At 58.5% G+C, this 57,671-nt stretch carries 41 protein-coding genes and 1 other annotated feature (2 of these 42 running past the window's edge); of the genes, 5 read left to right on the forward strand and 36 right to left on the reverse strand.

Translation table 11 applies throughout. The annotated features are described in order from the left end of the window. The 5 genes from AC06G8_RS14850 to AC06G8_RS14870 form a co-directional block, all read right to left on the reverse strand. Window positions 1-701, reverse strand: the beginning of a protein-coding gene (locus tag AC06G8_RS14850; RefSeq protein WP_480283197.1) for an ABC transporter substrate-binding protein. The gene continues 847 nt to the left of window position 1, outside the view; 701 of the gene's 1,548 nt are visible here — the first part of the coding sequence; its start codon is at window positions 699-701; its stop codon lies off the left edge, out of view. Between the two features lie 1,072 nt (window positions 702-1,773). Continuing rightward, window positions 1,774-8,097, reverse strand: a complete 6,324-nt coding sequence (locus AC06G8_RS14855) for an S-layer homology domain-containing protein (RefSeq protein ID WP_480283198.1) — start codon at window positions 8,095-8,097, stop codon at window positions 1,774-1,776. 116 nt (window positions 8,098-8,213) lie between these two features. Continuing rightward, window positions 8,214-9,056 (reverse strand): sugar ABC transporter permease, encoded by an 843-nt coding sequence (locus AC06G8_RS14860; protein ID WP_049867718.1) that lies wholly within the window; start codon window positions 9,054-9,056, stop codon window positions 8,214-8,216. After that, the gene (locus AC06G8_RS14865; protein WP_480283199.1) at window positions 9,056-10,345 is read right to left on the reverse strand and encodes a sugar ABC transporter permease; all 1,290 of its coding nucleotides are present in this window, start codon (window positions 10,343-10,345) and stop codon (window positions 9,056-9,058) included. The genes AC06G8_RS14860 and AC06G8_RS14865 overlap by 1 nt, the downstream gene beginning before the upstream one ends. Before the next feature lie 196 nt (window positions 10,346-10,541). After that, on the reverse strand, window positions 10,542-11,900 hold the full coding sequence (locus AC06G8_RS14870; RefSeq protein ID WP_480283200.1) for an extracellular solute-binding protein: 1,359 nt from the start codon (window positions 11,898-11,900) through the stop codon (window positions 10,542-10,544). A 285-nt stretch (window positions 11,901-12,185) separates the two neighbouring features. Between AC06G8_RS14870 and AC06G8_RS14875 the strand changes: the two genes are divergently transcribed. Beyond that, window positions 12,186-12,695, forward strand: a complete 510-nt coding sequence (locus tag AC06G8_RS14875; RefSeq protein ID WP_480283201.1) for an NUDIX domain-containing protein — start codon at window positions 12,186-12,188, stop codon at window positions 12,693-12,695. Window positions 12,696-13,190: 495 nt separating this feature from the next. Here AC06G8_RS14875 and AC06G8_RS14880 read toward each other — a convergent pair whose 3' ends face one another. From AC06G8_RS14880 to AC06G8_RS14890, 3 genes are all read right to left on the reverse strand, one after another. Then, the gene (locus tag AC06G8_RS14880; protein ID WP_480283202.1) at window positions 13,191-14,372 is read right to left on the reverse strand and encodes a hypothetical protein; all 1,182 of its coding nucleotides are present in this window, start codon (window positions 14,370-14,372) and stop codon (window positions 13,191-13,193) included. 490 nt (window positions 14,373-14,862) lie between these two features. Further along, window positions 14,863-15,417, reverse strand: coding sequence for a zf-HC2 domain-containing protein (locus tag AC06G8_RS14885; protein WP_480283203.1), 555 nt, complete (start codon window positions 15,415-15,417; stop codon window positions 14,863-14,865). Continuing rightward, window positions 15,414-16,202, reverse strand: coding sequence for an RNA polymerase sigma factor (locus AC06G8_RS14890; RefSeq protein WP_480285449.1), 789 nt, complete (start codon window positions 16,200-16,202; stop codon window positions 15,414-15,416). The genes AC06G8_RS14885 and AC06G8_RS14890 overlap by 4 nt, the downstream gene beginning before the upstream one ends. 353 nt (window positions 16,203-16,555) lie before the next feature. Here AC06G8_RS14890 and AC06G8_RS14895 point away from each other — a divergent pair, with 353 nt between their 5' ends. After that, window positions 16,556-16,945 carry a hypothetical protein gene (locus tag AC06G8_RS14895; RefSeq protein WP_447661516.1) on the forward strand — a complete coding sequence of 130 codons (390 nt, stop codon included), beginning with the start codon at window positions 16,556-16,558 and terminating at the stop codon, window positions 16,943-16,945. Between the two features lie 175 nt (window positions 16,946-17,120). Here AC06G8_RS14895 and AC06G8_RS14900 read toward each other — a convergent pair whose 3' ends face one another. From AC06G8_RS14900 to AC06G8_RS14925, 6 genes are all read right to left on the reverse strand, one after another. Further along, window positions 17,121-17,981: a glycoside hydrolase family 76 protein gene (locus tag AC06G8_RS14900; RefSeq protein WP_480285450.1), complete on the reverse strand. Its 861-nt coding sequence runs from the start codon at window positions 17,979-17,981 to the stop codon at window positions 17,121-17,123. Then, a complete protein-coding gene (locus AC06G8_RS14905) occupies window positions 17,905-18,243 on the reverse strand; it encodes a hypothetical protein (protein ID WP_480283204.1) in 339 nt (112 codons plus the stop codon). The genes AC06G8_RS14900 and AC06G8_RS14905 overlap by 77 nt, the downstream gene beginning before the upstream one ends. A gap of 61 nt (window positions 18,244-18,304) precedes the next feature. After that, window positions 18,305-21,172: a ComEC/Rec2 family competence protein gene (locus AC06G8_RS14910; RefSeq protein ID WP_480283205.1), complete on the reverse strand. Its 2,868-nt coding sequence runs from the start codon at window positions 21,170-21,172 to the stop codon at window positions 18,305-18,307. A gap of 284 nt (window positions 21,173-21,456) precedes the next feature. Continuing rightward, window positions 21,457-21,996 (reverse strand): deoxycytidylate deaminase, encoded by a 540-nt coding sequence (locus AC06G8_RS14915; protein WP_447661520.1) that lies wholly within the window; start codon window positions 21,994-21,996, stop codon window positions 21,457-21,459. 206 nt (window positions 21,997-22,202) lie between these two features. Further along, the gene (locus AC06G8_RS14920; protein WP_480283206.1) at window positions 22,203-23,516 is read right to left on the reverse strand and encodes a homocysteine synthase; all 1,314 of its coding nucleotides are present in this window, start codon (window positions 23,514-23,516) and stop codon (window positions 22,203-22,205) included. A gap of 58 nt (window positions 23,517-23,574) precedes the next feature. Then, on the reverse strand, window positions 23,575-24,285 hold the full coding sequence (locus tag AC06G8_RS14925; protein WP_480283207.1) for a ComEA family DNA-binding protein: 711 nt from the start codon (window positions 24,283-24,285) through the stop codon (window positions 23,575-23,577). 252 nt (window positions 24,286-24,537) lie between these two features. On the opposite strand from AC06G8_RS14925, the gene comER reads away from it, so the two are divergent. Continuing rightward, window positions 24,538-25,377, forward strand: coding sequence for a late competence protein ComER (gene comER / locus AC06G8_RS14930; RefSeq protein ID WP_480283208.1), 840 nt, complete (start codon window positions 24,538-24,540; stop codon window positions 25,375-25,377). Between the two features lie 119 nt (window positions 25,378-25,496). Here the strand turns inward: comER and leuS are convergent, their stop codons facing one another. From leuS to AC06G8_RS15000, 14 genes are all read right to left on the reverse strand, one after another. Next, on the reverse strand, window positions 25,497-27,938 hold the full coding sequence (gene leuS, locus AC06G8_RS14935; RefSeq protein WP_480283209.1) for a leucine--tRNA ligase: 2,442 nt from the start codon (window positions 27,936-27,938) through the stop codon (window positions 25,497-25,499). A gap of 67 nt (window positions 27,939-28,005) precedes the next feature. Continuing rightward, window positions 28,006-28,247, reverse strand: a binding site (T-box leader). A 56-nt stretch (window positions 28,248-28,303) separates the two neighbouring features. After that, complete coding sequence (locus tag AC06G8_RS14940) at window positions 28,304-29,296, reverse strand: LacI family DNA-binding transcriptional regulator (protein ID WP_480283210.1); 993 nt, start codon at window positions 29,294-29,296, stop codon at window positions 28,304-28,306. Between the two features lie 79 nt (window positions 29,297-29,375). Further along, complete coding sequence (locus AC06G8_RS14945) at window positions 29,376-32,720, reverse strand: GH36-type glycosyl hydrolase domain-containing protein (protein ID WP_480283211.1); 3,345 nt, start codon at window positions 32,718-32,720, stop codon at window positions 29,376-29,378. Window positions 32,721-32,815: 95 nt separating this feature from the next. Then, window positions 32,816-34,063 (reverse strand): glucoamylase family protein, encoded by a 1,248-nt coding sequence (locus AC06G8_RS14950; RefSeq protein WP_480283212.1) that lies wholly within the window; start codon window positions 34,061-34,063, stop codon window positions 32,816-32,818. 24 nt (window positions 34,064-34,087) lie between these two features. After that, the gene (locus tag AC06G8_RS14955) at window positions 34,088-36,517 is read right to left on the reverse strand and encodes a beta-galactosidase (protein ID WP_480283213.1); all 2,430 of its coding nucleotides are present in this window, start codon (window positions 36,515-36,517) and stop codon (window positions 34,088-34,090) included. Between the two features lie 52 nt (window positions 36,518-36,569). Continuing rightward, entirely contained in the window at window positions 36,570-37,895 is a 1,326-nt protein-coding gene (locus AC06G8_RS14960; protein ID WP_480283214.1) for a glucoamylase family protein, read from the reverse strand. 1 nt (window position 37,896) lies between these two features. After that, window positions 37,897-38,874 (reverse strand): carbohydrate ABC transporter permease, encoded by a 978-nt coding sequence (locus tag AC06G8_RS14965; protein ID WP_480283215.1) that lies wholly within the window; start codon window positions 38,872-38,874, stop codon window positions 37,897-37,899. Between the two features lie 15 nt (window positions 38,875-38,889). Continuing rightward, window positions 38,890-39,765 carry a carbohydrate ABC transporter permease gene (locus tag AC06G8_RS14970; RefSeq protein WP_480283216.1) on the reverse strand — a complete coding sequence of 292 codons (876 nt, stop codon included), beginning with the start codon at window positions 39,763-39,765 and terminating at the stop codon, window positions 38,890-38,892. After that, entirely contained in the window at window positions 39,762-42,146 is a 2,385-nt protein-coding gene (locus AC06G8_RS14975) for a DUF5696 domain-containing protein (RefSeq protein WP_480283217.1), read from the reverse strand. Before AC06G8_RS14975 ends, AC06G8_RS14970 begins: the two co-directional genes overlap by 4 nt. Next, window positions 42,139-44,211: a YIP1 family protein gene (locus tag AC06G8_RS14980; protein ID WP_480283218.1), complete on the reverse strand. Its 2,073-nt coding sequence runs from the start codon at window positions 44,209-44,211 to the stop codon at window positions 42,139-42,141. The genes AC06G8_RS14975 and AC06G8_RS14980 overlap by 8 nt, the downstream gene beginning before the upstream one ends. Before the next feature lie 12 nt (window positions 44,212-44,223). Then, a complete protein-coding gene (locus tag AC06G8_RS14985; RefSeq protein WP_480283219.1) occupies window positions 44,224-45,102 on the reverse strand; it encodes a carbohydrate ABC transporter permease in 879 nt (292 codons plus the stop codon). An 11-nt stretch (window positions 45,103-45,113) separates the two neighbouring features. Further along, window positions 45,114-45,983, reverse strand: a complete 870-nt coding sequence (locus tag AC06G8_RS14990; protein WP_480285451.1) for a carbohydrate ABC transporter permease — start codon at window positions 45,981-45,983, stop codon at window positions 45,114-45,116. Window positions 45,984-46,093: 110 nt separating this feature from the next. Continuing rightward, window positions 46,094-49,177, reverse strand: coding sequence for an extracellular solute-binding protein (locus AC06G8_RS14995; protein ID WP_480283220.1), 3,084 nt, complete (start codon window positions 49,175-49,177; stop codon window positions 46,094-46,096). A 61-nt stretch (window positions 49,178-49,238) separates the two neighbouring features. Further along, on the reverse strand, window positions 49,239-50,684 hold the full coding sequence (locus AC06G8_RS15000) for an extracellular solute-binding protein (protein WP_480283221.1): 1,446 nt from the start codon (window positions 50,682-50,684) through the stop codon (window positions 49,239-49,241). Between the two features lie 391 nt (window positions 50,685-51,075). On the opposite strand from AC06G8_RS15000, the gene AC06G8_RS15005 reads away from it, so the two are divergent. Next, entirely contained in the window at window positions 51,076-51,798 is a 723-nt protein-coding gene (locus AC06G8_RS15005; RefSeq protein ID WP_447661525.1) for a 3-ketoacyl-ACP reductase, read from the forward strand. 327 nt (window positions 51,799-52,125) lie between these two features. On the opposite strand, the gene AC06G8_RS15010 is transcribed toward AC06G8_RS15005, so the two are convergent. After that, complete coding sequence (locus tag AC06G8_RS15010) at window positions 52,126-52,647, reverse strand: GNAT family N-acetyltransferase (protein WP_480283222.1); 522 nt, start codon at window positions 52,645-52,647, stop codon at window positions 52,126-52,128. Window positions 52,648-53,031: 384 nt separating this feature from the next. On the opposite strand from AC06G8_RS15010, the gene AC06G8_RS15015 reads away from it, so the two are divergent. Further along, window positions 53,032-53,556 carry a GNAT family N-acetyltransferase gene (locus tag AC06G8_RS15015; protein ID WP_480283223.1) on the forward strand — a complete coding sequence of 175 codons (525 nt, stop codon included), beginning with the start codon at window positions 53,032-53,034 and terminating at the stop codon, window positions 53,554-53,556. A 65-nt stretch (window positions 53,557-53,621) separates the two neighbouring features. On the opposite strand, the gene AC06G8_RS15020 is transcribed toward AC06G8_RS15015, so the two are convergent. The 7 genes from AC06G8_RS15020 to aroE all read right to left on the reverse strand — a co-directional run. Further along, window positions 53,622-54,395, reverse strand: a complete 774-nt coding sequence (locus tag AC06G8_RS15020; RefSeq protein WP_480283224.1) for a class I SAM-dependent DNA methyltransferase — start codon at window positions 54,393-54,395, stop codon at window positions 53,622-53,624. A 226-nt stretch (window positions 54,396-54,621) separates the two neighbouring features. After that, window positions 54,622-55,569, reverse strand: coding sequence for a CvfB family protein (locus AC06G8_RS15025; RefSeq protein WP_480283225.1), 948 nt, complete (start codon window positions 55,567-55,569; stop codon window positions 54,622-54,624). After that, the gene (gene rsfS, locus AC06G8_RS15030) at window positions 55,566-55,913 is read right to left on the reverse strand and encodes a ribosome silencing factor (RefSeq protein WP_447661530.1); all 348 of its coding nucleotides are present in this window, start codon (window positions 55,911-55,913) and stop codon (window positions 55,566-55,568) included. The genes AC06G8_RS15025 and rsfS overlap by 4 nt, the downstream gene beginning before the upstream one ends. An 11-nt stretch (window positions 55,914-55,924) precedes the next feature. Further along, the gene (gene yqeK / locus AC06G8_RS15035; RefSeq protein WP_480285452.1) at window positions 55,925-56,497 is read right to left on the reverse strand and encodes a bis(5'-nucleosyl)-tetraphosphatase (symmetrical) YqeK; all 573 of its coding nucleotides are present in this window, start codon (window positions 56,495-56,497) and stop codon (window positions 55,925-55,927) included. Beyond that, window positions 56,490-57,110 carry a nicotinate-nucleotide adenylyltransferase gene (gene nadD, locus AC06G8_RS15040; RefSeq protein ID WP_480283226.1) on the reverse strand — a complete coding sequence of 207 codons (621 nt, stop codon included), beginning with the start codon at window positions 57,108-57,110 and terminating at the stop codon, window positions 56,490-56,492. Before nadD ends, yqeK begins: the two co-directional genes overlap by 8 nt. A gap of 52 nt (window positions 57,111-57,162) precedes the next feature. After that, the gene (gene yhbY / locus AC06G8_RS15045; RefSeq protein ID WP_480283227.1) at window positions 57,163-57,456 is read right to left on the reverse strand and encodes a ribosome assembly RNA-binding protein YhbY; all 294 of its coding nucleotides are present in this window, start codon (window positions 57,454-57,456) and stop codon (window positions 57,163-57,165) included. Window positions 57,457-57,472: 16 nt separating this feature from the next. Further along, window positions 57,473-57,671: the 3' portion of a shikimate dehydrogenase gene (gene aroE / locus AC06G8_RS15050; protein WP_480283228.1), read on the reverse strand. The gene runs 698 nt beyond the window's last position; 199 of the gene's 897 nt are visible here — the last part of the coding sequence; its start codon lies beyond the right edge, outside the window — the gene reads right to left on this strand; the stop codon is at window positions 57,473-57,475.

The raw sequence follows: 57,671 nt of genomic DNA on the forward strand, positions 1-57,671 counted from the left end.
AGCATGTCGAACAGGCCGTACTGCATGAGGAACGTGAACGGACTGCGATCGGAGCGCACCTGCAGCGGCGTCACCGAAGGCTCGCGCCGCTTGATCGTCTCCAGCACGGGACCGAGATCGGCGAGAGAGGAGATCGACGCCAGCTTGATTCCGTATTTTTCCGTGAGATCCCGGCGCATGACGATTCCTTTGCTCGCGGCGAACTCCTTGTTGGTCGGAATGGCGTACAGCTTGCCCCCGATGCGGCTGGCATCGAGAATGTCAGGATTGATGATCCCGCGGATTCCGCCGCCGTATTGCCGCAGCAGGTCGTCCAGGGGCAAGAAGCGGCCTCTGGCCACCTCGTCGCCGAACTTCATCCACCCGGCCGTGAACATGAGATCGACCTGGCTGCCCGAAGCGTACACAAGGCCGGTGCGGTCCCACCAGCTGCCCATGTCGACAGGCCGGATCTCGACGGCTGCGTTGATTTTTTGCTGCAGGTATGTATTGATCTCATTCTGAACCTGCGGCAGATCATCCGGCACGACGCTCGCAGGGAACATCATGACCAGACGGTCGGGGGCGGCGGCCGATGCCACTCCGGACGGAGCGGTATCGCCGGGTTTAAATATCGTCCACGGACGGGAATAGAACGTCAGCGCGGCCAGCGCGAGTACGGCGGCGAGCGCAAGCGTCAGTCGTTTGCGGTTGGCTGTCATGGCAAGAACCCCTCTTGCAGCGATAATGGAGTAAGCGATTTCAATTATACGCCCGCGCTGCCGCCCACTCTACTCCTATTTCTACCGGATAGGCAAAAATAGTGACCTTTTATAACACTTCGATGACTTGTCCGGCGAAGTGCCGAATTCGGGCGGGCAAGAGGGAATGAAGCTGCAAACAAAAAAGTCCTCCTGCACTTATGTGCGAGGAGGAACAAAAGGTTATGGATGCAGCCCGGTTCCTAATCAGCGCCCACTCTCACATAAACGCTCTGGGAAAAGGGTGGTCGGGCTGCAACGCCGCAGACTTGCGTCCTTGGTAGCGATAGTATACGCCATTCAGGCGAAGCTTGCCATATGAAGCTGGAGGGAAGGGAGGGAAATGTTGCTGGCCGCGACGCCGCAATCGTAAAAGCGGCTCCATTCCGCGAAAAAGGGAGGCTCATGAGCCGTGGGCATGACTCGGGGCAGCCCGTTGGGCATCCTCTTCCGGTGAGAAGGGTTTGAGGCCGCAGATGAAGGCTAGGAATCGGCTAAGGTCTAAAACGAGCCTTATCTGGTCTTTTCCGCCCGTACTGCGGTAGCGCAAGGTCCAAATGCAGCCTTATTTCCGTTCTGCCGCCCTGATTTTATTGAATTTCTAGAAATAAGCTCCACAATGAACCTTATTTTCCTTCGATCGGCAACTTTTTCTGAAATAAGGCTCGAATACAGCCTTATTTTATCCACCCTTATTTGCTTGCCTTGGTTTTTTTCCGCATGAGACGAACCCATTCCGCTTCCTGGGCAACAATTCCCTTCCTGGGCAACGAAAATCGGCCTGTCCCATGAGTAGAAGAAAAAAAGCAGGCCATTCCCGTGGTTGCGGCGCCACCAAGAAAGGACCCTGCTCGATGACCGTTTTACTCCGAAAACCAGCTGAACGATCTGAGTCCGGATGGCTTTCGCCTTGCTCCGCACTATTCATAGAAGCTATAGACGAAAAGAAAACAGGACGAAGCCAAGGCTCAGCTTCATCCTGCTCTTCCATGCGGTTTGAATTAAGGAGTCGCCGCCTGCGTGGAACAGCTTCTCAAGTCAATGCCTTTATATCATCGAAGCTGCCGAGAAAGCCTGCTTCCAACAAAAGCCTCGCCAGCAGCGCTGCCGCTTCGGCGCGGGTGACTGCCGCCTGTGGATGAAAGGCTCCATCCGGCAGTCCGCGCAGCATCCCTCTCGCGGTCAGGGCGATTATGGCGTCTTCCGCCCACGGGCTGATCTTAGCCGTATCGGTGAATACAGAGGCTTGTGGAGCCGGAGCGGAAGTGCGCGGCTTGCCGCTTGCGGCGAAGAGGATGGCGCGATTCAGCATGACAGCCATTTCCTGGCGGGTGACGGAAGCTCCCGGCCGGAAGCTGCCGTCCAAGTCGCCCTGCATGATGCCGGCCGAACGGACCGCGTCTGCTGCGGCTGTCCAGGCGGAACCCGGTGAGCCGTCATTCCAGCTCCGGCCTTCGGCTGCTCCGCCGGCCAGCAGATCCAGTCCCAATGCGCGGCTGATCAGCGCCGCGAAGTCAGCTCTCGATACGGCTTGCGCCGGAGCGTACCGCTCAGCGGAGATGCCGTTCAAGATTCCGGCCGCTGACAGCCGCTCGATATCTGCTGCTGCCCAACTGCCAGCTATGTCCCGGAAGGCCTTGGACGGAAGTGCAGCTGTTCCGAAGCTGCCTGCTCCCAGCGTGCGGATATGGACGATCGTCCCGTCCTTGCCTTTCGCGAACGATGCCGGCACGGTGCGAACCGCACCGTCCGACGTCCGCAGCAAGCCTGCGTTCGGGCCAGGCTTGCTGTCGCTGCCCACGAGGAATTCGACATCGACATAGCCGATTCCGCTCGTCAGCGGCACGGGGCGCCCACCTTGCTCCAAGCTCAGGCTCCAGGCTGCCGTTCCGGAAAAGGCAGCGCCATTCAAGGCCGAAGCCCGTGATTTCATCGCGGCTAAGGCTTGCTGATCGGCTGTGCCCAGCTCGATTCGGATGACGGCTCCAGCCGTATCCGCCTGTCCCCGCATGGCGGCCATCTTGGCGGCTGCCGATGCCGGGAGCGAAATCGACGAGCTTCCGGCTTGAAGCGTAATCGTTCCTAGCGGCATAGCCTCGGCATATGCCAGGAAGGCGTCCAGCGGCAGCTCCGCCGCTCTTCCGCCGCCTGCAAGAGCTATCGATTCCAGCTGCACGGGCGACGTCTTGCCGGCGGCAGCCTTCGCCAGCGCATCCTGATTGGCGGCGGATGAACCCGCTCCCGGTGCCGGCGTCGGCGTTGCCGTGCTTATCGGTGCCGGCGTCGGCGCTGCCGTGCCTGTCGGCACCGGTGTCGGCGATGCCGTGCCTGTCGGCGCAGGTGTCGGCGATGCCGTGCCTGTCGGCGCAGGTGTCGGCGATGCCGTGCCTGTCGGCGCAGGTGTCGGCGATGCCGTGCCTGTCGGCGCAGGTGTCGGCGACGCCGTGCCTGTCGGAGTCGGCGTCGGTGTACCCGTTCCTGACTCCGGCTGGCTGTCCCAAGTCAAGCCTTCGCCGGTCTGGTATCCGTCTACCGGGAGCACGCTTGCCGGCGGCGCTTGCTCGGTCAACGCCAGCTGGAACGCGCTGCCGGAAGCGTTGAAGAACGGCCCTACTTTAGCGCCGCGGAGCTGCAGCCGGTCCAGCTGGACGGAGCCGCTGATGCCGCCGCCCGCGTGGATGCCCCAAGTGCCCGCTCCATCGAGCACCAGATTGCGGATGAGAATGCGATGCTGGCCGCTGACATTGAACGGGTAGGCTCCGTTGATGTACAGCCCCTGGAACGTGCTGTCCCGAACGGTATTGTCGAGAATATCGATATCGGCATCGATCGGCTTGTCGCCGGTGAACAGCCAGATCGCGCCGAAGTCCTGATTCCAGTTGAACTCATGGCCCCCGGCACGGATCAGCGTATTGCGCTCCACGACCGTCCTGCCGCTGAAGGCGACGGGATTGAAGCGCGTCGACACCGCGATGCCGGCGCCGAAGCCGACCGTGTCGGACAGGATGTTGTCCTGCACCTTGTTGTCGCTGCCGCCGAATATCGCGACATTGTCCGCGAGCCAAGGAAGCTGGACGGTGTTGAAGCGGATCGTGTTGCCCGAAGCCCGCGCGTCGTCCGCGCTTACACCGTCCGGCTGCGACGACCAGATCGCGATGGAGTCGTCGCCCGTATTGCGGATCGCATTCTGCTCCGCCATGGAGTTGCGGGTTCCCGTCGAGAAATTGATGCCGTCCGCATACGTATCCCGGATGCGCATGCCAGCGGCGTACAGGCCGTCGGTCACGATGCCGCCGTCTTCGTCGTCGCTGCGGACCGACCAGATGCCGGCTTTGGCATGCTCGACCCATACGCCTTGAATCGTGGAGCCTTTGCCGAACGTTCCGTCAAAAGCCGCCTCCCGCAGCTCGTCATGCCGTCCCGTCACGCCGACGTCGATCTTGAGATCGTACACGCCGATTCCGTCTCCCGTGCCCATGAAACCTGCGCCTTCAACGGTCGTATGCCACATGCCCGCGCCGCGGATGACGATCCCCTGCACCTCCAGCGGCGAATCAAGACGGTATATGCCCTGCGGCACCCAGACTCCCTTGCCCGCCGCCTTCGCAGCCTGGACGGCTTCCAGGAACGCGGTGTAGTCGCTCTTGCCATCGTTCGGCGTTGCGCCGAAGTCCGCCACGGAAAGGAAGCCTTCCGGCATGGCGTATGCCGACGGGGCCAGCTCCAGGTCCGCCGAGTCGAGAACATAATAAGCGGCTGCGTCGGAAGCCTGCTTTTCCAGCCTCAGCACGGTCCCAGCCGGCAGCATGCGGCCGAAGTCCAGCTGCGTCTCGTCATAGAAACGGTGAGGATCTCCGTCCTCGGGATTGTTGGACCATGGATACTTGCCGTATACCCAGGCGTGGCGGCTGGAAAGCTCCAGCTTGCCGCCCGGGGCTCCATCCACCGAATAGCTCAGCGTCGCCTGCTGGCCGCCGCCGTCCTGACTGTCCGGTATGCTGTAGCGCAAGGACATGTAGCTGGCCGGTACCGCAAGCTTGAATTCCACATACTGGCCGGCAGCATCCAGCTTGACGGCCTTTCTGCCCGACGCTTCGGAAGCAAGCGTCATATACGTCCGGTCGGGACCAAGCAAGGTTCCGTTCGTCGCTCCGTCTTCGGCTTCATAGGTCGTATAAGGAAGAGTCGCTCCGCGATAGTCGCGGCTGACCGCGCCATGCACGAGCAGCCGGTCCACCAGCAGGCCGCCCTCGTCGTCCCCTGCCAAGCGCAGCTCCACGGAATTGTAGCCTGCCCGCAGCTTCAGCTTGGCCGATACCGTCTTCCATATGCCATTGCCTTTGCCATTGCCATCTCCGGCTGCCGCATCCAGCTTGCCTTGCGGCAGGCCGTTGACATAGACGGACAGCCTGCCTGCATCCGCGCCAGCCAAGGCTGCAGCGTTCCAATCCGCTTCATACAGACCTGCTGCCTGCGCTTGAACGGACAGGATCAGCCGGTCATCGGCATCCTTCCAGCCGGATACATACCCGCTGCCGGCATACCCGGGCGCTTCGGCATGAATGCCTGCACCGCCGGAGACAAAGCCTTTCTCCGCTTCGTACACGACGTCGTCTGCGACCTCGAGCAGCTTCCAGCGGCTTGAACCTCCTGCCGTTTCACGCTCGGCAAGCGTCGCATGGCCGGAGGAAGCTGCCAGCACGCGGCTGCCGCCCGGCTCGGCCAGAATCAGCAAGCCGGACTGCTTTTCCTGCGTCCATTCGGCTGCCGGGCCCGCCTCTCCTGCCGAGACCGAACTTCCGTCACGCAGCAGGTAGCTGCCGGTTTCTTCGTTCCGGAGCAGCAGCCGCCCGTTCCGGTCTTCCATTCTCCATAGCACGTTCTTGCTGCGGCTATCTCCGCCAGACAGCGCCAAATCATCGCCGTTCATCGCCAGGAGCGAACCGGCAGCCGAGTTTTGCAGCCGGTACAAGCCCGAATGCGGCGCCGACGGCGTGATGCCGCTGCCGAACGTATCCTGGACCTCCGGGATGAATCCTCCCTCGGGCGCCGCGGCCGCGACCCATTGGACGGCTCCGTTGTCGATGGAGCGCAGATCAAGCTGGGCATAGCCGAGTCCGTCCGCTATCTGCACGTATTCATCCTCGTGGCCCTCGGCCAGGCTGCGCAGCAGAATCGCTCCGGCGGCAGGCGCGTTCTCGAGCGCCCATCCCGCGTCCGTTCCGGCTTCGCCTGCAGGAACGGTGCCGAGATAGCTCACGCCCGGCAGCCAGGAAAGCTCGCGGCCGGTGACTTCATTGACGATCGATACGCCTCCTCCGGCCCTTTCCTTCACGAACCAGTGCGAGCGCAGGTCCTTGGCGTCCAGACTGCCGTAAAGCACGACGCCGCCGGCATTCTCGTAGAGCGCCGCTCCGCCGGACTTGCTCGTCAACCGGATCGCCCCGTCAGGCAGCAGCACCGGAGCGCCCCCTCCCGTGCCGGTCTCGCTTGCCTTCACCGGAATGAATTCCCACTTCGGGCTGCCCCAATCCCGGTTCACCGGGCTGTACTCGGCCGCCTTGAGCTTATGCTCGACGTTCAAGTATCCGGAAGCCTCGGCCGGGCGGGCATCCCCTGCGCTGCGGATCAGCTTGAAGCCCTGATGGTCCAACACGGTCCATGCGGCCGAATCCATGTCGCCGCTTGCCGGATCCGCTACCCGGACCGATTCGCGGGAATCCGGCTTCACGCCGCTCAGCGTGACGTAATGGCCGGTCTTCCGGTTCACGATATGCTGCACGCCGTCCTTCGTCTCGATCAGCCAGTGCGCGCTCTCGTCGCCCGGCTGGACGTTGCCGTAAGCGAGCTTGCCGTCCTTCTCGAACAGATACAGCTGCAGCCAGTCGTTGCGGATCTTCACATAAGGGGTCAGCTCCTCCGCCGGACCTTCAGGCGCGGGAGCCTTCACCAGCCAGCGCGCGCTGCCCCAGGACGGCTGCGCCCAGTTGTTGCCATGCGCATAGCCGTCCTGGCTCTGCACGTTCAGCAACGCATCTCCATCGGAAGCGGCTTGGAAGGTCGATTGTCCGGTCTGGACATCGCCGCTGCCGTCCTTGCCCGGAGCTTGAATCCAGCTCGTCAGCAGCGGATCCGCCGCTTGAGGAGCTACCGCAGCAAGGGCGGCGCCGCCCTTCAGCTCCGTCTGCTGCATGTAACGGCCCGTCTGCACGTTGCGCAGCCGAACCGCCGTTCCATAGTCCTCCATAATCCATTGGGAGGACGCATCGGCGTAATCCGGCGTGCCGTATGCGATCAGACCGCCCTGCTCCTGCAAAAATCTTCCCTTCCAGCTGTCCTGCAGCCGCTTCGCCGCAGAGTCGGCTGCCGGCTCCAGTCTCCAGGAGGAGCTGCCCCACCCCGGCTGCGCCCAGTCGCTGATCTGCGCATGGCCGGTCTGGCTCTGCACATGGAGCAGATAAGAGGATTTTTCGCTGCTCGCTATCGTATACAGCCCCGCAGCGCCTGCTTGCTCCTGAATGGAAAAATCGCCTGCCGTGGAAGCTTCCGGCAGATCCGAGCTTTTGACGGGATCGTTGAGACGGTCCCCATCGTTGCCCGTACGGTTCAGCACATGGCCCGTCGCCCGATTGACGAATTTCTTCGAGCCCGGCGTCACGCCGTCCACGACGAACCATTGCGAGGAAGCGTCGTTCAGCTCCGGCGCGCCGTATTTCGCCAGACCGGCTTCCTCATAGAGGACGTTCCCCTTCCAGCCGTCGACCAGCCGGACCGGCTCCTGGTCATGACCCGGTTCCACCTGCCACAACGCCGAGCCCCAGCCCGGCTGCGCCCAGTCGCTCACCTGTGCGTAACCGTTCAGCACCTGGATGTTGACGATCTGATTCGATCTGCCGGGAATGGACAGATTGACGTAACCGGGCTTGCCGGATGCTTCCGTCACCTGCCACTGAGCCGATGCCGCGCCGCTGTCGAGCGCGGAGCTCTTGAGATTGTCATGCGGATCCGATACCAGCTCCCGGTTCAGCAGATGGCCGGTCGCCCGGTTCACGAGCAGCTGCGCGCCTCCTTCGCCGCTTTTGATCTCCCATTGAGATGCAGGATCGTTCACCGCCGTGAAGCCGTAGCGAGCTTGTCCCTCCGCTTCGTACAGATACACGCCTTTCCATTCATTTTTCAGCCGGACGTAGACGGAATCGGAAACAGAAACCGTTGCGGATGCCGCAGCGTCGTACCCGAGGTCCTGTACGGCCGAGCTGAGGTCCGCTTCCGCGGCGCGCGCGCCGGAAGCCATCGCCGGCAGGAACAGCAGCAGGCTCAGAAGAGCGGCAGCAAGCCGCCTGAATTGAATTGCCATGTTGGATCCCCTTTCGTTATGGTTGCGCTTTCTTTCCTTGGCAAAAGAAAAGCCGCCCAATCATGTCCTAGACAATCAAGAGTGCAGCTTTTCTTTTCGTTGCTTGTTCGGAGAACTCAGCCCTTCGTCGCTCCGTCCGCGAGGCCGGAGATGAGGAAGCGCTGCAGCAGCAGGAACACGGTCGCGATCGGCACGGCGATCAGGATGGTGCCGGCCGCGAAAATCGTGAAGTTGTTGGAGAACTTGTCGTTGATGAAGTTGTACAGCCCGAGCGCCAGCGTGTACTTCTCCGGCGAGCGCAGGATGATGCGCGGCGTCAGAAAGTCCATGAACGGCGCCATGAAGGTGAACAGCCCGACGACCGCCAGGATCGGAGCCGTCAGCGGCATCAGAATCCGGAAAAATACGGTCAGATGCCCTGCGCCGTCCATCGTGGCCGATTCGTCGAGATCGCGCGGAATGGTGTCCAGGTACCCTTTGACGAGAAACACGTTCATCGGCAGTCCGCCGACGGCGTAGATCAGGATCAGGCCGGTGAACGTGTCCAGCAGGTTCACCAGGTTGAGCAGCAGGTAGATCGCCACCATGCCCATGAGCACCGGGAACATCTGGAGCAACAGGAACGTGTAGATGCCGTACTTGCGGCCCGTGAAGCGGAAGCGCGAGAACACGTACGCCAGCAGCGATACCATCGTCACGGAGGCGACGGCGTTGCATACGGCGACGATGATCGTGTTTTTGTACCAGAGGCCGTAATCGCTCTGCGGATCCGTGAACAGCCAGCGGTAATGCTCCAGCGAGAGATTGTCCGGAATCAGCTTGGCGCTGTAGAGGCTGGTGCCGGGATTCAGCGAGATGCTGACCGCCCACAGCAGCGGATACAGAATGACGGCGAACATAATCAGAACAACGAGGTAGATGCCGGATACTTCCAGCTTGGATCTTAGCGTGCGTCCCATCAATAGCCCTCCTCACGGAATGACCGCGTCTTCCGGAACTGATAGAACGCGAATGCCGCGACGATAAGGCCCATGATGATGCTGATGGCGGCGGCCATTTTGTAGTTGTTGTCGGTGAAGGTCAGATTGTACACCCAGGAGATGAGGATGTCGGTCGCACCCGCGCTTTGGCCCGGCACCGCCGGTCCTCCCTTGTTGAACAGGAAGATGATGTTGAAGTTGTTGAAGTTGAACGAATACTGCATGATGAGGAGCGGCGCCGTGGCGAACAGGATATGAGGCAAAGTAATGAAGCGGAACTTCTGCCAGCGGCTGCCTCCATCCACTTCGGCGGCTTCGTACCAGTCCTTGGAGATGCTCTGCAGCACGCCCGTGAACAGCGTGAACACATACGGGAAGCCGAGCCAGATCTGGATCAGGATGATCGCGACGCGGGCCCAGGTCGGGTCCGTCAGCCATGGAACCATCAAGCCGATCTTGCTCATGATCTGCATGTTGATCGCCCCGAACGTATCGTTGAACATCGCGGCGAACACGAGCGCGGTCATGAACGAGGGCACCGCCCAGGGCAGGATGAAGATCGTGCGGATCAGCTTCTTGAAGCGCACGCGGTTGTCATTGATGAGCACGGCGAGCAGCATCGCCAGTCCGATCTGCAGCGAAGTCGCGACCAGCGTCCAGACGACCGTCCAGGTGACGACGGAGACGAGGCTCTGCGTCCAGATCGGGTTGGTGAACAGCTCCTTGAAGTTGATCCAGCCCACCCAGTCCAGCAGCTTCGCAGGCGGAGAGTTGTACAGGCTGTAGTTCGTGAACGCGAGCGCGACCATGAACAGCAGCGGGAAAATGACGACCATCGCCAGCAGGATGAAGCTCGGAACGACGATAAAGTAAGGGAAGCCTTTGTCATAGCTGTCATGGAAAGCCTGCCTTACGGATGGAATCCGCTCGCCGTCCTGGCGGCGGACCGCATCCCGGTAGGCATCCTTGATATTGAGCACATAGGTGAACAGAAGCACGATCGCGAGCAGCACGGAGAGGATGCCCTCCGTCAGCAGCGTTCGGGAATCGTCATTATTCGGATCGTTGCCCAGCGTGATCAGCCCTTCGATGCCGTGCGCCGTCCATGCGCCGATCGATGCCGCGAGCGACAGCGCCAGCACGAGGAACAGCACGCCCTTGATGAAGCGGCGATTGTACAGCTGGCCCAGACCTGGAATGATGGACAGCGCGGCTGCCGCAGATGGAGAAGGCAGGGGACCGGCCTTCGGTTGCAATGCTTTTTGCATGGTTCCTTCACCTTCCGATCCTTGCTCTTTATATAAGGGGTCCGTCCAAAAGTATATTGAGTCGATTTAAAAGTAAAAGCCCGGGGGCCGCGCCGGTGAGCGCCAGCCCGCGGGCATCGTGATGTTGCAATCCCGCCTTGCCTTGACGGCCGGGCGATGATTTCCGTATGGAACAGGATTCAATGGCGCAGGCTTCTTATTTGCCGGACATCGCCATCTTGTCCTGGACTTGCTTCACAGCGTCATCCAGCGATTTCTGCACATCCTTGCCTTCGGAAGCGAATTGGAGCGCGTTCTTCATCGGATCCCAGACATAATCAAGCTCAGGAACCGTAGGGAACGGCTGGCCGAATTGGACCTGCTCCGTGAAGCCTTTCACGAGCGGATCGCTCGTCAGCGCGGCATCGTTCAGAACCGCGGTTACCGGAGGAACTTGGCCGGTCTTTTTGTAGTATTCCAGCGCGTTTTCCTGGTTGGTGATGAATGCCGCCAGATCGGAAGCCCATTCCGGAGATTTGGAGAACTTGGAGAGCATCCAGCCCTTCACGCCGATGAAGGAGGTCGGGTGCTTGCCGTTTTCCAGCGTCGGTAGCGGAGCTACCGCCAGGTCGTCGCCGAGCTGCTTCTTGTAATCCGTGATCGCCCAAGGTCCGTTGATGACCGCGCCGACCTTGCCGGAGCCGAACAGGCCGCCGACGATATCGCCGTTGACGCCTTTAGGCAGGTAGCCTTTTTTGAACCAATCCTGGATCAGCTGAACGCCTTTGACGGCGCCTTCCTTGTTGAGGCCGATCTCATTGACGTCGTAGCCGCCGGCGTCGGTCCCCTTGAAGATGTAGCCGTCATTGCCGCCCATGAACGCCCATGCGTAGTAGAAGTTGATGCCTTCGAACAGGAAGCCGTACGTCTGCTTTTTGGCGTCCGTCTGCTCCTGGGCCAGCTTCTCCAGGTCTGCGATCGTGGCAGGCGCCGAAGGAACGAGTTTTTTGTTGTAGAACAGCGCGTACGTTTCCGTTACGAACGGCAGGCCGTACAGCTGGCCGTCCTGGCTGAGCGCCTTGAGCGCTTCCGGCGTGTAGGAGTCGAGCACGGCCTGCTCGGCCTTGACCGGCTGCACGAGGCCTTTGAGCACCAGGTTGCCGATGCCCGGCTGGTAGAACAGGTCCGGACCTTTGCCGGCAGGACCGTCCAGCGAGAGGATCTGCTGCTGGTCGTTCATCTTGACCGGCTTGACGTTGACCTTGATGCCGGTTTTCTCCGTGTATTTCTTCGTAATATCCGTAATCGTGGCCACGCTGTCGGCGTTGTCGTCCGGCCAGATCGTAAGCTCGGCCGGCTTCTCCGGCATGTTACCGGCATCGGCGCCTGCGTTGTCGGCTGCGCCTGCGTTCGCCGCTGTGTTGGCAGCCGGCTCCGTTGCTGCGCCTGTATTTGCAGCGCCTGTATTTGCGGCACCTGCATTGTTTTCCGCGTTGTTGTTGCTGCCGCATGCCGTAAGCCCCGTCAGCGCGATAGCCATCGCCAGCGCCGCTGCGGCTGTTTTTTGCTTCTTCATCTCTGTATCCTCCCCGGATCTCGTCGGTTGGTTTCGCTTGCTGATGTCATTGTAGGACTTTGGGGGGAGGCCCAACTACCAAAGTAATGACTTCAAACGTCAAGATTGTGACCTTGTGAACGGATGGTTTCAAATGAAGCTTTTGGGGGTGAAGAGAGCGGATGCCGAGCAGATCTGTTTCATTTACTTGCAGTCTGCCGCGCACCCTTTGGTTGAACAATCGTTTTCTTCCTCCTTCCCATCAGCTGAAATAGGCATTATCCTGCCAACGACCAGGCGGAGATCATGCCAGCAGCAATCCGCAATTCAGTCATAGCGATTCTTATTCAGGACGGCCGCATCCTGTTGACCCGCAATCAGGGTGCCCAAGGCGTATTTCACTTGTTTCCGGGAGGGGGACAGGAGCATGGAGAGGAATTGAAGGATGCCGTCGTCAGAGAATGTCTGGAGGAGATCGGGCAAAAAGTCATTCCCGGCGACCTGCTGCATATCCGCGAATATATCGGCCGAAACCACGAATTCTCCGAATGGGATTCCGAAATCCATCAGGTGGAATTCTACTTTCAATGCTCCCTCCCGCCCGGCTTCGACGGGAGCTTCGCAGCCGCCTCCAACCCGGATGAGCTGCAGATAGGAGTCGAGTGCGTCGACCTGGACAGGCTCCATGAGCTCCGGATCTATTCTCGCTCTCTAGTGGAAAGCCTTCAGACCGGTATTCCGGGCCTATGCTATCGGGGAGATACAAACGAAGAGTTCGCCGTGAGTTCTGATCTCTTGAATGTCATCATGATGTGATCGTCGCAATCAACAAGCCGGTTTTCCTTTTTGGCATTCATTTAAGGATTCAGCTCCAAGACTATTGAGCATCCAATGAAAAGGGACAGCCTCTAAACTAGCTTCGGCTGAATTCAAGCCGAGATAACACAAACGGGACGAAACCGATCTTCGGTTTCGTCCCGTTTGTGTTATCCATCCCCGCCAAATGGGGCGAGCGATGGAGTTAGACGGAATAGTCGTCTTATTCGGCCTCAAGTGGCCCTTGTGCCATGGAGTTAGACGAAAAATTCGTCTTATTCGCACTCAAGTGGCCCTGAGCCATGGAATTAGACGGAAAAGCCGTCTTATTCGGCCTCAAGAAGCCCTGAGCCATGGAATTAGACGGAAAAGTCGTCTTATTCGGCCTCAAGTGGCCCTGAGCCATGGAATTAGACGGAAAAGTCGTCTAACTCGGCCCCAAGTCGCTTTTGCGGATTACATATTCCCATTCCTCTCGTTCACATCAGTCCTGTCTTAGCTCTCCTCTGGAGCCAGGTTTTCCCGTCCGCCGGAGCTGGCATAGGGCGTCGGGCGTTCATGAAGCGGCATCGGCGCCGGCGGAGCCGGCTTCCCGAAGAACAGCCGCAAGCCCCCCGCGATCAGCAGGAAGGATGTGACCGCCAGCGGCAGGCTGCGGAAGAACCAGTCGTAGGCCGAGGCGAAGCGCGGAAGATATTCATAGATGGCCTGGCCAAGGAAACGGTCCATCAAATAATAGGCGCCGAGCGCGATCAGTGCGGCTCCCAGCCAGCGGTGATAGCGGGCGAGCTCGGTCAGGACGGGCACATCCTGCATCTCGCCCCGCTGATAGCGCTTGTACTGCTGCAGAGCGTCGAACAGCGAGAAGCACCAAAGCAGCGGAAGCATGAACAGGAACAGCGTAATCCGCATGCTGTCCATGAGATAGATGAGCAGAAGGAATCCGAGCAGCAGCTGCAGTCCCCGTTTCTGCAGGCCGAGATACAGATGACCGGCGCCGGGGAGAAACGACAGCAGCGCCGCCATCGTTTTGTTTTTGCGGGATCCGGAGAAGCGGTCTTCCATTTCCTCGAAGAACGAGATGTCCCGAAGAAGCTCTCCCGCCTGCTTGCGGTTCACATGCAGGATCGCGTCGAACATGCTGTAGATCCATATGACCGGCAGCAGCAGCAGAAAAACGAGGAAAACCGGCGTATGCAGGACAACGGCGACGAAAACGATGAACGCGCCGAGGCCTGCGAAAGCTATCATGAAGGCGATACCGCGCTGCATGAGGCCAAGCGACATGTGTCCAAGGCCCGGGATGAAGGAAAGCACGATCGTCAGCGCCTTCTCCCGCTGATCCTCGGCGGACCGGACCGGGTAAGGCCGGGCGGACGGTATCCCATTCCCGTCCAGCGGACCGGGAGCATAGGCATGCGTCTGAGCAGGACGGGCAAGCACCGTCACGAGGATATCGACCATGCTGATTCCCCAGACTCCGATCGGAATCACGATGAGCGGAGCGGCATTCCCGTCCAGATTGCCCGTGACGGCAAACAGCAGCATGAAGGCGACCGGCCCCCATACAAAAGCGCCATAGACGAACATTCGAAGGTATTTGCCCAAATAGGCATGTCCGGCGCCAGGGATAAACCCTAGCAGCAGCGCGACAAAAGGATTGGGAGGAGTTCTCATATAGGTCGTTCCTTTCGGAGTTTTTTCGGTCATTTCAGTTAAAACGGTTTTTCGGGTCTTTCAGTCTTTCAGTCTTTCAGTCTTTCTGTCTTTCTGTCTTTCTGTCTTTCTGTCTTTCTGTCTTTCTGTCTTTCTGTCTTTCAGTCTTTCAGTCTTTCAGTCTTTCAGTCTTTCAGTCTTTCAGTCTTTCAGTCTTTCAGTCTTTCAGTCTTTCAGTCTTTCAGTCTTTCTCAGTCTTTCGGTCTTTCAGTCTTTTTCTGTCTTTCTGTCTTTCTGTCTTTCTGTCTTTCTGTCTTTCTGTCTTTCTGTCTTTCTGTCTTTCGGTCTTTCTGTCTTTCTGTCTTTCTGTCTTTTTGTCTTTCTGTCTTTCTGTCTTTCCATCTTTCGGTCTGTCGGCCTTTACTCCCGTTCATCCCGATGCTTTAAAGCTCATTCTTCTATTAAAAAGAACTACCCTGGCGTTTTCCGCTTCCGGCACTCATTCCGATAATCACCGGTACCTGCGGTCCTGGATCTCTTGAAGCAGATGCGCGGTCCGATCCAGCATGCGGTTCGACCAGCTCTCGGAAGACGGACCGGATGTCGGATTCGAAATCGCTGAGGAAGCTCCCTGCTGCGGTTCCCGGCTTTCAAGAAACCGGTCCATGTCCGTGAAAGCCCCGCTCATATACAGGAGCAGCGTTAGCGAGGCGGCAAGCCCGTAATGGAGAGCGGGACGCCTCAGCCAGGCGGTTCGCGTTTTTGGAGTCGGCCGGACGCCCAGAAGGTCCCCTTCCATTAGCTCCAGCACGTTAGAACGGATCCGCTCCATGGCGGCAGCCGGAACGGGAACCGCCATGAAGTCGATGCCGGAGAAGTCAGGCCTGGAAGCGGCGCTCGCCTCCTCCGCCGGACTCCCGAGGATGTCGACCGCCTGGACCAACAGCTCCAGGCAGCTGTCGCATTGGGAGAGATGGAGCTCCATCTCCTCCCGCTGCCGATCGGTCAGCGTATTCCGGGTGTAAGCCGCCCATGCCTCCTGATTGTGATGCCGGTTCTCGCTCAATCGAAATCCTCCCTTCTCCAATGTCGCTTCATCCAGCTTCTGGCCCGGTACAGCTTGGACTCGACGCTTTTCGGCTTCAGGCCGCTTTCTTCCGAGATTTCCTGATAGGATCGGCGGCGGAAATAATAGTCCCGGACGATCCCTTTATATTCCGGAGGAAGCTCTTCGAGCTTGTCCTGCACTCGCCGGCGCTCCTCTATCGCGATCAGCTGATCCGGCGGGGAATCGTTCTGCTCCCGGCTCCTCATCATTACTTCCGGCGAATCATCAAGCGCTTCGCCTGATCCTGACTTCGCCTCCTGCCGCTGCCGCTTGCGCCTGTAATCAATGGCTCGGTTGACGGCGATGCGGGTAATCCACGTCTTGAAGCCTTCCAGCCTGCATTCCGGAAGCGCCCGGCTGATCGCCAGCAGCGTCTCCTGCAGGACGTCCTCGGTATCCTGGGGGGATCGCAGGACGGCATACACGGTCCGGTACAGGTAAGCCCCGTACTCGTCGATAATTTCGCCGAACCGTTCCGGTCCGCCGTCGCGGACGGACTGCAGCCATTCGATATCGCTTTGGATGTCGTTTCCCCCCTTCCCATGAATAGACGAAGGATATCTTGGTTTCCCCTGCGCTTTGGCGAATAAAATTTTTCCATCGCCAAAAAAAGCGGCGAGATCGATTACACGGGTCGCCCCGCAAGCCGATCTGCCGCTCTGTTGGTCCCTGCTATTTCGCGACGGTTGCCTTCGCTTCGCCGCCCCGCCGATGGATCCAGACGACTGAATACCTGAATTCAGTCCACGATATACGAATCCCCTGCCTGCGCAGGCGGTTCATTGCCGATCAGGACGACATGGCTCTCTCCCGAGTCCGCCATCGTAATCCGGCAGGCCACCGCCCGTTCGTCGCCCGCATGCCCGCCCGACCTTCGATACCTTACCTTCCTGCAAGCGGAACCGCATGACTCCGTCCTCGACCGGAATGACCGCCAGGTTGGCTCCGCCCGGCTCGTTCGCAAGGCAAATGCCGCTTTCCTCGGACAAGCTTGCCGCGCCGGGAGCAAAGTAAAAATACTGCTCGTACTCCAGCGGACGAGTCCGTGCTTGTCCCTGCCTGTCGAGATTCGTACAATGAATACAGGTAAACAAATATGGAAAGGGTGGTCATGATGCAGGAGCAGCTGTTGAAAAAGCTTCACTATAAGCAAGGTCCCGCAGCCGTTCTGTTCGCGCCGGAAGGCTACAGCCTGAATGTCGTGGACACGGGAGGGACGGAAGGAAAGTACGCCTTCGTGCAGCTGTTCGTCGGAAGCGCCGCGGATGTGCGGGAGCGGGCGCCAGAGGCGGCCGGAATGCTGGAGGAAGATGCGGTGTTCTGGATTTCCTACCCGAAAAAAAGCAAATCGGTCAAGCCCGACATCAACCGCGACAGCCTGGCGTCGCTCGTGCAGGAGCTTATCGGCCTGCGCCCCGTCAGCAACGTGGCGATCGACGAGACGTGGTCCGCGCTTCGCTTCCGTCATCCGGATAAGGTGAAGTGAGCGGCGGCCCGGGTGCATGTCGAGCTGAATGTGCCGACAAAGCTTCGTTCGACGGAAAAGCTTCTAGCGGCAAAAGGCGATAGTGGGACCAACATGAAAAAGGAGTCCCCGCCGGGACTCCTTTTTCAACGTTGCGGACGTCCGCAGGAAGGATGGACAGCCTCCATCCGGACGGTCATGGATACGCGATGCCGGAATCCGGCATCGCAGCCGTACTTCGCTTCTCCATCGCCGCCAGCTGCTCCAGCAGCATGATGCCGCTCAGCTGGGTGCTCAGCGTCACTCTTTCTTCCGGTAGCTCTGACCAGCAAGTGCTGAACACCTGGCGCCGCGGATCGCGTCCGCGGCTCCATAGCGAGGATGCTTGAGTTTCCAGCAGGCGGGTTATGGCCGTCTCCTGCGGAGCTACGGCAATGAGCTCTCCCAAATATCGGACCAGAATGCCCTTGAACAAGCCGCCGTCCCCATCCCCTTCCTCAGGAAGCAGGCCGCTCGCCGGATGGACCAGCTCCCTCCGCATCGCATCAGCCGTGCGGACAGCGTCTTGCTTATAGTCCGGATCTCCCGTAATCCGGTACAGCTCCACGCCGGCGCCGATATAGACGCCCTGGCAGTACGTGAACTTCCAGTCCTTGTCGATCGTTCCGTCGCCGGTGCGGTTCATGCCGTCCCATACGAAGCCGGTCGCCAGATCGATCAAGCTCGCTTTCAGCCATCCGTAAATTTTGAGCGCCCAAGCCAGATCCTCCGGATGGCCCGACAACCGGTACAGCCTTGCCGCCAAAATGGCCGCTGGCGCGTTGGCCGGTGTGTTTTTGTAATCGAGCTGGGACTTCTGCCAGGCGATGCCGCCGCCCATATGGCTGTTCCAGCCGGTCTGGATATCGGCCCAGAGAATATCGGCCGTCTCCTTGTATGCCGCATGGCCCGTCGCCTCAAACGCCCTTACACGTTCAGCGTCACCGTGCCCCAGGTTCCCCAGCTGCCTGTGCTCGGCAGAATGAGATTCGCGGCCGCGATTGAGCCGTTGACCGATACATAGCGGGAAGCATTGCCGGCTCCTGCCGCGTAGCGGATCGTGACTGTCCTCGTGGATGCGCTGTTCTGGTTGACGTTGAACGGTCCATCATGTCCGATGGCAAGGTAAGGAAGAACTGCCGCATGAAGAATACGGAAAACGACCCGGAAGCTCCGGGCAGGATGATGCCCCAGAACGAATTGAGAAATCCGTGGCCGTAGACAAGGATGCTGCGGGTTTTCGATACGTTGAGGGCGAGCCTGAACAAGGTCGTAATCAACAGGAGAGCTGGAAAGATGGAAAAATCCAGCGCTTTGCCAAGGCGCAGGATTGGACGAGTCTCATGGATGGAGAAGCCGCATGTTCATGGAATCTCTCTTGATCTCGAACTGGATCTCGCCGTCCAGATCCGTCCGCACCGCTCTCGTCCCCGCTTCTCTCAGCCTATCCATCGTTTCGGCGCTGGGATGCCCGTACCGGTTGTTCAAACCGGCGGATAGAACGGCAATGAACGGCTTCCAATAGGCAAGCCAAACCGAAGAGGTGGAGTTCTTGCTTCCATGATGTCCCGCCCTCAGCACATCCACGGATGGAGTTGGCGGTGACGGTCTGTTCGTCCCATCCACCATCGAATGCCGGGTGAGCCCGGCATTCGATGGTGGATGGCTTAGCTCGGCGGCTATGCTCTCTCTAATGAGCTCCTGCTCGCTTGCAGAGCCGAGATCGCCAGGCAGCAAAAAACGCTTGCCATATATGGAAACCATGAGCACGACGCTTTCTTCGTTTTGATCCTCCGCAATCGCTATTTCTCGTTCTCCCTTGGTAATTGATGCTTGGCCGCTGCCGGCAAGCGGCCATAGAACGTCCAGACGGGTCGAGGCATCCGCCTGCCAGCTCTGGCCGGATCCGGCGGAGTAGACCGGAATGTCCAATTCGACAGCAGCCTGCAGGATCGGCTCAGCCTTGCCCGCTTCCTTCAATGTTCCATTCCACAACAATCGACGAACGGGGATGGATTCCAGGACGGCAGTCAAACCTCCGATATGATCTTGATCCAGATGCGTGGCAACAAGGAGATCGATATGAAGGACGCCCCGCTGCATGAGCAGCGGAACGAGCGTTTTGCGTCCGATCTCATACGGATCGCGGCGGATTCGCCAAGGCTCTTTGCCGAAATCCATCGTTCCTCCTCCATCGATGAGAATGACTTTGCCCGATGGCGTCCGGATCAAGGTCGAGTCTCCCTGGCCGACATTCAGGAAATCCACTTGCGCGCTGCGGCGCGGCCAGTCCGGATGATAGGCATGGAACAGGAGAAGAGCGACAGCCGCAAAACCGGCAAACGAGCAGAATCCCGGACTGCGCAGAAATCGATGCGCCTCGTTGGTGAATGTTCGATAGAGACGATTTACATAAGCCCCCGGACTTATTCCTCCGGCTGAAAATAGGGATTGAAGATCGTATACTCGCCTGCTGCTGCCCGGTGTGCTGCCGGGCGGATTATTTTGACGATTGAATCCAGTCAACCATCGATCCACATTTCCACCTTCAGGCCAATGAGGATCAAGATGACCGACATCCGGGAGCGGCCGGGTCTCATCGCCGGAAGTCTGCTCTGGACTTGGCAACCGCTTTTCCTTCCGGACGCGCCTCCAGGCAGCCAAAGCAGCCAGCAAGCAGGCAAGCGCGCCATACCAGGCAAAGATCCACCAAAGGGACGGCTTGGCCCAGATTGTCGCCCCTCCTCTCCAGGAGCTCATGCCGTCCACGACCCGGAATGACCAGTCGTTCCCTCGAGAGGTTAGGGCCGCGATGGCACGCGACGCACCCGGCCATATCGGCTCCAGCAGCATGACAGCCGCGCCCGCAGGCATGATGAGGAGGCTGATGAACGGCACGAGCAGCAGGTTGGCCGGCAGCGAAAGCAAATGGAACTGATTGAAATAATAAATCGATACCGGGAAGGATGCCGCCTGGGCGACGACCGTGACGACGAGCGAGTCCAGCAGGAACCGCCCTTTGCGGATGCGTGGAAGCAGCCGGTTCACGGCTGGCACTCCGAGGATCAGTCCCGCCGTTACAATAAAGCTGAGCTGGAAGCTCACGCTCTCGATCAGGCGGGGATCCCAGAGCAGCATCAGCATGGCGGAAGCCGCAAGCAGATGAAAACCGTCCTTCAGCTTGCCTGCCCGCGCTGCTGCCAGGCCGATCAGCGCCATGACGCCGGCGCGGATGATGGATGGAGCGGCTCCTGTCAGCAAGACGTAAGGCGGCACGGCGATCATGAGGACAAGCAGGACTTGTTCTTTGGTCAGGCGGCAGAGGCGGAGCAGAAATCCGAGCAGGCCGAGCATGACGGCGACATGCATGCCGCTCACGGCCATGATGTGCGTCAGGCCGAGACGGGCGAAGCGGGTGTATAGGCCGGGGTCGATATCGTCCGAGTCGCCGAGGACGAGAGCTTTCATGTACCCGGACTGCGCGGCCGGGTACGAACGTTCCAGCGCGGAGCCGAGCTGCGAGCGGACCGCATCCGCGCGTCCGAGCAGCGCGGCTGCGCTCCAGGGGCTGCCGGGCGAGACGTCGGCCTCGCCCGCCCCTTGGACCTGCAGCAGCCAGTGGATGCCCTGGCTGCGCAGGTAGCGGCGGTAGTCGAAGCCGCCGCGGTTGGCCGGCCCCGCCGGCAGCTGCAGCGCGCCGGAGACCGCGATGCGGTCGCCGCGCCGCCACTGGCGCGCGGCGTCAAGCTCCGCCTCGCGCAGCAGCTTGACGCGCACGAGCAGCCGCTCGCGCAGCGGCTCCGCCTGCTGCGCGTCCCCCGCGCGGACGGTCTGCGCCGTCATGCGCAGCTGCACCACGTCGCCGTCGATTTCGACCGGCGACGTGATGACCCCCTCCGCCTCGGCCAGAATGTCCGAGGGCGGCAGCTGCGCCGAGGCGGCGGCGTACAAGGCGGGCAGCGCGGTCGCGGACCGCGCATCCGCCCACAGCCGCTCGCCTGCGGCGATGGCATAGGCCGCCAGGCAAGCGGCGGCCAGCCCGGGCCGGGCCTGCCCGGCGAGCGCCAGCGCCGCCAGCAGCAGGCCGAGCCCCAGCCCGGCGCTCAGCGCTCCGCCGGGACTCCAGTACGCCGCCGCAGAGCTGCCGGCGACGAAGCAGACGGCCGCCCACAATAGCGGCCTTCCATCCATAAAACCTCTCGCTCTCATCCCTCTTCTCCTTTCCGGTCAACAAGCAACAAAACAAAACACCTCCACGAGTCTCCTCTTGAAAGGAGAACTCATGGAGGTGCTTCCTCCGACAGCTATGGCATCAGTCTTAGTCTTCAGCCTTTAATCTTCAGCCTTTAATCTTCAGCCTTTAATCTTCAGCCTTTAATCTTCAGCCTTTAATCTGCAGCCTTTAATCTTCAGCCTTTAATCTTCAGCCTTTAATCATCAGCCCTTAGCCCATCATCAGCCTTAGCCATATCAAATCCAATATCCGCTGGCCGCTAGTCCGTAACGGCAAGGCCTGCCTGCGGCGGAGGCTCGTAGCCTTCCAGCTGCCGGAAGCCGATTCCCTTCTGCTCCATCAGCGCTCTGACCTTCTCCGAGTCCTTCGGATACCCTCGATGATAGACGATCTCGGAAATGCCGCTGTTCGCCAGCATGTTGGCGCATGTCCAGCAAGGCTGGTCGGTCACATAAACCGTCGAGCCTTCCCGGTCGCTCCGGTCGGTGAACAGAAGCAGGTTCTGCTCGGCGTGGATGGTGCGGATGCAGCGCTGCTTCTTGACCATTTCGGCCTGGCCGTCCGTAATGCGCTGCTCCCACTCCTCGACGATCATGCAGCCGGCCTCGGAGCAGTCGGCGACGCCCATCGGAGCTCCGTTGTAAGCTGTTCCAAGAAGCTTCTTGCCCTGGACGAGCAGCGCTCCCACGTGCCGCCTGAGGCAGCGTGAACGGGTCGATACCATATAGGCGATGTCCATGAAATAGGTGTCCCAGTCTTTTCTTGCGGCATCCTGCTGGACGGCGGATGTAGTCGGCATGCGGAGCAGCCCCTTCCTGTCGGTTCCTGTTGAATTCCATTATAGCGAATGCAGCGGGAAAGCGACAATCGGATGATGCCAAGCCAAATGCCTGGGCGGATCAGCCTCATGGAAGTGTCTCAGCTATGCAGGAACCGTCTCTTTCGTCATGAACCCATTCCGCAGGAACCATCTCCTTCGTCATGAACCCATGACACTCGATACGATCAGGAGCCGCTGGCGACCTCGCTCGCCTGGCTGGCGGCGATCGCCTGTCCGAGATCATGCAGGATGTCGGCGATTCCTTCCGTGCCGATGGACAGCCGGATCAGGCCCGGCGTGACGCCGGACGCCAGCTGCTCGTCCGGAGACAGCTGCTGATGCGTCGTGCTCGCCGGGTGGATAATGAGCGACTTGGAGTCCCCGACGTTCGCCAAATGCGAGAACAGCTGCACGGAGTTGATGATCCGCTTGCCGGCTTCGATTCCGCCTTTGATCTCGAAGGTCAGGATCGCTCCTTGCCCTTTCGGCAAGTACTTCTGAGCCAGCTCATGCGACGGGTGTCCGGGCAGGCCGGGATAGCTGACGGATGCCACCGCGTCATGCGCTTCCAGATAACGGGCGACCTCAAGCGCGTTGGAGCTGTGGCGCTCCATCCGCAGGTGGAGCGTCTCCAGCCCCTGCAGCAGCAGGAAGGAATTGAACGGCGAGATGGCGGCGCCAAGATCGCGGAGAAGCTGCACGCGCGCTTTGATGATATATGCTAAAGGTCCGACGGCATCCGTGTATACGAGGCCGTGATAGCTCGGATCCGGCTCCGTCAGGCCAGGGAACCGTCCGCTCGCCAGCCAGTCGAATGCTCCCGCGTCGACGATGATTCCTCCGATGGACGTGCCGTGTCCGCCGATGAATTTGGTCGCCGAGTGGACGACGATATCCGCGCCGAACTCGATCGGCCTCAGCAGATATGGACTCGGGAACGTATTGTCCACGATGAGCGGAACGCCGTTCTCATGAGCGATCTTGGCGACGGCTTCGATGTCGAGCACATCGCCTCTCGGATTGCCGATCGTTTCGCCGAATACGGCTTTTGTCTTATCCGTAATCGCTGCGCGGAAGTTCTCGGGATCGGCAGCATCCACGAAGATCACCTTGATGCCGAGCTTAGGCAGCGTATGAGCGAACAGGTTGTACGTGCCTCCATACAGGCTGGACGAGCTGATGATCTCGTCGCCTGCCGAAGCGATATTGAGAATCGAGTAGGAGATGGCGGAAGATCCCGAGGAAACCGCAAGCGCTGCCGCTCCGCCTTCCAGCGCCGCAACCCGCTTCTCGAATACGTCGCTGGTCGGATTCATGATGCGGGTATAGATATTTCCGAACGACTTCAGTCCGAACAAATCCGCGGCATGATCGGTGTCATGGAAGCCGTACGATGTCGTCTGATAGATGGGCACGGCGCGGGACAGGGTCGTCGGATCGATTTCTTGGCCGGCATGGACGGCCAGTGTTTCGAAAGCAAGCTTGCGAGGTTCAGTCATCTTCTTAAAACCTCCTATATCGGGATGAAATCATGGAAATATACCCATTTTCTCACAATCATGGGAGGACGACAACTAGATCTTTCCATTTCTCCACGATTTTCGGACCGATTCCCTTCACCCTCTGGACATCCTCGACCGATCGAAAAAAACCGCTTCGTTCCCGCTCCTCGACGATCGCTTTTGCTTTGGCGGGACCTACGCCGGGCAGCGCATCGAGCTGCTCGGCGCTTGCCCGGTTCAGGTCAATCCTCCCTTCCGACGCGGCGATTCCGCCAGCCGCTTGTCCGCTCCCTGCGCCCTCTCCGCTTCCCGCCGATCCAGCCGCTCCGCCGCCGTCTTCCTTGATTCCCGCCCCGCTGCTGTCCGTGCCGAGAGCTGCAGCTTGTCCGGAACGGGAACTCCCGCCTGCGGCTGAGTCTTCCTCTGCTCCACCGCCCTGAGCCTCTGTCAACCCAGCTCCGCCAGAAGCTTCTCCTGCGGCGGATCCGTTTCCTGCCGCCGCCTCGCCGCCGGATTGGGCAAGTCCAGATCCCCCTGCCACGCCCGCATCCCCTCCTCCCGTTCCGCCGCTGCTCCCATCGTCTCCTGACGCAGCGTCCTTGCCGGCCATCGCCTCCGCCAACGCCGCGTTCACTTGAACCCAGCCGGCAGGATCGGGATCCCGCGGCTGCTGCAGCCCGAAAGCGATCAAGCCAGCCCCGGCCAAGCCCAAAACCATGACGGCCGTTTTTTTCGGGGTCCGCCTTTGCGCTCCATATCTTTCCATGAGCATGCGCTCCTTCCTGCCATCCGGCACTTATTCGTGAACGTTTTCCTTTCCTCGACATGTTTGCCGAGCCGTCCTGCATAGAGTACTAACAATCCGCCTTCCGCCCTGGCAAGGAATGCCTTCCGGGACCGGATGGTCAGAAGGGGTATAGGGGCCTGCATGGCAGGCCTCTGCATTGTATCCCATGCGGGACGTCCATCTCCTGGCTTCGGCCTCGAACCGGCGTCCCAGCTCGCAAGGAGGGATCCCATGAAGATCGGATTTATCGGCACGGGCAGCATGGGCAGCCTGCTGGTGGATTCTTTCATCCGGTCGGGCGCTGTCGACGCTTCCGATGTGATCGTCGCCAACCGGACTTACAGCAAGGCCGAACATCTTGCCGCTCAGCATCCAGGCGTTACGGCCGTTCCATCAAGCCGCGAAGCCGCGCAGCAGAGCGATTGCCTCTTTTTGTGCATCAAGCCCTTGGAGTTCAAGTCCGTCTTGCAGGAAATTCAGCCGGCCGTCCGGAGCGAACAAATCGTTGTGTCCATCACCAGCGCCGTGCTCATCAGCCATCTGGAGGATCAGCTCCCCTGCCGCATCGCCAAAATCATCCCCAGCATTACGAACGGCGTATTGAGCGGCGCCTCGCTCTGCATGTTCGGCAGCCGCATGACCGTCGCAGACTGCTGCTATCTGGAAGGCATCCTGTCGCGCATAAGCGAGCCCTTGCTCATCGACGAGCAGTACACCCGGATCGTCTCCGACCTGTCCAGCTGCGGTCCGGCCTTCATCTCCTTCCTGCTGCAGCGCCTGATCGACGCCGCCGTCGAGATCACCGGCATCGATCCCGACGAGGCGGTCGCCATCTCCAGCGCCATGCTGCTCGGCACAGGCAAGCTGCTGACCGAAGGGGGGATGACGCCCGATGAATTGATCCGCCGCGTCTCGGTGCCGGGCGGCATTACCCAGCAAGGCCTGCAGCTGCTCAGACAGGAGACGGACGGCATGTTCCAGAAGCTGATCCGCATCACCCATGACAAATTCCGCGAGGATCTCGAAAAGGTCGAAGCTTCCCTAAACGACGAAGAGGTGAACGGTCCCTGAGGCATTCGCGCATGCGAAACCTCCAGGGTCCGTTCACCTCTTCCGGGATGCTTTCCTCAGAAAGAGCCTCCGGCTGCAGGACTCTCCATAGGAAGAAGACTGCAGCCATCGGTATCTTTTTAGTTGGCTACGATATTGACGAGCTTGCCTTTGACCGCGACGACCTTGCGGACCGTCTTGCCTTCCGTCAGCTCCTTCACGCGAGGGAGCTCTTTGGCGATCCGTTCCATTTCGTCCGTGTCGGTGTCGGCCGCGATGGATACGCGCTCGGCGATCTTGCCGTTGACCTGCACGACGATCTCGACCTCCTGGTCCACCGTCCACGATTCCTCATAGGAGGGCCATTCCACATACGTAACGGATTCGGAATGCCCCAGCTTCTCCCACAGCTCCTCGGCGATATGCGGAGCGAGCGGAGAGAGCAGCTGCACGAAGTTCTCCATGGAACGGCGCGGCAGCGTCTCGGCCTTGTAGGCTTCGTTGACCCAGATCATCAGCTGGCTGATCGCGGTGTTGAAGCGCAGGTTGTCGAAGTCGTCCGACACCTTCTTGATGGAGCGGTGCCAGACCCGGTTCATCGCATCGCTTCCTTCGGCATCCGAGATTTTCGGATTCAGCTCGCCGTTCTCGCCGACGAACAAGCGCCAGACGCGGCTCAGGAAGCGGTGCATGCCCTCGACGCCGCTCGTGTTCCACGGCTTCGTCGCTTCCAGCGGCCCCATGAACATCTCGTACAGGCGCAGAGTATCGGCGCCGTATTCGCCCACGATGTCGTCGGGATTGATGACATTGCCGCGGGATTTGCTCATCTTCTCGTTATTCGGGCCGAGAATCATGCCTTGATTGACCAGCTTGTGGAAAGGCTCCTTGGTGTCTACGAAGCCGAGGTCGTACAGCACCTTATGCCAGAAGCGCGCGTACAGCAGGTGAAGCACCGCATGCTCCGCGCCGCCGATGTACAGGTCGACCGGCAGCCACTCCTTCTGTTTTTCGGGCGAGCAGAACTGCTGATCGTTCTTCGGATCGATGAAGCGCAGGTAGTACCAGCAGCTTCCGGCCCATTGCGGCATCGTGTTCGTCTCGCGGCGAGCCGGCAGGCCGGTCTCCGGATCGGTCGTGTTGACCCAATCCGTAACGTTGGCGAGCGGAGATTCTCCCGTTCCCGAAGGCTTGATCGCCTCCACGTCCGGCAGCAGCACCGGCAGCTGATCCTCCGGAACCGGCTTCATTGAGCCGTCCTCCAGATGGAGGATCGGGATCGGCTCGCCCCAGTAGCGCTGGCGGCTGAACAGCCAGTCGCGCAGCCGGTACGTCGTTTTGCCGCGGCCTTTGCCCGTCTCTTCCAGACGGCTGATCATGGCTGCGATGCCTTCGCTGTTGGACAGGCCGTCGAGAAAATCAGAGTTCACATGCGGTCCATCGCCGGAGAAGGCTTCTTCCTCGACGTTGCCGCCCTGCACGACCTCGATGATCGGCAGGTCGAACAGCTTGGCGAATTCCCAGTCCCGCTGGTCATGGCCCGGCACGGCCATGATCGCTCCCGTGCCGTAGCCGGCCAGGACATAATCCGCGATCCAGACCGGTACCTTGGCTCCGCTGACCGGATTGACCGCGTAAGCTCCCGTGAAGACGCCGGATTTGTCCTTGGCCAGATCGGTGCGCTCGAGATCGCTCTTGCGGGAAGCCGCTTCGCGATAGTCGGCGACCGCCGCCTTCTGTTCCTGCGATGTGATGGAGTCCACCAGCTCATGCTCCGGAGCCAGCACGCAGTAGGTCGCGCCGAACAGCGTGTCCGGACGGGTCGTGAACACCTGGATCTCCGCGTCGGAGCCGTCGACCGCAAACGCGACCTCGGCGCCTACGGATTTGCCGATCCAGTTGCGCTGCATGTCCTTGATGCTTTCCGACCAGTCCAGCTCCTCCAGATCTTCGAGCAGGCGCTCGGCATACTCGGTAATTCTCAGCACCCACTGGCGCATCGGCTTGCGGATGACCGGATGGTTTCCGCGCTCGCTGAGGCCGTTGATGACTTCCTCGTTCGCCAGCACCGTGCCCAGAGCCGGACACCAGTTGACCGGCACCTCCGCGACGTAAGCGAGGCCTTTCTTGTAGAGCTGGATGAAAATCCACTGCGTCCACTTGTAGTAGTCCGGATCGGTCGTGCTGATCTCGCGGTCCCAGTCGTACGAGAAGCCGAGCGACTTGATCTGGCGGCGGAAGTTGTTGATGTTCTTCACCGTGATGTCGCGCGGGTGCTCGCCGGTATCGAGAGCATGCTGCTCTGCCGGCAGGCCGAAGGCGTCCCAGCCCATCGGATGCAGCACGTTGTATCCTTTCATTCTTTTGTAGCGGGAAATAATATCCGTCGCCGTGAAGCCTTCCGGATGGCCTACATGCAGGCCCGCCCCCGATGGATATGGAAACATGTCCAGCGCAAAGAATTTCGGCTTGACCGAGTCCTCCTCCGTGCGGAACGTCTTATGCTCATCCCAATGCTGCTGCCACTTCGGCTCCAGCTGCTGGGGGTTGTAGCCTTGTCCTTCGATTCTTTCCTGACTCATGGCCTATGCCTCCTGTTCATTGTGCGGGGGCGCAAACGCAAAAAACCTCCCGTCCCAGCGATTAATCGCTAGGGACGAGAGGTTTGAATTCCCGTGGTACCACCCTAGTTGGCGCCCGGCATGCTTTGCCGCGGACACCCACTCATGAAGCCCTTAACGCGGGCCATGCGGCAAGGCTGCTCCGAATCCGGAATTGACCTTGCGGCTCCGAGGCGAGATTCGGCACGCTGCGGGTCCGGCTTGCACCAACTGATGCCGGCTCTCTAAGTCCACGCGATGCGGCTTACTGCTCCTCTTCAACGCCAATATGGCTAATTTAAGTCCGATTATAGTGGATTGCAGACCGGGAGTCAAGAATGCGCGGCTCAGGAAGGCTCTGTGAAGCTGGAGCTCAGGGCCGGCCCCATCGAGCCGCCTTTCATGAGAGTGACGTAAATGCGTTCATGCTCAACATACTCGCCTGCAATAAGCTTAAGAAGCTGTTCGGAGGAAAGCCACCCCCAATTTTGCTTCGAATAGTCGATTGTAGCCAGGCGCGGCTGCGTGTACTGGGATACTTCGATGTTGTCGAAGCCGATCAGGCTGATATCCCTCCCGACCCGGATGTCCGTCGTCGTCAAATATTCGTACATTCCGATCGCCATCTCGTCGTTCAAGCAGAAGACGGCCGCCGGTTCGGTGAATCGCTGGGCGATTTGAAGGCCGGCAAGCGCTCCGGAAGCTTTTTTGAAATCCCCTTCGATTTCAATGTACTGAATATGCGGATTCCGGTCCACCACCTGCTTGACTGCCTGCAAGCGCTGCCTGGAATCGAACGAGCCCTTCGGCCCCGTCACCACATACAGCTTGCGATGGCCGAGCTCGATGAGATGCTCGACGGCAAGCCTTGCTCCGGCTTTGTTGTCAAGGAGCACCTGATTGACATTGGGGTGGTTCAGATCCCGGTCCAGAACAACCAATTTATGGCCCATATCCGCATACTTGAGCAGCTCTTCGCTCGAGAAGGACTCGTCCAGGACGATGGCGCCGTCGATCATTCGCTGCGGGAGCAGCCGATGCGACTGCTTGCCGCTGCAAGCGACAAGATCGTAGCCGCTCTGCTTCAAGCCTTCCTTCATCCCTTGCAGCAGTTCGCCGTAAAAAGCTCCGTTGAAGTCGCTTAGAAAAACGCCGACCACTTTGCTTTCCTGCTTCTTCAAGTTGCGGGCAGCTGCGTTGGGAGTGTACTGCAGCTCCTTGGCTATACCTAGTATCCGGGCAGAAGTCTCAGCCGTGACCTTCGGGCTTCCGTTGAGCGCATAGGAGACCGTCGATATGGATACCCCTGCTCGTTTGGCGATATCTTTGATATTTGCCACATGCATGCCCCCTTCCCTGTCATCATCCCTTGGATCTCTGCTGTCCAACGGACGGTCGAGCTTTCAGCTGGATATTCGATCACGTATGGATTTCGATCCTGTTCCCCTCTGACTTCAGAAGCGGCAGGATCTGCTCCCGGCTCAGCCTCGAGCCGCCCTGACGGTAACGGTTCGCTTGCTCTCGGCTAGGCATAGCCACCCCGTTCACCAGGATCAAGCCAGCCTGCTTGCTGCCCAGATGATAGACGAATTCAACCGGCAGATCGTAAACCCGGTAGCAGAAATGCAGCCCGTCCAAATGGACCGGCAATACGGGGTCGATGACCAGATCCCCGCCTTCCATGCGGATGCCCAGACAATTGGAGATCAGCTGATTCATATAAATGCCTGGTCCGCTGGAGTATATTCTCCAGCCGCCTTTCACCAAAACCTTCCCTTGCTTGAGTTCTTCAAATCGTTCCTGAGCCTCGTAGCGGTCGTTGAACTTGCCGTCCGAGCTGCTGAAGTAGGCATTGCTCTGGCGCAGATCCGCGTTGGCTACATAGTCGCGAAGCCCGACCGGATTGATCCTGTGCAGCCCTTGCCAGGCTTCATCCGCATGGCCCAGCTTGGCCATCGCTTCGACAAAGCGGATGTGGGCGTGCACGTACTGCAGTCCCACTTCCCTCCCGAAATTAGCGGCCTGTTCGGCACGCTTGAAGCGGTTGCTGACACCGCCTGTGTATGCGGCGGGACGATCCATCAGCCGGACGCCGTCGGGGTCATGCAGCTTCTCTTTGATGAGCGCATAATGGGCCTCCGCCTGTTCCTTGGTCAGCAGCTCTCCGATCATGCTGCGCGTCATGGGCAGCAGCCTGTAGCGGATGCCGGTCTTCGTATCCTCGGGATGCAGCATAAGCTCCGGCTGCCCCGGCTCCTCCATGTACAGAAATCCGGGAATAACGCCTGTCGGAAGCATGTAACGCTGGAAGTCGGCCTGAATCGAAGCGGCGATCCCGCGCAGCTCGTCCGCCATTGCCGCATCGCATTCCATGAAGGCGGCAGACAAGCGGGTGAACGCCTGGTAGGTCAAAGCGACCGTCCAGCTGCTGACCATGAATTGCTTCAGCTGCGCGTTGGCAGGCTGGAGCGTATCGTCCCAATCCCCGTCTCCGTAAGCCGACAAGTGCGTCCCGTGCAGAAAATGCTCCTTGATGTACTCGATTTCCTTGAGGAGATGCGCAAGGATCGGAGCCTTCTCATCGGTGAATTCGAACGCATGGCGGTCCATGTACGGCACGAGCTCCTCCAGAATGCTGTAGTCCTTCGTTGCGTTCAAGTAATCGCCCAATGCTTTGAGCGGCCACACGATGATATCGCCATGGCTTTCTTCTCCCTGGATCTTGTAATACCTGTCGAACATGAACCATTGCGGCCAATTGCCTGTATCCTCATATTGATGGGAAAATACCGTCAGCAATATGCGGCGCACCGTTTCATGCCTCTGTGTCGCCATGAAGTATTCCACCGGTCCCTGGCATACGTCCCGCGTTCCCCAAGCGGCCCCGCCATACTGCTCGAGACCATGCGGGACGGAGAAGTGCACCAGCATATTATGGGTGTACCATCTGGCGAGAACGTTGATCCGATCCAGCTCCGCGCTGGGCCCGCCGGGCAGGGAAAGCTGGAAGCCGTTCAGAAACGTGTTGAGATAGCTGCGGTACTTGGCGATTTCCGTCTCCATGTCGCGAGGGACATCAGGCCGTTCCTGGCCATGAAGCTGCCCCTGGATGGCAAGTTCCCAGGAAGCGCTCGCACCAAGTTCCAGAATGGCCAGCGATGCCGAATGAGGCTCCACATGGTCCGCCAGAAGAGACTCGTCGCCTGCGAGGAACTCCGATCCTGCCACGCGCAAGCGGTACCGCAGATCCGGATAGGCCGAAGCGCTGAGTGACCGGCTGTCCGCCTCGAAGATCAGACCGTTGCCGTCCAGGCTCATTCTGAATGGCGTTTCGTATTCATTGTTGTTCATCGTTGCTTGATTGGAGACAAGATAACGGTAAGCCCTGCCGTTCTCCGACGCGACGCGGAGGCGGACCTCCGGCTCGTCAACCGTCGTATAGCTGGTGATGACCAACATGTCTCCAGGCAGCTTGTAGTACCATCTCGCATAATTGAAGCCCATCTCGAAGGCGGACGGCATCGTGAGCAGACGATATTTGCCGTCCAATTCCACATAGATGCGCTGTCCGGATGTTTTCATGACGTTGAGAGCGTTTCGAGTATTCGACAGCATTTTATTGAAAGATGTGTTGCCGACGACGACCTGAGAATTGAAAACGCCGTACATGTAGGCGGTAGTGGTCAGCATTTCCCCGTCCATGTGCAGATTATTGCCTGCCATTAGAATATGGCCGTGAGGACGCTCCACTCGAAGCTCTTTGGATTTGAGGACGATATGCTCGTGTGTTGGCGTGAAAAAGGAAAGCAGCGTTTCCCCGTCCCATTCCTCGTGTCTGCGATCCGGGAATCGCAGCTGAATTTCGCTCAGGTCCATGTCCGGCGATTGCAAGGGATTGCCGATCGCAGCTTTCAAGGCTGCTTTCGGGATCGCTTGCCCTTGAGCCAGCGGCTTCCCTTCTATGTTCGCCCAAGCTTTCGCGATTTCCTCTCCATATTCCAGCGACGATACGGCAGACGGATGGTTTTCTTTGAACAAGCCATAGAAGACGACTCTCGCTTCGCCGTTCAGCCGAATACGTCTCGACTGCAGCGCCGCATAGGCGAATTCGTATTGATAGATGCAATTGGCCAGCTGTTTCTCCGCAAGCCGCTCCGGAACATCCGTCTCCTTGTAGGACAGCCCGAAAAACTGGAAGCCGTCCGTCGAATATCCGGCCGCTCCAGTCAGAACCCCTTGCTGCAAATAAGGGAAGCCGCCATGCTGAGGCTGATTCTGCCGGGAACATAGGACATATCCCTTTTGCTCATCCTGAAAGGCCTTATGGTCAATATATTGGGACATGTAGGCTTCATTGCTGCGCACGGCGCCTTTGTCGGCTAGTCCCATATCCTGACCGTAGATCAGATCCGCTTCGACACCGCTCCCTTCCAGTCGAACGTCCCAGAACCAACTATTCTCCTCGGTCAGATGGAAGCTGACCTCATAGGAGACTCCGAGCGCAGAGCCTTTCCAGATCAACGTCTGCCCGGAGCAGCTGATGCGGCTTGCGGAATGGATGCCGAGCAGAGGGACCGCTTCGATGCCCGTATCGCGGTGAAGCCTGAGGTAGATATTCGACAGCGAGCCGTCAATCGGGTTCGCAAGCAGCTGATTGATAAGGATACTCCCGCAGGAGGCCTCTTGCAGATCGCCGCTGTTCAAAAAAGCGAAGCGCAATCGGCCTGCTTGGAGCTCTACGCCGGAATGCAAGATCTTCATCATGAAAGTTCACTCATTTCTATATAGTTGCCGATTGGAGCAGCAGGCTTGCTTGGCTGCGTCTTTCTCTATCAATAGAGCTTATAGTGGAAAAAGGATCAGGCCGGCACGACTGCTGCAGGAAGGGCTGAACGGGGCGCTCCCATGCATCTGGCCATCCCCAGCCGTACGACAGGAATGTCCATGAACTGCCTCCATACAAAACCTGTCCGGTAGTTTTCAATCATCAGCAGCGTGATGCCCTTGTCGATTCCGATGACATCCTCCGCGTACCATTCGGGCTGCTCGTCGAGGTTGTAGGCATCCTTGAAGCCGTACCTGCCCCATAGGTTGGGATAATGAGTATAGTAATGCTGCATCGCGGCAATGGATTCCTCCGGCGTGAATACGATCGAGCCAGCCGCTCCGCAAGGAGGAATCGTACCGTCGACATAGTCGCTTTTGGTCGTATTGGGATTCGCGCCGTATCCTCCGCTGTAGCCGCGAGGACCATCGCAAGCCGTCAGTCCCCAGGAATTCGGGCCGAAGGTGGCCGATTTCCCGGCGTGATCGATGCAGAACTGGCGGTTGGCGAGCGTGGCATTGACGGAATTCTGGAACCAGTCGACGCCGAACTTGTCTTCTCTGCCGCGGAGATCGAACCAGGCATGCGAGAACTGATAGACGAACAGCGCTCCTCCCGTACTGTGGATGACCGGACCAACGCCGCCGTAGTAGCCCAGATAACGGGTAAAGTCCTCGAACATATCCGCCGGCACCGGATGAGTCGGCGATGCCGCTCCCAGGAAGTACATCATGAACTGCTCGGCGTAATGATCCCATGTGCCGAAGTGCCTGCCGCTCTTGTCGTCATAGCCCATATAGAACTGGTTCGTCTCCGCGTTGCGGTACCAGTCCCACTCTACGCGCTCGTACAGCTCCTTCGCGAGCTCCTCCGCTTCGCCCCCGAAGTACTGTCCAGCCGCAAGCGCGCCGCAGATCAGGATAGCCGTATCGATGACGGACACCTCGCAGCCCCCGTATGGCTTGGCCGTATCCATGTCCAGGAAGTGGAAATAGAATCCATGCCTTTGCTCCGCATGCTTCAAGAACGTATTCAGCGTGCCAAGCACCCGCTGCTCGGCCTCTGCCTCGCTCACCCACCCGCGGCTGGCGGCGATGGCGATCGCGGTCAGGCCGTATCCGACCGACGCGATGCTCGACATGGACGGAAGGCCCGGCGCCCGGTCTCGGATCAAGCCGTACCCGGGACTTTGCGGGTCTGTGTTGGCTTCCTCCCAAAAAAACTCAAAGCTCTTTCTGCTCTCCAGCTCCAGCAGTTCCTCGTTGCTAATCGGTTCTCTCATAAGATTACCTCCGGCTATTAAAATTTAAGAGAGCGGCGCTGCGAAGGTGATCGTCAAGCGATCATCAACCTTGGCATGCTGCCTCGAAACGATATGGAGCGCGTCTCCATGGCGCTCGGCACGATAGGCGGGACTCGGCTCCGCATCGAGCGGAGTGATCAGAATGATCGCGTCTTCCGGCTGGGTCAGGCGGAACGAGACGGCGCGGTCTTCGACCCCTGTGATCTCTCCGGTCGCATAGGCGACGGTGACGGCCTCGCTCAGCTTCACCTGGAGCGGCAGCATGACGCCGTCCCTGCTTCCCAGCCAAATCTCGCGTCCATCCAAAAGCGGCAGGCCCTTTTCATAGATACGGAACTTCTTGTCGAAGCCATCGAGATTCAGCAGATGAAGGAATCGCTCTCCTTGCTCATTGCGTGTGGATGTCATGAAAATGCCGTGATGAGGACAATCATGCGTAAGCTCCGCATGCGCGCCGAGCTTCTCGAGCGCGGTACGATACAATCCGATATCGCAATTGTAGCGGGCGGTCAGGACAATCGCGCGGCCCGCGCCGCACCGAATGTCGAAGCCGCATGCCTTGCCTTCCCCATACAGGCGGAACAGCGTTTCGGCCGATCCTTCTGGCTGAAACGTCTGGGCGAAATGCGTGCGTACCTCCGGACGGGGCGCTGCCCAGCCTTCGGCTATTACGGAAGGATAGGCATGCATCGAGTCGCTGAAGTCTCCTGTATGCTTCAAGCCGAGCACATCGGCGAGCAGCGTGCAAGGATTGCCCTCCATGTCATATAGCGGCACCTCTCCATAGAGAAGCAGCTTTCCTCCCTCGCGGATGTAATCGGCGAGCTTGCCCTGGACATGGCTGTCCATGTATTTTGCGGAGAGCAGAGCCAATACCGGAACCTCCGACTTTCGAATCGGCTTGTTCTGAATGTCGGCTGCGCCGAAGCGGTAGCCGGCCAGCAGCATCGCCCGAGCCATCGTCTCCCAGCTCCAGTGGGCGCGGTTCGCCTCGATGTTCTCGTGGATGGCCTTCATCATCGCGCTTCCAGGATACCGGTATTCGGTCATGTAATAATCGGGGATAAAGGCGAAGGAGACGGCATCGCGCTCCTCCTTCATCACCGAGAGCTTGTCCTGGGCGGCCCGAACCGCGCGGATGCCTCTGGCCATGCGGCCGAACGTATAGTTCAGCTCTCCCTCCGGGCTGACCGGCGCCGCGAATCCGTGGCGCTCCCCGGTGAAGGCGACGCGGTCGTTCCCGTCGCCGGGCTTGTCCTCCAGAACATAATTGCGGCCGCCGGTGAACAGGTAGTAATTAATGAGACGATTGCCTTGGGCAACGCACATCCGCATTTTCAGATCGGCTGCGGAAACGTCGTATCTGGCGGCGAAGGTAGAACCGAAGTTGCCGTCGCCGCAGTTGAACTCAACCGAGGTCAGCGGCTGATGCTCGTCATGGACAGCGTCCATGAATCCGTTGATCAGATACAGATCCTGAAATGAATTCATATCCAGATCGCCGAAATAAATATCCGAGCCGGAAAGATAACCCGGCTTGCCCTCATAAGTCTCGTACAGCTGGCTGATTCCGATCGGGAAGGTGAATCCTCTGCCGCCGCCCGTGCCGTGAATATTGACGACAAACGGAATATCCTTCACGCCGCAAGCTTCGGCATACCCCCTCAGCTCGTCGACGTAGCGGGCGAACCGGTTCCGCATATAACGCCCCAGATCCGCATGCAGGCCGGGAGCATAGTCCTCTGCCGGGGAGCGGATGCCTCTGCTGCGGCTCTCGGCATCCTCCAGGCGGAACGGATAGCGGGAAGCAAGCTGCTCCGGCTCGTAGGCTCGTCCCAGCCAGGAGGCGAAATCATCCAGGACGAGATCCGTCAGATCAGGGCCGTTGCTGACCCATGACAGCATGCCGATCTCATTGTCCAGCTGCACGGCGATGATATTCCCTCCATTAGGCTGGAGCCGCGGAGCCGCAACCTCCATCACTGCCGCATACCAGCGGCGTGAGGCTTCAAGGAATGCCGGCGCGAGATAATCGACGGTCCGGGTCGTGGCAGGACGCCCGTCCCAGCCCGACGGGACGATTTCCGGGTGCTGCTCATAGATCCAGTACGGCAAGCCCTCGTTTTTCATCTCCGCCATGATGAACGGACCTGGACGAAGGAAGAAATACAGTCCGTTGTCGCGGCATAAATCGATGAAGCCTCCCAAGTCGAGCTCCGGCCGGGTGCGTCCGTCCAAATCGAACTCGCCCTTGCGCGGCTCATGGCACAGCCACGGCACATAGCTGGCCACCGCATTGCAGCCCGCCAGCTTCAGCTTGTCGATCCGATCCTGCCACTCGTCCCGCTGCAGGCGGAAATAGTGGATTTCGCCGCTCATGATCATCTGCGGCTTGCCGTCGATCCGAATCTGCTTGTTGACGATTTCAATCATGATGTGATCCCTTCCTTACGGTTTAGATATGGCATCCGCTTGCTCGCGGCGTCTAGGGCCGGCTCGCTGCGGGGACGAGGCCGACAGCCTTGGCGCCCGCCTTCACGATCTCGCTCTTGCCGTACAGCTCCCACACAAATCCGCTGCGGTAGTTCTCGATCATCAGCAACGTAATCCCCTTATCGATGCCGATCACGTCTGGACTGATCCACGTCGGCGACAGCGTTTCATTATAGGCATCGGCCAGCCCGTACTCGGTCCACAGCTCGGGCTTTGCGGCGAAATGCTTCAGCGCAGCGAGCGAGGCTTCAGGCGTAAACACGATGGAGCCGAGGGCGCCTGCCGGGGCGAGCGTCCCGTCGACAGCATGAGCAGCGTCGTCGAAGCCTGACGGAGGCGACCCGTAGAGGCCGTTGTATCCATCCGGTCCATCGCTCGCGGTAAGTCCCCAGGCATCCGGGCCGAACGTTCTGTAGGCGGTTGCCATGTCGATCGCATACTGCCTGGCAGACTCCGAAGCGGCGACGGAATTGTCCCACCAGCTGACGCCTTCCCGGTCTGCCAAACCGCGGAAGTCGAACCAGCCATGGGTGAACTGGTAAGTGAATATCGAGCCGAACCAGGAATGGATGAACGGCTTGCCGTTCCCATAGGCTCTTGAATCCCGCTTGAACGCATAGAACAGGTCTCCCTGGACGGGATGGGTTCGGGAGCCCGCCGCGAGCACATACATCATCATCTGCTCCGCGTAGAAATCCCAGTGTCCCGCAAATCCGTTCTCCGGCGAATAGCCCATGTAGAACTGATTGTTGGACGGGTCCACATACCAGGGCCATTCGACCTGAGCGGCCAGCTTGCCGGCCTTCTCCTTCACCTCTCCGCCGAAATATTCCCCGGCAGCGATCGCCCCGCTCAGAGCGATCGCCGTATCGATGACTGACACCTCGCTTCCGGGAGCCCGGGATCCGTCCTGCATATCCAGGAAATGGTACAGGAATCCATGTTCTTTCGCGGCATGGTTCAGGAGCGTGTCCAGCGTCCCCGAAGCGCGATCTTCAGCATCCTGCTTCTTCACCCAGCCGCGTTCCGCGCCGATGGCGAGGGCCGTCAGCCCGAAGCCGGTGGATGCGACGCTGGACAAGCCCGGATTGCCGGGAGCCCTGTCCGCGACAAGACCGTATCCCTTGCTTCCCGGCTCGGTGTTCGCCTCGTTCCAGAAGAAATCGAAGCTCAGCCGGCTTTCCTTCTCCAGCAGCGCTTCCGTACCCCGGTCCGGACTTTCCGCGATGCCCCGTCCCGCGCTCTTGGAGCCGGTGCAGCCTGCCATGATTAATGCGGTTGCCGTCAAGACCAGCAACCCCGTACGAATGAGCCCCATGTCATTCCCCCGTCAACCCTGTTTTGTCCACGACCTGCGTGAAATGCTTCTGCGCGATGAGGTAAAGGATCAGCAGCGGCAGAACGATCAGCAGCGTACCGGCCATCCGGATGGATTCGTTGACATCCGTTACAGAGGCTCCCCCTGTATACATCGCCTTGAAAGAATCGTTGAAGGTTTTCAGCTCAAGCGGCAGCGTCGTCATCGCATTGCCCAAATACAAGGAGGCTAGGTACGTCTCGTTCCAGTGCCATACCATGGAGAATAGGAACACGACGACGACAGCCGGCACCGAGATGGGCAGGATGATGCGGAAAAACGTTTTGAACGCGCCTGCTCCGTCGATCTGCGCCGCTTCCTCCAGCGCAACGGGAATGGTCCGGAAAAATTGATAGTAGATCAGGATGAACAGCGCGCTCCTGATGCCTTGGGCGAACAGGCCGGGAACGATGAACGGAAGCGGCGTCTCCAGCATGCCGTATTCCTTGAACAGCAGGAACATCGGAATCATGATGACCTGCTTCGGTACGACGAAGGTGACAAGCATCAGCCCGAAGAGGATGGACTTGCCCGGGAACCTGTACTTGGCGAAGCCGTAGCCGACAACCGCGCAGGAGATCGTCTGGGCGACGGCGGGCAGCACCGAATTCAGCAGCGTGCTTCCGAGCGTCTTCAAATAATGAAGGACGTTCCATGCCTGGACGTAGTTGTCCCAATACAAGCTCCGCGGAATCCAGGCCACCGTCGGATCCAGAAGATCGTCCAGGTTCTTGAAGCTTTGCGAGACCATGAACAGCAGCGGATACAAATAAATGAAACCTGTGCTGATCAGCAGCACATAGATGATCGTCTTGAACAGCCAGCCGTCATTTCCTTGGCGCCCCAGCAGAAGGCTTCTCGCTTTATGCAGAACCCTCCGGGCTTGATCGCGCCGATCCCGCTGCTGCCGCTCAGGCTCGGCAGCCGGTATGTCTCTCATCTTGGATTCCCCCCTTTAGGACCGTCTGGCATTTCGGATCGATGTCTCCTTGCTGCGGAAGAAGAGCACGAAGACGAGCAGCACGATGAATATGACCGCAAAATAGATCCATGCCAGAGCGCTGGCATACCCGAAGCCTGTACCGGCCTTGAACATATTGTCCTGGATCAGCTTGATGACATCGCTGAACCCGTTCGTGAACAAATCGATCACGGTATAGATGAGATTGACCAGTATGAACGGCTTCACCTCCGGCAGCGTGATTTTCCAGAACGTCACCCAAGGCGACGCCCCATCCATCGCTGCAGCCTCGTAAACCTGAGTGTTCACCTTCTGCAAGCCGGCAAGGAAGATCAGAATCTGCACGCCCGAATACCACAGGATGAGGATGAACTGATTGATGATGCTGATAATCGGGACAGCCAGTCCGGGCGAGAGATTGTCTTCGATCATCGTGACCAGGCCGTACTTCTCGATGACCGGAATCGTAGCCGCGCCTTGGGCGAACAGCTCCTGGACGACTTCGCCGCTCGTGATGACGACCGGCAGGAAGAAGATCGCCCGGAACAGATTCCTTCCCCGGATCGGCTGGTTGATGAGCAGGGCTACGAACAGAGAGAATACGATGACGATCGGAATCATGAGCAGATTGGATTTCAGGAACAGGAACAGCTTTTGCGAAAACTCCGCATCGACCAGAAACGCATCCTTGTAATTGCTCCAGCCGAGATAGCTCGTTTCAATTCCGGTCGGGGTAATCATCACTTTATTGAAGCTCATATAGAGAGAGAACAAGAGCGGATAGGCCATGAATACGAGGAATCCGATGATCCACGGGGATATCAGCGTCAATCCGATCAAGGCTTCCCGTCTCGATTTGGTTATTTTCATGGCTGTCCGCCTCCTGTTACGGCCATATCGCGGGCTTTGACCGAGACGGCGCCCGAAGCATAATCCTTCGAGGTGTAATTGACCCAGATATCCACGCCGTTGCCGTAGCTGACCTTGACGACACCTTCATCCATCGCTTGGCGGTCCGTCATGGCCGCGTCCTTCACCTGCTTCAACGCCTCGTTCGCTTTTGCATACTGCTTCTTGATCTGCGGCGCCCAATCGCTGTACTCCGTCGTATACAAATGATTCGAAGGCGTATTCTGAAGCTTCCTTGTCGGCTCTTTCGTGACCTGGAACGACGGATAGGCCCCGTATTCGATCATCCGCAGCAGATCCAGTTCCGGATCGGGATTGTTGTTGCCGTAGCTCCCGAAATAATCGATGCTGCCATGCAGGACCATCGGCAGAAACGGCACTGTGTCTGTCGAATATACGAATTGCGACGAGTCCAGCGGCATATTGAAGTAGGCCGCCGTATGCTTCAGCATATAATCGCTGGGCTCATACAAGGAGAGGCGGATGGACTGGCTGGCCGCCTCATCGCCGAGCCTGCCGTACAGCTCCGCAGCTTGCGACCGATTGATGCTCTTCTTCTTGTTGAAATCGGAGTACAACAAGTAACCGGTGCTGTCGATCGCTACGCTTGAAATGCCGGCAGCGCGGAAGGCGCGGAAGTCTTCCGCAGCGAGCGGCAGCGCCTTGTCGGGACTGAGCATGTAGCTCTTGAGATCGCCGAACAGTTCACGGTTATACCTGCCGAAGGAATTGAATTCCAGGAGGCGGTTCGTAATCATGCGCACCGAATCGGTGCGGGGATCCACCCTCGGACTTTTTTCCTGCATGTACGAGTAATCGGTATTCAGGTAAAGCTCGATGTGCTGCTGCTTGGCATACGCGGCCAGGCTCTTCAAGCCCTTGCTGCCGCCGAGCGCCTGCTCGAACCTCGGAGCAGCCGGCTGGGAGCTGCTCGCGCCGCCCTTGCTCCAGCCTTGCAGTCCGGCACGGATATTGGTTATGCCGGATTGCTTCAGATCCTGCAGAATGCTTTGCGCTTCAGCAAATGAAGTCATTTTCACGACTCCGCGGTCAAGGAGTCCGGAAGTCATTTCGCCCCCGAGCATATCGATCCGAAGCGGAATGTCTTTGGGCTCCGGCTTATTTGCCGGATGGCTAGGCAGCATATCGCGCGCCTGCAGATACGAGCGGTAATTCTGGGCCATCCCGGCATACTCGGACTGCCCGCCGCTGAGCAGCCGGTAGCGTACCTGCTTGTCGCCTTCCGTCTTCCCCTTTGTATACATGTTGATGCCGCCCATCGCTTTGCTGGTCGGCTGATAATAACCGGAGCGGATAATGAACCGCGCCGAAATCCAGTAGAAGCTCGTGTTCACTCCGCTCGGGTAAGCGACGATTTCGGCGTTCATCTTGCCGTCCTCCACAATGCCCAGCAGGGCGTTCTGCTTGACGCCATGGACGATACCGAATACGGGAACTCCGACCTTGTTCATAGCGTTGTCGAAACCGCCGACTCCAAAGTCGCTGTAATAGATCTGTCCGGTATAAGGCTCATCGAACGACGTGTGACTGCTCGTGAACCGGATAAGAGCCCCGCTGCCGTCCGGTATGAACAAGTATCCCGGCACGGACGCGCCGCGAACGGCACCGAGGAACGGATACATCTGCACCGATGCCAATTTGCCTGGTCCTTTTTCCACGATGCTGTCGTTCAGCAGCTTGAAGACGACGCCGTCCTCTTCAAGAGCCACCCGAATCTTCAGCGCCGCCTCGATAGCCGGCAGCTCATAGGCGATCTCGACGCCGTTGTCGATGCTCGCAACTGCCGCCGCTCTGCCTTGGAGAGACTTGTAATTGGAAGATGTACGCTTCCCGTCATCGGTATAATAATCCAACAGAAAAGGCGACTGCATCGCATTTTTCCAGTCTTCGTTAAGCTCCTCCGACTGCAGGTCGCTCTCGCTCGGCTCGGAAGACCATACATATCCGCTGGCCGAATCCTGAATCTGGATGGCGAACGTTTGCCTGTTCAGATACAGAGCCATGCGGCTGTTTTCGCCGATTTTCTCGTAATCCGCCCGGATCGGCGCAGCAGGAACAGACTCCTGCTGGCCGGATTCCGGCATCGTATATCCGTTGGAACGGAAAAACAATTGTTCATTCTGAAAGTCCGGACGGGCCGGCTCCAAGGGAGAATCAGCAGCTGCCGTTCCCGGCTTCGAGACCGCTGCTGCCGACTGCATCGGATCGCTGCCGCCGGCAGCATCCGAGCGGCGGACGTCATAGACGTTCATAAGCGCGGCTCCGCCGATGACAACAGCGGCCGCAAGCAGCATCAGCTTCCTTTTGCTGGAATCAGACACGATATTTCACCTCTTCCGCCAAGCTCAGCACGAAGTCCCACACTTGGTTGGACAAGCCGAAGAATATGAATGCAATCAGAGCCAGGACGGCCATTCCCGAAATCGTCATGACAATGTTTTTGAACGTTTCCTTGATTTCATAGCCGTGGATTTCCTTCACCATTACAACCATCAAGAACAGGCACCACAGAATGATGAACAGCCGGGAGTAATCGTAGACGACCGCCTCCAGCAGCGTGAGGCCTTTGGACATGGTCGTGACCGGCGCGGAGAAAAGGATATAAGGACTGAGCGCATATACCGAGCCTTTATAGACATCCCTGAACTTCCCTTCGCCGTCGTTGATGACGCTCACCAGATAGTTGCACAGCACCCAGGCAAAGAAAGGAATGAGCAGCTTCAGCACTTCTCCGACGAGGTTGACCCTCAGAGGGTCGACACCGCTGAAGATGAAATTGGTCCCCAGAACCTCATAGATCCGGACCGCCACCATGACGATGAGCAGCAGAGTGGCCGAAAGCACGGATGCGCGGCCGTTCTCCAGCTCATAGTAGCCGTCGAACGGATGCCTCAGCATCCGGAAGGCGTGCAGCAGCTGGCTGATGAGCTTCTTGTCCCTTACGCGGCGGGCCGCTTGCACGGCCGGAGCGCCGAAGCCCTTGGTCCGATACAACCGTCTCAAGATGAGCCACAGCGCCGCAGCTCCCGCGATCGAGAGCAGAATCTTCGACATATGGCTCATCATCCATGCCCGCCGCAGCTCCCAATAGGTATTGGAATACTCATTGACGTTGCGGGCGAATTTGAGCTCCTCGAATGCTTTGCCGTACTCGCCCTGCTTGTAATAAGCGAGGCCGAGCCCTACATGCGCCAGATCGAACATGCTGTTCTGCCTGAGCACTTCCCGCCATGGCTCCAGGCTCTGCACGTATTTGCCGTCCAAGTACAGTCCGATCGCCTTGTAGACGAGCTGGGCGAACGGAGTCGGCTTGAACAGCTGAATGTTGGCGCGTTCCTTGTCGAGCACGTACAGAATGCCGCTGCCGCTCACCGCGATGGCGGACGGGGACTTGAAGTACCCGAGCCGCTGGTATCCTGTGTCGTTGCCCCCGAAGCTGAACAGCATGCTGCCGTCTTTGTCATATACGCTGACGTACCCTTCGACCGAGTCCGCTGCAAAAATGCTGCCCATGCTGTCCACGGTGATATCCGCGACATTCGGGCTCATGAAGGTGGAAGAGTTAAGCAAGTCATCTCCCGCTACGTTCAGCTTTTTGATGCTGTTGCTCTCGACTCCTGTCGTTGAAGTGTAGATAAGGCCGTCCTGATCCACGGTCAGGTTCGACGGAGACGGAGGAAGCTTCTGCGACAGCTGGCTCATCTGCTTTTTTGTGAAGAAGATTTTCTGCACGGCCCTCTCCAGGTCGAACCCGGTGCGGTTGCCGCCGAAATAACCGAGGAAATCGCCCTCGGAGCTGAGCTCCGCAAGTCCTTGGATCAGCCCTTCACCTACGATGTAAATGTTTCCGCGCTTGTCTGCAGCTACTTTGCGCGGCTTGAACTCGTTGGTCTTGCCGAACAGCAGCGCGCCGGGCTTGCCGATGGTCCTCTGCTTCTTCCCGTCGGAGCCGAATATAACGACCTGGCCGGCCCCATAGTCCGCCGCATAGATCAGGCCGGCCTCGTCCACGTAGATTCCGGTAGGCTCCTCCAGCTCGCCCTCTCCGATGATCCGGACCTTATTGCCCTGCTCGTCAAGCTCCAGAATTCTGGCATTGCCTGTATCGGCAACGAATAGATGGCTGCGGCTGTCGATGAACATATCCTCCGGCTGGTCCAGCTCCAGGCTGAAGCCGCTGTCCGCAGCAGCCAGCTTGGCTCCTTCCTCCCCGAAGATGCTGTGCCCGTCCACGATCCCTATCGGGAGATAAGCGCTTTGCGTCGGTCGGAATTGCCCCTGGGTATTGATCGTAAAGGATTCGTACGTGGCGGCCTGCGCCGGCATCGAGGCGAACAGCAGGGAGAACACAATGCCGGCCAGCAAACTGAACTTGGTCTTTCTCATCGTTCTCCCCCTCTACTTGATTCCGGAATGCGCCATCGTGTCCATGACACGGCTTTGCATGAAGATGAATATGATCAGATTCGGCAGGAACATGAACAAGGCCGCTGCCGCAGCCATTCCTTGGCCAGCCACATTGTTGCCTACCGTAGTCGTCAGCGTGGTCATATAGAAGGCAAACGTCCTCAGCGTCTCCTGGCTCATGTACAAGGCTGACGTCTCGGTGTTGTTCCACGACGCCTGGAAAGCAAGGATCGCAACCGTCGCCATCGCCGGATTGATGACCGGCAAGACGATTCTCGCGAACACGGTCATATCGTTCGCCCCGTCCATGCGGGCTGCCTCGATCAGCTCGTTCGGAATCTGATCGACGAACTGCTTGATCAGGAACACGCCGACAGGCAGAGCCAGAAGCGGAAGGATATGACCCATATAGCTGTTGATCAATCCGAGCTTCTCCACGACGAGGTACCGTGGAATCGTAACCGCCGCCGGCACGAACATCAGAGCGATCGTATTCACTTCGAACAATGCTTTGCGCCATTTGAACTGCTTCTTGGACAGCGCGTACCCGGTCATGGCGCTGATGATGAGCGAGAGCATGACGACGACGACCGTGACGAGGAGGCTGTTGAATAAATACTTGGTAGCCGGTATCTTGCTCATATCCGCCACAGCGAGAAGGCTGTACATATTCTCCAGCGTCGGCTTCTGGACGAGAAACGCCGGCGGGAACACGAACAATTCATCCAGCGGCTTAAGCGACTGGGAGAAAATAAAAACGATTGGAAGCACCATTACAATGCCGAGCGGAATAAGAAACAGATAGAATTTGAGCTGCCCGAGACTGAAGCGGCTCGGGTTGATTTTATTTCCGTGAAAGGAAGCCAGCACGAACACGCTCCTTAGTCTTTTTCTCCGAACAGCCGCCAGGACAGCTTTGTGAATCCGTAAATGACGAGCAGCAGCACGACCGACACCGCAGATGCATATCCCATGTCATAGCGGATGAACCCGTAGTCGGCAATGTGGTTGATCAGCAGCTGGCCGGCATATTGGGGCGTCGGATTCGCTCCGGACAGCTGCACGCCGATCTCTCCGCCTTGGAAGGTGCCGACGATAGCCATCACCGCTCCGAACAGCATTTGCGGCTTCATGGACGGAATCGTGATATACCACACTTCCTGCAGCCGGTTTTGGATGCCGTCGATGTAGCCAGCTTCGTACATCTCCGGGTTGACGTTCAGAATTCCCGCCAGCATCGCCAGGAAGCCGACGCCCATGCTGTTCCAGAGCGTAACCGTTATCATGATCGGCATCAGATAATGAGGGGACTGCGTCCACTGAATCGGCTCGTTGATGAACCCCCAGTCGATCAGAAAGGCGTTCAGGTAGCCGGTGCTGTCGCCGCTGAACACAGTCAGCCATACGACTGCCATAGCGACTGCCGCTGTCAAGGACGGCGAATACAGCGCCAGAGCCAGCAAAGTGCGGGATTTCCGCGGAATTTGCGCCAGCAGCCAGGCCAGCCAGAACGACAGGATGTACCCGCCCGGCCCGACGAGCAGCGCGAATTTGATCGTGTTCGGAAGCACGTACATCATGAACTCGCTGTCCTGCGTCAGCAGATTCACATAGTTTTGCAGTCCGATGAATTCCGGCGCCTGCACGGTATTGAAATAGGTGAATGACAAGACGATCGCGGCCAGCACAGGGATGACGATGAACATGGAGAACATGATCAGATAAGGGCTCAGGAAGAGATAGGCGGACATTTCATCGCGGAATCCCTTCTTCTGATGCCATTTCTGCTTCAGCGGCTTCTCTTCGGCCGAATATAAGGGATTTCCGGGAGCAAGCTCAGAGGAAGCTTTCATCGGGATTCTCACCTGCCTTTCTCTTCATGGAGCTTCGGCACTTCCAGCGGTTTGACCAGCTTGCCGTTTTCCATATACTTGAATTCCTCCAGCTTCTTCGCCATCTCGCGGTTCGTAAGTATCGTGGCGTCCTCGATGGCGCGGCGCGGGTTGACGCCATTGAACACGATCTTGTTCCAGGCGTCGCTGAGCATTCTCTCGAGCATGTAATCGCCTGGCAGATGCGGCACATCCTTAAGCCACTTCCACTGCTCCCGGATGACGCCGATATCCTCTGCCGGCCAGGGCATCTGTTGAAATGCTTCCAGGTTCGCAGTGTTCCACTTGTAGGTCGGTCCGTAGATCGTCTGCATGCGGTTGCCGAAAGAAACCTGCGTCTCCTTGGACGTCCACCATTTTAGCAGCTCCCAGGCATCGGCCTGGCGCTTGCTGTTCTTGAATATGACTGCGGACTGCCCCGTTCCTGTCTGCCAGCGTTCGATGGTTCCGTCCGCCGCCTTCACGCCAGGCACGGGAGCGATGCCCCAGAGGCCGCTGATTTCCGGCGCAGCCGATGTGAGCTGCACATACGTGGCAAAATCGGAAATGCCGATCGGCAGGCTGCCGTCGCGGAAATGGTTGTAGAAGCTCGGCACATTTAGCGGAAGATTGTACACGGTAAACAAATCCGTCATCTGCTTGATGCCCGCAACCGCATTCTCGGAATCGATCGCTGCCCCGGTTCCGTTCTCCTTGAACAGCTCTCCTCCGCTTTGATAGATGAATGGAGAGGTCAGCGTCAACGGCTTCAAGCCCCCTGTCTGAGACAGCGGATGGAAGAAGTTCAGGCCGTAGCGCTGCAGGTCGGGCAATATCCGCCGCACGTCGTCCATCGTCTCCGGCAGCGGGATATCAAGCGCGTTTAAAATATCCTTGCGGTAGTACATCACCCAGAAGTTTTGCGTTTCAGGAAGGGCATAAGCTCCACCGTCGAACCGGAACGGCAGCATCGCTCCCGGCGAGAAGCGCTTCGCGACTTCTTCATAATCCGGAAACTGCGCGAGATCGGACAAGGTTCCTCGAATGGCCAAGTTGAACGGCGTCACGTTGTTGATCGACAGCGCCATATCCGGCGAGTTGCCGGCGGCATTGGCCAGAATCAGCTTCGTCTCGTCCGGCATGAGGGAAAAGGAAACCTTGATGCCCGTCTGCCTGGTGAATTCCTCATCGGCCGCATGCTGCAGCATCGTTACATATTGTCTTGGACGGTTGACCCAAATTTGCAATTCATCCGGGTCGCTGCCGCCTACCTTCGAGTAGTCTTTCGTGAAGGATCCCAGGAAGGCGCTCACGTTCGCGGACAGCCGGCTGAACAAGCTTGCTTGGGCGGCAGGAAGCCTGCTGTCCGAATACATGTAGATACGGTCCACCGTCAGCGGCTGATTAGGGAGCTTGCCGAGCGATGTTCCCAGCATCTGCATGATGGAGCCCGAGCCCTCGGACAATTGGGCGTACTTATACGGAAGTGAATTCGGATCCTTCGCAAGATTGCGCAGCCTCTGCGCAGAGATGACCAGGGATTTGGCGGCATCCGGACTTCGGGAGATCTGTGCCGCAAGCGCATCGTAGCGGCTGCTCAGCTCATCCGAGTACTTGAGGAGCCGATCGGCAACTCCCGGAATCTGCTCCGTCAAGTCCCAGTCGCGGTTGGAATCCTGCGTATTTCCCGTCGCCATCTTCACTTCAATCGCCAGATCGTTGATTCCGCTCATGACCGTCTTGATCGTCCGGATCGTATCCCTGTACGGGGCATCGTTTGCCGTCAGCTTGATGCTGTGCTGCCCTTTTTGCAGATGGAACAAGTACGGCTCGCCATCCGCGCTCTCGAGCATTTTGTTTTTCCAGCTCTTCGTAAACGGGAATACAACCCGACGCATTTCCTCGAACGGTATCGCGCCATCTATTTGCAGCGTCCGGTACACCGGCATGTCGGTCCCCGTCTCGCTCGTATTCGTATTTTGCTTGTATTTGATTGCGATTCGATAGTCGCCGTCTGCCGGAACATCAAACGTCCACGACACGCTTTGCCCGCTGAGCTGCCAGGAATCCCCGCCTACTGCATTCAGCTGCTGCTTGCGGCTGTCGAATGGGACCGAAGAGGGACTGCCGTCCGCCTGTACGCGAATGAACGGCTGGTTCTTGCTCGAAGCACGCTCTCCCTCGACAACGAGAAGGGCTTTGGGAGCTTGCTTGAATTCGCCTTGCTGCGCGTAGTCTTCATAGGAAGGCACCGCTGCGGGACTGATCAAGGCGGCCGCGCCAAGGAGAGCCGGTTCTCCGATGAACGGGAGGGAAATCAAGTTCTCGCCTTGCTTCAAATAAAACAGGAGGGGGCGGTCATCTGCGGATGCCGGGTCTTCAACCGTCTGCTTCATCCAGCCCGGAATCATCTTCTGCCCGGGTAAAGTATCATTTCCGAGCGAATCCTTGTCGAACGGATAATTGTCGTCCTTCCACTGCTTGTCCAGCTCGAATTGACGCGCCTGAAAATACGGGTATTCCCCGTTGATCTTGATCCCTCGCTGGATGGACAGGATTTGCCCGCTCAGCGGGTAGTAATCAAGCTGCAGATTGTACAAGCCGCTTTGCGGCACGTTGACCGGGATTTCAACCTCAAGCGTCTCCTCATCCCATCGGAGCACTTCCTTTCCGTACCCTTCGCTTTGCGAAGCTGCCAAGAGCGGTGCAGGCAGGCCCTTTATGCGGAACTGCCGAGCCGGCAATTCGACCCGGATGCCTTCTGCTTCTTTGGCCCCTTCTTTCCTCCATCTGTCCAACACATCGAAATAGTCGTCTTCGACGACCTGCTGAACAATAGCTGGACCCTCCTTGTTCTGTCCTTCCTCTTGGGACTTTTCGTCCTTTGGCTTGCCGCTTCCGGATGAAGCTCCGCCAAAGAGTGAATCCAGCACGTCGGAATTGCTGGTCGAAGGCTGTGCGTTGCCGGCGTTTCCTTCAGCCGCTGCGCGGTGGATCGCCCAAGCTGGCGCATCGATGCCGCCGAGCAGCATCACGCCGATCATTCCGATGGTCAGCAACTTTCTCCTCATCATCCACCACTCCCGGGTCCAACGGAAGTTCCCTCCCCGGGAGACCGGGGAGGGACGTCCTGGTTTACTTGGTTGCAGCGTCAATCTGCTGCTTGTTCTGGTTGAAGATGTCCATCGCTTTTTTCTGAATGTCTTTGGCGACGTCTTCAGGTTTTACCTTAAGCGTCATGAGTTCTTTTTTCGTGTCGTATGGGTTCAGAACTTTTTCGACAATCTCCGAATCGCCCGGCAGCCATTTGAAGCCGTCGACAAATCCGTTTGGTATTCCCGCAATGACATCTTTCAGGCCAGGGGCCGTGAACGTCGTTTTCAGATAAGCATCCCAGACCTCGCGGTCGTTAAGGAGCGGCATCGTGACAATCGGCTTCTCGATGTTGTTGATCCTCTCCAGCCAGCCTTCTTTGGAATACGTCAGGAATTTGATGAATTCCATCGCTTCTTTGGGGTGTTTCGTATTTTGCGCCATGCCGATGTAGTCCGTGATCATAGGAACGCGTTGTCCGTCTTTTCCAGGAATAGGAAGGAAGTCCCATTTGAATTTGGCATTTTTCTGCACATCGGCAAAAGCCCAGTTCGCATCGATTTTCATGCCGACTTTGCCCATCAGGAACCCGCTCTTGTCCTTGCCGTACCATTTGTCCTGCTCTTTGCGGTCGTAGAGATCAACCGAAGACTTGTTGTTGTATACGACCTTGTTGATCCAGTGAATCGTTTCGGAGAAGGCAGGCTTGTCAAAATTGAACTGGGTGCCGTCATAAGTCAGCCAGCCCAGCTTGGAGTCGAATTGCGGAACGAACATTTCCCGTGCTCCGAAAATATTTTCGATTCCGTATTGATGGTCGCTTGGCTTCGTCAGTTTTTTGGCGATTTTCTCGAACTCCTCGATCGTCCAATCCGCTTTCGGCAGCGGAATATTCTCTTTGTTGAACAAGTCGACGTTGATGAGAACGCCTTGCGTAAACAATTGATGGGGCAGAACATATTGCTTGCCGTTGTACTGGCCCGTCGCGCTCAGGTTGTTGAAGATGTTTTCCTCGTTGTAGTCGGGATCTTCCTTGAGCAGCGGAGTCAGGTCGGCAAGCCAGTTGCTCGAGACGTTGCCCGGAGCGTTGAACACGAAGAACACATCCGGCAGCTTGCCTGCAGCGGCTGCGGCTCCGAGCTTCTCGTCCCACGGCCATGTGACGGACTTGTCGATTTCAACCTTGATATTCGGATGCAATTTCTGGAAGGCATCGATTTTCTTCTGCTCGACAACAGGGTCGTTCCAAGTGCCGAATTTCAGCGTGACCACTTCATCTGCAGGAGCGTCTGTATTTTCCGCGGCTGCCTGATTGTCGTTGCTGTTGGCTGCGCCGGAATCCGAAGGAGCCGGCTCCTCTGCCGCTTGGTTCTGTGCCGTATTGACAGCGCCTTCATTGCCGGCGTTATTGCCTGAACCGCTGCATCCGGCGAGAACGAATACCATCATGATTATGGCTGTCAAAGACATTACTAGTGATTTCTTCATAGCCTACTTCCCCCTGGTCAATGGTTTGAAAAGATTAATTCGGACTTGTCGTCATGTCTGAATACGCTTACATTTTGTAAAGCATCCCTCCCTGGCTTAATCCTCAATATCGAATAAGTATGTATGTATCCGCTTCCATGTTGCTTAGAGCTTTTTTGCTTGCTATCAATCGAAACGATTCGATCAAATCGAATTATATCCTAGCGCTTTTAAAAATACAAGGGTTTTAATCGCTTACATTGGTTATTTGTGTATGGATACCCGTAATCGCCAGCTTTCGGATTCCGCTCATGCCCACCAGCTCATGACTTCTTCATTTGTTCCTCATCCAGCCTTCCTATATAATAAAAATGCTGTGCAAGTCCATTCTACATAGACAGGAGAGATTCCATTGGAATTGAAAAATAAGACGGCCCTCATCACCGGAGCCGGCAAAGGCATCGGCCGTGCGGCCGCGATCGCTCTCGCCAAGGAAGGCGTCAATCTGGGCCTGATATCCCGCACCGAGTCCGAACTGGCATCGCTGGCAAGGGAGCTGACCTCCCAATACGGCATCAGCGTCCATTACGCCGTCGCCGACATCTCCGACGCCTCCGAGGCGGCCGATGCCGCCAAAGGCCTGGCCAATGAGCTGGGCAGCGTCGACGTCCTGATCAACAACGCCGGAGTCGCCACCTTCGGCACGGTAGCCGAGATGGATCCGGCCGAATGGGAGCGGATCGTCCGCATCAATCTGTTCGGCACCTATTACGTCACCCATGCCGTGCTTCCTTCCATGCTGGAGCGCAAAAGCGGCGCCATTCTCAACATTGCCTCCACTGCAGGCGAGCGCGGCTTCGCGACAGGCTCCGCCTACAACGCATCCAAGTTCGCCGTCATGGGCTTCACCGAGGCGCTCATGCAGGAGGTCCGCAAGTCGAACATCCGCGTCACGGCGCTGACGCCAAGCACGGTCAATACACCGCTCGCTTCCGCGAACGGCCTGCTCAAGGGCAACGACAGCGATAACGACATCCTGCAGCCGGAGGACGTCGCCGAGCTGATCGTCGCCACGCTCAAGCTGCCGGACCGCGTATTCATCAAGACCGCAGGCATCTGGACGACCAATCCTTGATTCCAAAAGACTAGCCGGCATTCCCTAGGAATGCCGGCTTTTTGGCGTTTCGGAAGTTGTTGGCTTCAGCAATGCAAAAGGGGAAGCTTCCGAATCCGGAGCCTCCGGTTCTCATCCGCATCCCATTGCTGCTTTCGTCCCCGTATGAAAGCATAGCCATCGTTCGATAATCCACGGTAAGGATGAGATGGCGTACGACTCGATCTCCCTCGGGACAGGCAAGACGAAGCCGTATGCGGCCTCGGGCAACGCGGCTGTCCACGTAGAGCCCTCTCGGCAGCTCCATGCTTGAAGTTCCGGAGTCCATTCAGACAGGGCTGAACGAAGTTATCCGCCGATCCAGAATCTCCGAACAACATTCCCGTTCTCCTCGGTATGCGGAGCATCCTCCACTCCCCCGTTGTTCAAGATTGTCTTCGCCGAAGCCTCGTTGGAGCGGTCGCATACGACCAGCACCTTGGCGATGCCGAGCTCGGATGTCTTCTCCAGCGCCAGCCTCAACAGCTCCGTCGCATAGCCCTTGCGCCTCTCGGAAGGCCGGATTCCATAGCCGATATGACCGCCGCTCGTCAGCAGAAACGGCGTCAGGCCATGACGGATGTTGACGGCTCCGAGCACTCGCTCGGTCTCATCGACGAGCCAGAACGTCGAATCCGGCACCCAGCCCTCCTGAAGTCCGATGCCGGCGCTGTTTTTCCCCAGCCAATCCACCATCCCGGCGAAGTCCGCCGGATCCTTCGCGATGACCCAGGGAACCATGTTTTCTCCGCTCTCAACCCATTCCTCGTAAAAGTCCTTATATTCCTTTTCCAGCCGCAAGTGCGGAACCACCAGCCTCACATTCGCCATCGTTCTTCCCCCTCTATTTCTCTATCCATTATCCTCAATGCGGGCATTTCCCTATTAAAGGGAACTTACAGATCGGCAACGAATCTCTAATTCGGGAAAGTATACCATGTCGCCTTCAACGACGGTAGAGGGGTTCTATCAGGCTCATTGGAAAATCAGTCCTGCTGCGGGGCATCCGCTGGTACGAGAAATGAGGCTTTCGCCGGGACGGCATGGTATCCTGAGGGATGAGGTTTACAAAAACGGCAGGTACTGCAATCGGCTTCTCATGAGCCGATCAGGAATTCAATGAAAGGGGTTGAAGAACATGGAGCTGAACCGATGCCTCTGATAGAGGGCGGGTATCCAAGCCGCCTGAAAAATAAACAAAAGGTGGTTGGGCCAATGAACTTCAAATCCATCGTCATAAAAGAGCGTCAGCCTTCCGTAGAGGAGTTCATCTCCCTGTGGCAAGCCGTGGGGTGGGGACATGTAGATGCCGGAATGGTCCGGAATTCCATTCCCCAATCCCGTTATGCCGTCGTAGCCGAGCTGGACGGCGAAGCCGTCGGAATGGGCCGGATCGTCGGCGACGGCGTCATGTATTTCTATATCCAGGATGTCGCCGTCCACCCGGAGCATCAAGGCCGCGGAATCGGAAAAAGAATCATGGAAGACCTGCTCGACTACGTTCGACAGAGCAAGCTGGACAGCGGCATCGCTTTTACGGGACTGTTCGCTGCGGAAGGCAAGGAAGCATTCTATGAAACGTTTGGATTCAAGAACCATGCTCCCGGCATGACAGGAATGAAGTCAAATAGGTTTTCAAGATTGAAGGTCCCACCACTGATCAAAAAAAGACTTCTGCAGCTGCAATTCCCCCAATACTGCTATGCCTCTCCTATTACGTGTTTGGAGAGAAATTATTAAAATTCAATAAAGCTGGCAAAAGGGCTGCCCTCCCGACGAATGTCGAGAGAGCAGCCCTTTTGGATCTATTTCACCGCCGCAAAAAACAGCCGCTCCGAATCCGGCACCGGCTCCCTCAGCCTGAAGTCTCCATAGCGGTCCACCCGGCTGAAGCCGGTTGCCTTCAGAGCCCGGACGATCCAGTCGGGATCGTAGGCGCGCTGCAGATGGGTTTCCTCGAAGCGGATGAAACGCCCGTCGCGGTCTCCCGCATCCTTGGCAAATATCGTAAGATGATGGCGGATCTCGATGCGGTCTTCCTCCAGCTCGGAGGTCCAGATGTAGCCGACATCCCTCTCGTCGAGGAAGAACGGCTGCTCTTCCGCATACCGCCTGAGCGTGGACGGCGCATGGACATCGAACAGGAATATGCCGCCGTCCTTAAGTCCCCGGAATGTCGCCTTGAAGGCCGCTTCGATATCTTCTTCTTCCGTCAAGTAATTCAGGCAGTCGCAAAAGCTGATTGCGGCGTCCACTGAATCCGGCAGCTCCCAGTCCCGCATGTCCTGCTGCAGCCAGCGGACGGAGCCCGCATTCGACCGGATCGCCTGCTGAGGCGTCTCGTCCCACTTGCTGCGGGCGATGGACAGCATGTCCGCAGACAGGTCGATTCCATAGACGCGGAAGCCTGACTTGGCGAGCGGAATCGACAGGCTGCCGGTACCGCAGCCGAGATCAGCGATGCTTTCCGGCACGCCATAACTCTCCCAGCATTCCCTCATGAACCGGATCCAGTCCGGATATGGCATATCTTCCATCAGCCGGTCGTAGACGCCGGCGAATTGGCGGTAAGCCCTCATGGCAAAACCTCCTAAGCAAACACATTTGCAAGGCAGACGCTTCCACTAAGCGAGCATCAGTCGTATCAAGCTATCAGGTGCTGCCGATGAATGGCGGGGCATCGCCTGCCCTCAACTCTTCCGCTGAACGGGAATGAGCTCTATCGCAGCATCGGCAGAGCCCTTGCCTGCTGCCCCGATCATCAAGCACCAACCCGCAAGCGAAGTTGCCGTCTCCGAGCGAAAGCTATTCGGCTCCGCCGTTCTCCTCAGACGCCTTGACGTCTGCCGGGGCGCCGCTCCCGGCTTCCGTGACCAGCTTCGTCCAGTTGCCTTCCTGGCGGACGAGCCCTTCGCGCATCAGCTTGCCGACGGCCCGCTTGAACGCCCCCTTGCTGATGCCGAACTTGTTCTTGATGATTTCCGGAGGAGTCTCGTCGGAGTAAGGCATCGCCTGTCCCGGACGTTCCTTGATGAACGCGAGGATGCGGTCCGCGTCCTCCAGGCGCCCGACCTGCTTGAGCTGGCCCATCGACAGGTTGGCGCGGCCGTCCTCGCGGACGAAGGTGACCCGGGCGCGCACGCGCTGGCCAAGGCGCAGCGGCTCCGGACGCTCGGATGCCGGAATCATGCCGTAAGCTCCGAATCCGATGACATCGCCGTCCAGGACGACGAAGGACCCCATCTGCAGCGTGCGGCTGACCCAGCCTTCCTTCCATTGGTTGCGCCAAGTCGACGGAACCGGGAACACATGCCCCGCCAGATCGTCCTCGCGCGCGAGCTTGCCCAGCAGGCGGCCGCTTTTGTCATGCGACAGCGTGACGTACACTTCATCGCCAGGCAGCGGACGGAGGTCGACGAGCTCCGGCAGCTCCGAGAGCGGCAGCAGCAGCTGGCGGCCGAGGCCGATCTCGAGGAAGCAGCCGAGACGAGGGTGGATGTCCGCGACAGCCAGCCGCTTCAGCTCGCCGAGCTGGATCAGCGGCTTTTTCATCGTCGCGGACAGACGGTCGTCGGTATCGTGGAACAGGAACACTTCCAGCTCCTGCCCTTCCTTCGGCTTATGTCCGTTCGTCTCGCTGTAGTGCAGCAGAACTTCCGTATCCTCTTCGTCTCCGAGGCTTAGAAAAAAGCCGAAGGGCGACACTTCGCGCGCCACCCTCAGCTTCAATGTTTGTCCGGCATAAGGAGTCATGCGAACTCCACGACCTTGGCGTCGGACCACAGTCTCTCCAGGCTGTAATAGTCGCGCTCTTCGCGGTGGAATACGTGCACGACAACGTCTCCGAGGTCGATCAGCACCCAGCGTGCTGTATCCATGCCTTCAAGGCCACGCATCGTCACGCCGCCCTCCTGGGCGCGCTTGCGGATCTCCGTGGCGATCGCTTGCACTTGCGTATCGGAATTGCCGTGGCAGATGACGAAATAATCCGCGACGAGGGAAATATCCTTGAGGTTGAGCGCGACGACGTTGCCCGCTTTTTTATCTTCGGCCGCCTCGACGGCGGCCTGCAGCAGTTGTTCGGAATTCAGGGCCATTCAGTTGCCTCCTAATGTCTATTGGTTATAGTCGTGATCAGGTCGTTCCGTGCAGCCAGTGTCAGGGGATAGATTATTTTTCCCTTCTCCAGCAAAAATCGTATCGTAGAATCGAAACCGGCTCTAAGCGCGGCATCGAGGTCGGTCTCGGCAAGCTCCCGGATGCCGTCCACGCCGGGGAAGTCCCGCCCCGGCTCCATGTAGTCCGCGAGACAGACCACTTTGTCCAGCAGCGTCATGCCGGCCCGGCCGGACGTATGGTAACGGACGGCGTCGAGCACCTCGATATCCGTAACGCCGTAGTCCCGGCGGGATATCCACGCCCCTGCGGGCGCATGCCACAACTCCTTGTCGTAAGACAGGATGCCGAGGTCGGCGCCCTCCTCCCGGATCGCTTCCTCCATCCGGTCCACCGGCCAGTATTTGGCCAGATCGTGCAGGATGGCGGCCAGCTCCGCCTTGTCCGGATCGGCTCCGAACCGCCCGGCGAGCACGATGGACGTCGAGATGACGCCCTGCACATGCTGCCAGCGGCGCTCAGGCATGCCGGAGCGAATCGATTCGATCATCTGCTGCTTATCCATCATGGCGGTACAGTCCCTTCTCCAGAAGGTAATCAAGCGCCGGCTCCGGCACGAGGTACCGGACCGACAAGCCCGCTCCGAGGCGGGCCCGGATCGCCGTCGAGGAAATCGCCAGCCGCGGCATCGAAGCCAGCAGCAGACGCTCTCTCAGCTTGGCCGGCAGTCTGCCGGCCGCAGCGGTCGCGGATGCCGCCGGATCGCCGTCGTCGGACGGCCGGTCGACGCCGATGAAGATGATCCTCTCCGCAAGCTCGCCGATCCGGTGCCATTTCGGCAGATCCCCGATCCGGTCCGTTCCGATGATGAGATGGAATTCCGTCTCCGGCATCTCTTCCTGCAACTGCAGGACGGTATCGTACGTGTAGCTGATTCCGCCGCGCTTCAGCTCGATATCCAGCGCCCGGAAGCCGGGATGGGCTTGAACGGCGAGCCGGACCATGCTCCAGCGGTCTTCCGGAGAAGCCCCCGGAGCGCGGTCCTTGAGAGGAGGCCCGGCATTGGGGATGAACAGCATCTCGTCCAGCCCGCATGCTTCCATCGCCCTCTCCGCAGCGATCATGTGCCCGATATGAATGGGATCGAACGTGCCTCCCATGATGCCTGCCTTGCGCATTGTATCCCCTCCTCCCCATGCCCGGCAGCTTCGGTATTACGGAAGGTGCAGCCTAGCGGGGAAGCACGATCGTCTTGTAGTCCTTGGATTCCTTGTACAATACGATCGTCTTGCCGATCACCTGCACGAGCTCCGAGCCGGAGCCTTGCGCCAGCTGGGCGCCGACTTCGCGCGCATCCTCGTCGCAATTGTTGAGGAGATTGACCTTGAGCAGCTCGCGCTTCTCGATCGCTTCCACGACATGCTTGACCAGCTGCTCGTTGAAGCCGCCTTTGCCGATTTGGAAAATCGGGGTCAGATGATGCGCCATCGAGCGCAGATGTCGTTTTTGTTTGCCTGTCAACATAAAATCACATACCTCTCTATGGTGCGGACTTCTCCTGCATCGCCTGCAGGACGGCTTCCCTCATCGCTCCGGTCGGAGCCGGTAGGCCGGTCCAGTATTCAAAGGCGTAAGCGCCTTGGTAGATAAACATGCCGAGTCCGCCATGCGTGCGGAGGCCGAGGCTGCGGGCTTGGGCCAGCCATGCGGTTTCAAGCGGGTTGTAGATCAGGTCGCTT

Source organism: Paenibacillus sp. SJS-P3, assembly GCF_056711585.1.

What these genes read in the sequence shown, in the direction of transcription:
- comER (WP_480283208.1), top strand. Translation starts at nt 24,538, where the DNA reads ATGAAGATCGGATTTATCGGCACGGGCAGCATGGGCAGCCTGCTGGTG.
- AC06G8_RS14965 (WP_480283215.1), bottom strand. Translation starts at nt 38,874, where the DNA reads ATGAGAGACATACCGGCTGCCGAGCCTGAGCGGCAGCAGCGGGATCGG.
- yqeK (WP_480285452.1), bottom strand. Translation starts at nt 56,497, where the DNA reads ATGGATAAGCAGCAGATGATCGAATCGATTCGCTCCGGCATGCCTGAG.
- AC06G8_RS14955 (WP_480283213.1), bottom strand. Translation starts at nt 36,517, where the DNA reads ATGATTGAAATCGTCAACAAGCAGATTCGGATCGACGGCAAGCCGCAG.
- AC06G8_RS14865 (WP_480283199.1), bottom strand. Translation starts at nt 10,345, where the DNA reads ATGCAAAAAGCATTGCAACCGAAGGCCGGTCCCCTGCCTTCTCCATCT.
- leuS (WP_480283209.1), bottom strand. Translation starts at nt 27,938, where the DNA reads ATGAGTCAGGAAAGAATCGAAGGACAAGGCTACAACCCCCAGCAGCTG.
- AC06G8_RS15015 (WP_480283223.1), top strand. Translation starts at nt 53,032, where the DNA reads ATGAACTTCAAATCCATCGTCATAAAAGAGCGTCAGCCTTCCGTAGAG.
- AC06G8_RS14920 (WP_480283206.1), bottom strand. Translation starts at nt 23,516, where the DNA reads ATGACTGAACCTCGCAAGCTTGCTTTCGAAACACTGGCCGTCCATGCC.
- AC06G8_RS14980 (WP_480283218.1), bottom strand. Translation starts at nt 44,211, where the DNA reads ATGAGAAAGACCAAGTTCAGTTTGCTGGCCGGCATTGTGTTCTCCCTG.
- AC06G8_RS15010 (WP_480283222.1), bottom strand. Translation starts at nt 52,647, where the DNA reads ATGGCGAATGTGAGGCTGGTGGTTCCGCACTTGCGGCTGGAAAAGGAA.
- AC06G8_RS14895 (WP_447661516.1), top strand. Translation starts at nt 16,556, where the DNA reads ATGGAAAGGGTGGTCATGATGCAGGAGCAGCTGTTGAAAAAGCTTCAC.
- AC06G8_RS14915 (WP_447661520.1), bottom strand. Translation starts at nt 21,996, where the DNA reads ATGCCGACTACATCCGCCGTCCAGCAGGATGCCGCAAGAAAAGACTGG.
- AC06G8_RS14925 (WP_480283207.1), bottom strand. Translation starts at nt 24,285, where the DNA reads ATGGAAAGATATGGAGCGCAAAGGCGGACCCCGAAAAAAACGGCCGTC.
- AC06G8_RS14950 (WP_480283212.1), bottom strand. Translation starts at nt 34,063, where the DNA reads ATGAGAGAACCGATTAGCAACGAGGAACTGCTGGAGCTGGAGAGCAGA.
- AC06G8_RS14875 (WP_480283201.1), top strand. Translation starts at nt 12,186, where the DNA reads ATGCCAGCAGCAATCCGCAATTCAGTCATAGCGATTCTTATTCAGGAC.
- nadD (WP_480283226.1), bottom strand. Translation starts at nt 57,110, where the DNA reads ATGCGCAAGGCAGGCATCATGGGAGGCACGTTCGATCCCATTCATATC.
- yhbY (WP_480283227.1), bottom strand. Translation starts at nt 57,456, where the DNA reads ATGTTGACAGGCAAACAAAAACGACATCTGCGCTCGATGGCGCATCAT.
- AC06G8_RS14990 (WP_480285451.1), bottom strand. Translation starts at nt 45,983, where the DNA reads ATGTCCGCCTATCTCTTCCTGAGCCCTTATCTGATCATGTTCTCCATG.
- rsfS (WP_447661530.1), bottom strand. Translation starts at nt 55,913, where the DNA reads ATGGCCCTGAATTCCGAACAACTGCTGCAGGCCGCCGTCGAGGCGGCC.
- AC06G8_RS14880 (WP_480283202.1), bottom strand. Translation starts at nt 14,372, where the DNA reads ATGAGAACTCCTCCCAATCCTTTTGTCGCGCTGCTGCTAGGGTTTATC.
- AC06G8_RS14945 (WP_480283211.1), bottom strand. Translation starts at nt 32,720, where the DNA reads ATGATGAAGATCTTGCATTCCGGCGTAGAGCTCCAAGCAGGCCGATTG.
- AC06G8_RS14970 (WP_480283216.1), bottom strand. Translation starts at nt 39,765, where the DNA reads ATGAAAATAACCAAATCGAGACGGGAAGCCTTGATCGGATTGACGCTG.
- AC06G8_RS15020 (WP_480283224.1), bottom strand. Translation starts at nt 54,395, where the DNA reads ATGAGGGCTTACCGCCAATTCGCCGGCGTCTACGACCGGCTGATGGAA.
- AC06G8_RS15025 (WP_480283225.1), bottom strand. Translation starts at nt 55,569, where the DNA reads ATGACTCCTTATGCCGGACAAACATTGAAGCTGAGGGTGGCGCGCGAA.
- AC06G8_RS15000 (WP_480283221.1), bottom strand. Translation starts at nt 50,684, where the DNA reads ATGAAGAAATCACTAGTAATGTCTTTGACAGCCATAATCATGATGGTA.
- AC06G8_RS14995 (WP_480283220.1), bottom strand. Translation starts at nt 49,177, where the DNA reads ATGATGAGGAGAAAGTTGCTGACCATCGGAATGATCGGCGTGATGCTG.
- AC06G8_RS14870 (WP_480283200.1), bottom strand. Translation starts at nt 11,900, where the DNA reads ATGAAGAAGCAAAAAACAGCCGCAGCGGCGCTGGCGATGGCTATCGCG.
- AC06G8_RS14855 (WP_480283198.1), bottom strand. Translation starts at nt 8,097, where the DNA reads ATGGCAATTCAATTCAGGCGGCTTGCTGCCGCTCTTCTGAGCCTGCTG.
- AC06G8_RS14960 (WP_480283214.1), bottom strand. Translation starts at nt 37,895, where the DNA reads ATGGGGCTCATTCGTACGGGGTTGCTGGTCTTGACGGCAACCGCATTA.
- AC06G8_RS14910 (WP_480283205.1), bottom strand. Translation starts at nt 21,172, where the DNA reads ATGAGAGCGAGAGGTTTTATGGATGGAAGGCCGCTATTGTGGGCGGCC.
- AC06G8_RS14860 (WP_049867718.1), bottom strand. Translation starts at nt 9,056, where the DNA reads ATGGGACGCACGCTAAGATCCAAGCTGGAAGTATCCGGCATCTACCTC.